This is a genomic window from Reyranella sp. GW821-FHT12G01, assembly GCF_058806575.1.
Genome location: NZ_JBXAPV010000001.1, coordinates 3,495,323 through 3,551,887 on the forward strand (window position 1 = coordinate 3,495,323; position 56,565 = coordinate 3,551,887).

Here is a 56,565-nt window from a genome sequence, read left to right on the forward strand (position 1 = left end):
CGCCGGCTTCGGCGAGGCTGCGGCCGAGCGCGTGGGCGTCGCGCAGGCCGAGGTTCGCGCCCTGCCCGAGTTGCGGACTCGTGCCGTGCGCGGCGTCGCCCATGAGCAGCACCGGGCCTTCGTTCCAGCGCGGCAGGGACACGTGCCGGTAGGTCGCGCGCGAGAAATCCGCGCCGCTAACCGCGTCCTCGATGACCGATGCCGCTTCCGGCCATAGCCACAGCGCCTGGTCGAGCATCGCCGCCAGATCGATCGGCCGGTCGGCCGCCAGGTCGGCGGCGGGCAGGCTCCAGAACATCGTGAGCTTGTCGGATGCCACGGGCAGGATACCCATCATCATCGTGGAGCCGGCGAAACGCTGTCGCAGGAGGCGCGGCGCGCCGAAGGACTGGGTGTCGGCAACGGTCGTCCACACACAGCCCCACGGGTAGAGCGGCGCCCGGGCGCCCGGCATCACGCGGTCGCGCAGCATCGAATGCGCGCCATCGGCGACGATCAGCAGATCGAACGGGCCATGCCGGCCGCCCTTCTGATCGATGGCGACCGCCCGCGCGCCCTCGCGCGCGATGTCGAGGACCTCCACACTGGTGGCCAGGCGAGCGCCCGATGCCAGCAGCCGGCGGTGCAACAGGTCGAACAGGACCGAGCGGCGGATTCCCAATCCGAAGGCGGCTGGATGCAGGTCGGCATAGGCGAGGTGGAGTACCGGCCTTCTCTTGTGGCTCTCGCCGTACAACCCATCGATCCGCGCACCGGCTGCCAGCGCGTCCTGCTCGAGGCCGAGCGTGCGCAGTACGGCAAGACCGGTGGGTTGCAGAAGAAGGCCCGCGCCCACGGGACGCGGCCGGTCGAAGCGTTCGAGCACCGTGACGCGATGGCCGGACTCGGCAAGGAAGCTCGCCGCGGCCTGTCCTGCAACACCGCAGCCCACGATACCGATTTCCAAGGATCCCACCCCCATGTGCCATCCTAGCCGGGAAGCGCACACAAAGAAAAAGGGTGGCCCACGGGCCACCCTTCATCCGTCAGTCGTCAAACAGTGATCAGAGGCCGCCGTTCACGACCAGGCACTGGCCACTGACATAGTCGCTGTCGGGGCTGCAGAAGAGATAGACGGAGCCCGCCGCTTCCTCGGGCAGGCCGCCGCGTCCCAGCGGGATCATCTGGTTCATGGCAGCGATTCGACCGCCCTGGACGCCGATCTTGACCTTGCGGCCCTGGACCTCGATCTCGCCGGCCTCGCCCTGGGAGAGCGGCTTGGTGAGGCGCGTCTGGATGTAGCCGAAGGCCACGGCGTTGACGGTGACGTCGTAGCGGCCGAATTCCTTGGCCAGCGTCTTGGTGAGACCGACGATGCCCGCCTTGCCTGCCGAGTAGTTCGACTGTCCGGCATTGCCGTTGACGCCCGAGGTCGAGGAGATGTTCACGACCTTGCGCACGACCCGCTTGCCCTCGGCACGCTCCTTCTCGACGGCCTGCCGGAAATGCTGCTGGAAGGCGCGCAGGACGCGGAACGGCGCCGTCAGATGGACGTCGAGAATGGCGTACCACTGCTCGTCGCTCATCTTCTGGATGACCGAGTCCCAGGTGTAGCCGGCATTGTTCACCACGACGTGGCAGTCGCCGAACGCGTCGATGGCCGTCTTGACGATGCGATCGCCGAAGTCGGGCTTGGCGACGTCGCCGTTGCAGGCCACCGCCTTGCCGCCCATCTTGATGATCTCGGCGACAGTCTCCTGTGCCGGTGCATCGTCGATGTCGTTGATCACGACGCTCGCGCCGTCGCGCACCAGGCGCAACGCGATCTCCTTGCCGATGCCGCGTCCCGAACCGGTGACGATCGCCACCTTGCCATCCATCTGACCCATGTCGTTCTCCTGGTTCCCTGCGCTAGTTCAACGCCACGGTGGCGCTGCCCTGCAGCGTGTCCTGACCGTTCTGGTTGGTGCACTTGATCTCGAGATCGACGAGGTGCTCGCCGTCCTTCTCGCGCTTGCTCGTGACCTTGCCGCTGACGGTGATGACGTCGCCGACCCAGGTGATCGAGGTGAAGCGCGTGCCGAGGCCACGGACCTGCTTCTGCGGCACCCAGGTGGTGACCAGGCGGCCGAGGAAGGCCATCGACAGCATGCCGTGGGCGAACACGTCCTTGAAACCGAACTTCTTGGCGAAGTCGAGATCGACGTGAATCGGGTTGTGGTCGCCCGAGCCGCCGCAGTAGAGGGCGAGCTGGTGGCGGCTGATCGGCGGCAGCACCAGCGGCTTCAGGTCGTCGCCGACCTTCACGTCGGCAAATTTCGGAGCGGTTGCGGTAGCCATGATTGCCTCCCTTACTTCTTCGCCGCGTCGGGGTTGCGCACGACGGTGACGCCGCGGCCCTTGGCCAGCAGCTTGCCCGCCTTGTCCTTCATCTCCATCTCCTGGACGACGAACCAGAGCGCGCCGCCCTTCTTGTCGTAGATGTCGACGACCTTCTCCTGGCAGGTGACGACGTCGCCGACCACGACCGGGGCGAAGTATTCGAAGTGCTGCTCGCCGTGCAGAATCAGGCCGATATCGACGTTGAGCAGGCGCAGCAGGCCGCCCTTGTTGGGATCATCGGCCTGCAGCGCGCGCAGGAAGGTGAGCGGCGCGGTGATGCCGCGATAGCCCGCCGCCTTGGCCGCGACCTCGTCGCTGTAGATCGGGTCTTCCTCGCCGATGGCCTTGCAGAACAGCTTGATCTTGCCGGCCTCGACGGTGGCGGTGAACGGCTTGAACTCGTGGCCGATGAGCTTCTTGTCGAGCTCCATGAACATCTCCTCCGGAACGTGTGCAAAGAAAAGCCCTCTCCCCGACTGCCTTGAGCCAGAGAGAGGGCTTCGCGTTTCGTGACTACTCGTAGCGGCCGACGATGGCGACGCTCGAGATGTTCTCGCGCGGCGCGCCGCCGAGATTGTGCGTCATGCCGATGCGCGGGTCCTTGAGCTGGCGGGCGCCGGCGCGGCCCTGCAGCTGCAGGTACATCTCGTAGAGCATGCGCAGGCCCGACGCGCCGATCGGGTGGCCGAAGCACTTGAGGCCGCCGTCGATCTGGCAGGGGATCTTGCCGTCGGCGTCGTAGAAGCCGTCGAGCACGTCCTTCCAGCCCTTGCCGGTCTCGGAGATGTGCAGGTCTTCCATGGTCACCAGTTCGGTGACCGAGAAGCAGTCATGAACCTCGAACATCGACACTTCGTCGCGCGGGCTCTTGATGCCGGCTTCTTCGTAGGCCTTCTTGGAAGCGATGCGCGTCGTGTGGAAGTAGCTGCCGTCCCACGAATTGTGGCCCGACTCCGAGCCGTTCGAGACCGAGAGCTGCAGCGCCTTGACGCTGACGATGTCCTTCTTGCCGAGCGCCTTGGCGATCTCGGGCGTCGTCACGATGGCCGCGGCCGCACCGTCCGACACGCCGCAGCAGTCGAACAGGCCGAGCGGCGAGGCGATCATCGGCGCGTTGAGGATGGTCTCCATCTCGACGGCCTTCTGCAGATGGGCCTTCGGGTTCTTGGCGCCGTTCTGATGGCTCTTCCAGGAAACATGGCCGATCGCCTTCTTGAGGTCCTCGCCCGAGACGCCATGCGCGGTCATGTAGGCGGTGGCAAGCTGGGCGAAGTTGCCCGGCGCGGTGCCGCTCGCGTTCCACAGGACCTGCAGCGGGCCGCCACGGCCACCCGGCAGACCGCCGTAGCCGGTGTCCTTGAGCTTCTCGACGCCGACGGCCAGCGCGAAATCAGCCGCGCCCGAGGCGACGGCATAGCAGGCGCCGCGGAAAGCCTCGGTGCCCGAAGCGCACATGTTCTCGACATGCGTCACCGGGATGTTGGGCAGGCGCAGCGTCGTCGACAGCGGGATGCCGGACTTGCCGACATGGACCTCGTCGATGGCAGTCGAGAACCACGCCGCCTGGAGCTGGTTCTGGTCGATGCCGGCGTCCTTCAGGCATTCCCGGTAGGCTTCGAGCATCAGCTCTTCGGCGCCGCTGTCCCAGCGTTCGCCAAACTTGGAGCAACCCATGCCGAGAATAGCGACCTTGTCTTTGATACCACGAGCCATTGCAGGTCTCCTTGGTGGTGGAAGTGAAAACGTTGAACGCTTGAGAGACTAAACGCGATCTAGGCCGGCGCGGCCTTCCAGAAGTAGCGCTTGAAGCCGCCACGCATGGTGTCGTTGTCACGCATCCGGAAGGTCATGCGCATCTTGGCACCGACCTTGACCTGATCCTTGTCGCTGTCGGTGAAGTCGGCCATGAAGCGGCCGCCCTCGGCAAAGGTGATCATGCCGTAGTAGCCCGGCGGATCCGGCGAGTAGACCAGCGAGTCGGCGGTGAACGACATCACCGAGCATTCGAGGCCGGCCATCGCGTAGGGGTCCTGGCTGTCCATCGCGTGGCAGTTCGGATTGACGCAGACCTGGCTGCGCGGGAACTGCACGGTGCCGCAGACCTTGCACTTGCCGCCGACCAGCCCGTAGAGCATGTCGCGCTTGCGCCACAGGACCGACAGCGCGGTCTTCTTGTCGAACTCGGCGCGCATGCCCTTGTCGATCGGCAGCATCTCGTTGAAGGCGAGGAACTTCATGTAGTTCTTCTCTTCCTTCCGGCGCGCCATCCAGCCCGACAGGCCCTTGCGCGCGGGAAGCTTGTCCTTCTCGGCCGTGACCTCGAACACCAGGATGTCGACACCCTGGCCGAACGCCACGACCATGATCTTGTCGCCGGCTTTGGCCGTCTCGAGTGCATCGACCAGCATGACCAGCGCATGGGCCGCACCCGTGTCGCCGAGGTTGGCGCCCAGCAGGTCGCGCACCGCGCCCTCGCCGATGCCCACCATCTTCGCCATCTGCTTGGGCACTGCCGGCATCGGGCTCGGCATGATGAAGTGCGTGATATCCGTGGCCTTCAGCTTCGCCGCGGCAAACGCCGCCTTGATCGCCGGAGGAACGATCTTCGAGTAGCCCTCGTCGCGGATCCAGCGCTCTTCCCAGCCATAGTCGAAGTCCGACTCGTCGCCGCGGAAGTGATCGACGAAGTCCATCGACACGGAATGATGGCCGACCAGCTTGGCGATCACGTTCTCGGTGCCGCACAGCAGCGCCGCGGCACCATCGCCGTAGTTCAACTCGTTCGACGAGGCGACGCGGGCCATGCGCTTGTCGGCGGCGGCTACCAGCGTCGGCGCGCCTTCCTTCGAAGCGTTGAGGCCGGCGATCAGCGCCGAAGTGCCCGCCTTCAGCGAGCCGCCGACGTCGATGGCCGACAGGTTCTGCTCGACGTTCAGTGCCGTACCAATGACGCCAGCATTCTGGCGGTCCTTGAACGGATGCGTCGTCGAGGCGAAGTAGATATTGCGGACGTCTTCGGCCTTGTGGCTTGTCAGGCAGTCACGCGACGCCTCGACCGCCATGGTGATCGAGTCCTCGTCCCAGTTGGCCATCGAGCGCTCGCCCTTGGCGAGGCCGCGCAGGCCCGCAGCGAACCACTTGTTCGCGTCATAAACGGCCTGACGGTTGAGACGAAGGCGCGGCACATAGGCGCCATAGGCCACGATTCCGACCATCGTTCTTCTTCCTCCAACTGGTCCGACCGAAGTCGGTTCATGAACGAGCGTTTATGTCTTCGCTCTTAGCGCGGTCGCCCGGGCCGGGCGAGCCGCTTTTGATCATGGCAGCCGCGCCTGCAAAATTACCTTCCGGTCTGCGGAACACCACCTGCGGGCGGCATTTCGCGGACGAGATTGCGATATCCCGCTCCCTCAGGAATGTGCAGGAACTTCTTGCCGTCCTTCACCTCGACCCAAGGCTGCACGGTCACGATCTTGCGCAGCGTGGCGGCCGAAATGGCACCGGCGACCGTCTTGCCCTCGGCCAGCAGTTCGAGGTTCTTCGTCGTGGCGTGGACCAGCGTGCGCTTGCCGGCCTTGGCCTCGTCGATCGCCTCCTGTGCGCCGATCCAGACCGAGTCGGTCGACTCCGATCCGTCGTGCAGGGCGATCTGATCCTCCGGCGCCTCTGCCAGAAAGAACCAGGTGTCGAAGCGCTTCGGCACGAAGGTCGGCGTGATCCAGTGCGCGTAGGGCGTCATCAGGTCGGTCGCGATCTCGAGATCCTCGGCCTCGACCATGTCGACGATGCTCGCCTCGTCCTTGGCGAGCTTGGCGCGCCACTTCGTTTCGATTGCCTTGAGGTCGGCCGCACCGATCAGCGCGCGCTCGCCGCGCTTGCGGGCGAGCAGCACGCCGCATTCCTCGAATGCCTCGCGCACGCCGGCTACGCGGAACTTGAGCTCGGCATCGTCGATCTTGTCGGCGCCGCCGCAGCGGGCGCGCAGCGCCTTGTCGCCGTCGGCGTCTTCCAGCTTGCCGCCGGGGAACACCAGCGCGCCAGAGAAGGAATCGATCTGGTGGTGGCGGACGACCATGAACACTTCGAGGGCTGAGCCGGCATCGCCCGGCTTGGACGGGCGCAGCAGCAGCACGGTGGTGGCGGGACGCGGCGGCGCCGGCTCTTTCTTCGGTTCGTTCATGTCTTCCTGCATTCGTGTGACGGTGAAGTGTCCCATACAAGCGGCGACAGTGCCAATGGGCGGGTGTATCCTGACAGCGTCCATTCCGCTCTGAAGGAGCACGTCATGAGCATGTCCACCAACGCCCCGCTGCCCCCGAACCTGGCCGAAGGCCTGAAGGTGCTGCGCGCCAAGTGGGGATGGATCGTGGCGCTGGGCGTCGTGTTCCTGATCGCCGGCTTCATCGCGCTGGGCAGCGCGGTCGCCGCCACCGCTTCGGCCGTGATGATCATCGGCATCATGATGATCATGGGCGGTGCCGCCGAAATCGTGGCGGCCTTCAGCGTCAAGGGCTGGGGCAAGTTCGCGGTCTGGATGCTGCTCGGCCTGCTCTATGTCGGCGCCGGCATCATCGCCCTCATGAACCCGTTTGCCGCCGCCACCATCCTCACCCTGATGCTGGGCGCCGCCCTCATGTTCGGCGGCGTGCTGCGCATCTTCCTCGCCTTCAGCATGCGGGCCGCCGGCAAGCCCTGGGGCTGGGTCGCGGTCTCAGGCCTGGTCACCCTCCTGCTGGGCGCCATGATCGTCGCCAAGTGGCCGGCCTCCAGCTTCTTCGTGCTGGGCACCTTCCTCGGCATCGACCTGATCTTCATCGGGTCGGGCTGGGTGACGATGGGCCTGGCGCTGAAGAACCGGCCCGCCGCCTAAACGCTACTTCCGCGTCGGCTACTTCCTGGTTGGATCTTCGGCGACCTGCACCAGCAGCTTGCCGAAGTTGCGGCCCTTGAGGAGACCGATGAAGGCTTCGGGCGCGTTCTCGATGCCCTTCACGATATCCTCACGGTACTTGATCTTGCCGGCCTTCACCGCGGCCGGCACTTCCTTCCAGAAGTCGGCCATCTGGCCGAAGTGATCCGACACGATGAAGCCGGTCACGGTGGCGCGCTTGATCAGCAACAGGCGCCAGTCGGGTCCCGGACTCATCTGCATCTCGTTGTATTGCGAGATCAGGCCGCAGAGCGGCACGCGCGCGAAGTCGTTGAGCTGCGGCACGACGGCGGCCTGCACCGCGCCGCCGACATTCTCGAAATAGATGTCGATGCCCTTGGGCGCCGCGGCGCGCATTTCCTTGAACAGGTTGCCGCCGGCCGCGCGATAGTCGACGCAGGCGTCGAAGCCCAGCTCGTTCACGACGTAATCGCACTTGTCTTTGCCACCAGCGATGCCGACCGCGCGGCAGCCTTTCAGCTTGGCAAGCTGACCGACCACCGAACCGACGGCACCTGAGGCGGCCGACACGACCACGGTCTCGCCCGCCTTGGGCTTGCCGATCTCCATCAGGCCCCACCACGCCGTCATGCCCGGCATGCCGAGCACCGACAGTGCGGTCGACAGCGGCGCGGCGTCGGGATCGAGTTTCATCGACATCTCGCCGGTCGAGACGGCGTAGCTCTGCCAGCCGGCATACTCGACGACATAGTCGCCTTCCTTGAAGCGCGGGTTCTTCGACTTCACGACCTGCCCGACGGTGCCACCGACCATTGCGTCGCCGAGATTGACGTTGGAGGCATAACCCTTGGCCTCCGCCATGCGGCCACGCATGTAGGGATCGAGCGACATCCAGATCGTGCGCGAGAGATATTCGCCCTCCTTGGGCTCGGGGATCGCCTGGTCGACGATATCGAAGTTGGCGGGCGTCGGTTCGCCCTGCGGGCGCGACTTCAGCAGCACGCGACGATTGGTGGCCATGGCGTCCTCCGTTTGTTTGCGGCACGCTACCACGCCGATGAAAGCCCGCGAAACGCTGCGCCTCGTCCTGGCCCTGCTCCTTCTGCTATGGAGTGGCGCCGTGACAGCCCAGACCCTCACCGCCAACGAGCGCGCCCTGATCGAAGCGACGCAGCGCAACGACGTCGAGACCGCGCGCCGCCTGATCGCGGCCGGCACCAGCGTCAACGCCCAGGACGAGAAGCGCGACAGCGCCTTCCTGCTGGCGGGCGCCGAGGGGCGCCTGGAGATCCTGAAGCTCACCCTGCAGGCCGGCGCCGACCTCAGGAGCACGAACCGTTACGGCGGCACCGCGCTGATCCCGGCCTGCCATCACGGCCATGTCGAGACGGTGCGGGAACTGCTGAAGACAGCGATCGACGTAAACCACGTGAACCGGCTCGGTTGGACGGCCCTGCTCGAGGTCACGATCCTGGGCGATGGCAGCCCGGCCTATGTCGAGATCACGCGCCTGCTGCTCGCGCACGGCGCCAACGTCAATCTTCCCGACAACCAGGGCGTCACGCCGCTCGGTCACGCACGACAGCGTGGCCTGCGCGAGATCGCCTCGATCCTGGAGGCCGCCGGCGCGCGTTGAATGACCAAGTCCCGTACCTACGTTTGTCTTCCCGGTGCCTGGATGGGCGCCTGGACCTGGGAATTCGTGATCGAGCGTCTGACGGCGGCGGGTCACAACGCCCGTGCCCTGCCCTTTCCAGGCGTCGGTGAGCGCGCGGCGGAACTCTCGCCCGACCTCGACAACGATGTCTTCCTCGCCGACACGATCGCTACCCTGGAAAAAGAAGACCTGCGCGACATCGTGCTGGTCGGCCATAGCTTCGGCAGCCTGATCGCCACGCTGGTGACGGATCGCATTCCCGACCGGATCGGCCATCTCGTCATCATCGACGGCGGCATCGCGACCGACGGCCAATCGATCTTCGGCCGCATCCCGCCCGAGATCGTGGCCAAGCGCAAAAAGCTCATCAAGGTCGTGAACGATACCGAGGTGCTGCCCTTCGCCCCGGTCGGCAGCCTGATCATCGACGATCCCGAGCTGGCCGCGTGGACGCACCGCCATCTCACGCCGCATCCGGTCGCCTGCTACACCAAGCCGATCACGCTCCACAATCCTGCCGGCAACGGCCGCCCCATGACCTACATTGCCTGCACCAAACCGCGCTATCCGGTGTCGGCCGGCATGCACGAGAAGGTCCAGACCATGCCGCATGTCCGCTATCGGCCGATCGAGGCCGGCCACAATTGCATCCTCTCGGCGCCCGATCTGGTGGCCGCCGAACTCCTGGACATCCCCCGATGAGCGAGCAGCTCATGATCCTGGTTGCCGGTCCCTACCGGTCCGGAACCAACGACGATCCGGTTTTGATCCAGCGAAACGTCGACGCGATGGAAGACATGGCGCTCGCCGTGTTCCGGCGCGGCCACCTGCCGGTGCTGGGCGAATGGTTCGCCCTGCCCCTGCTGAAACACGCCGGCTCGAAGAAGATCGGCGATGCGGTGTTCGACGAGATCTTCCATCCCGTCGCGCGGGAACTGATCGGCAAGTGCGATGCCGTCCTGCGCATCGGCGGCCCGTCGACCGGCGCCGACGACATGGTCGCCACCGGCCAGCGGCTGGGCAAACGCATCTTCCGCGATCTCGCCGAAGTGCCGCCGCGGAGCCGCGGCTAGAACAAGAGGACAAACCCGTCGTCCCGAGCTCCACTCGAGACGACGGGAGTGGCTAAAACGGCTCCTTATAGGGCCGCAGGTCGATCTCGTGCGTCCAGGCGCTGCGGTGCTGGCGGTGCAGGTGCCAGTAGCTGTCGGCGATCGCGTCGATGTTCAGCAGGCCGTCAGGACCCGCCTTCTCCACGCGATCGGGCATGCGCGACAGCAGGCGCTCGCCCTCGATACCGCCGTCGATGATGGCGTGCGCGACATGGATGCCCTGCGGGCCGAACTCGCGCGCCATCGACTGGACCAGCAGGCGCAATCCGCCCTTGGTCGCGTTGAAAGCGGCGAAGCGCGGCCGGCCACGCAGCGAGCCCGAGGCGCCGGTGAAGATCACGGTGCCGCGGCCGAGCGGCGCCAGACGGCGCATCGCCTCGCGGCCAAACAGGAAGCCGGCGAAGCAGCCGACCCGCCAGGAATCCTCGAAATGCTGGGCCGTCATCTCGCGGAAATCGACGGCGGCATTGTTGCCCATGTTGAAGACCAGCAGGTCGGCGGGCGCACCGTCTACGTCATCGGCCATCGCCTTGTCGAACAGCGCGACGACGTCGTCCTCCTTCGTGCCGTCGACCACGATCGCCGTCGCCGAGCCACCGGCATTGCGGATGCCCTGCACGACCTTGTCGATCTTCGGCCCGGTCCGGCCAGCCACCAGCACGTGATATCCTTCTTTCGCAAAGCGCCGGCTCGCGGCCGCGCCCAGGCCGCGCTCGGCGCCCACGCCCAGCACGATCGCCTTCGTCTTCTTCGCCATGTTCGCTCCTCGCAACGATGTTGCGCAGAACTTGCGGTGCGCCCGGCCCCTTCGCTACGGTCGCTCGCATGAAATTAGCTCCATACCCCATGATCGATCTCGACCTCACGGCGCCGCTCGACCGGCATCCCGCCACGGTGCTGCCCGACTGGATCGACTGGAACGGTCACATGAACGTCGGCTACTACGTCGTGGCCTTCGACAAGGCGACCGACACGCTCTGCCAGCAATTCGCCTGCGGCTGGGAATACACGCGCGACAAGATCGGCATGACCTTCGTGCTCGAGGCGCACGTGACCTACGATCGCGAGGTCAAGGAAGGCGATGGCTTGCGCATCACCACGCAGATCCTCGACCACGACGCCAAGCGCATCCACTACATCCACATGATGTATCATGCGAAGGAAGGTTATCTCGCCGCCACCAACGAACTCATGCTGATGAACATCGACTACCAGACCCGCCGCTCGGCGCCGTGGCCCGACTTCGCCATGGAGCGCATCGAGAAGCTCGCCGCGGCGCATGCCGTTCTCCCCCGCCCGGCCCAGGCCGGCCGCCTCATCGGAATCAAGAAGAAGTAACAGAGTCCATGCTTCAGTCCCTGCCGTACGAACTTCCCGAACTCATCACGCGCGCGCCGCTCGACACCCACCGCTCCACCGTCCTTCCGGAATGGGTCGACTGGAACGGCCACATGAACGTGGCCTTCTACGTCACGGCTTTCGACCAGGCCTCCGGCGCCTTCATGCGCAACATCGGGCTGGGCCGCCGCTACGTCGACGGCAAGCTCGGCATGACCTTCGTGCTGGAGACCCACGTCACCTATGATCGCGAGCTGCGCGAGGGCGCGCCGCTGCGCTTCGTCACGCAGCTCCTGGCGCGCGACGCCAAGAAGGTCCATCTATTCCACGAGATGTATCACGCCGAGCAGGATTACCTGGCGGCGACCAACGAAACGATCCTGATGAACATCGACTATGCCTCGCGCCGCTCCGCGCCCTGGCCCGTGCCGGTCGCGGAGCGCCTAGAAGCCGTCTGGAAGACGCACCAGGCCCTGCCGAAGCCCGCCAAGGCGGGCCGCGTCATGAGCCTTTCGAAGAAGAGCTAGCGAGAGCGGTCAGCGCCTCGCCGCTCAGGCGGTAAGGCAGCCAGTTGCGAATCCAGCGATAGCCCAGGCGCTCGTAGAAGCCGCGCGCCGGGTTCCAGTCGAGCACGTTGAGGTCGATGCGCTTGTAGCCCTTGGCCATGCATTCCTGCGCGAGACCCTGCATCAGCGCCCGCGCGACACCGCCGCGCCGCTCTTCCGGCACCACCCAGATGTCCTCGATGAAGACGCCGCGCGCCGCGGTCCAGACGGAATAGTTGAACGTGTAGAGAATGAAGCCCGCCGGCTTTCCGCCGCGTTCGGCGATCAGGGCCGCGAATTGCGGGTTATCGCCGAACCCGTCGCGCGCCAAGGTCTGCGGCGTCGAACCGACGGCATCGGGCTCGTCCTCGTAGGTCGCGAGATCGACCGAGAAGCGATGCAAGGTATCGACATCGTCGACCGTCGCCGGACGCACCACGAGCTTTTCGTTCTCAGACCGCAAGATACCCTCCATCGACCGGCAGGATGGCGCCGGTGATGTAACTCGCCGCCTCCGAACACAAAAACACCACGGGTCCGGCCAGCTCCTCAGACTGCCCGACCCGCTTCATCGGTACGTGGGCCAGGAAGCCCTCCAGCTTCTTCGGATCGGCCCGCGTCACCTCGGTCATCGCCGTGGCGATGATGCCCGGCGCCAGCGCGTTCACCCGCACGCCGTCGGGCGCCAGTTCGCTGGCCAGCGCGCGCGTGAACTGAGCCAGCGCGCCCTTCGACACCGGGTAGACGCCGCTGCCGGCCGGCGCCACGAACGAGTTGATCGAGGCGATGTTCACGATGCTACCCTTGGTGTGCTTGAGCTGCTCAATGAAGGCCATGGTGACGTTGAACGGGCCCTGGACGTTCACCTCCATGGTGCGTTCCCAGCGCGCCCGGCCGTCCGGCTCGGTCAGGCCGCCGCGCATGAAGATGCCGGCATTGTTGACCAGGATGCTGATCGGACCGACCAGCAGGGAGATATCCTGGGCGAGCTTCGTGCAGCTCTCCTCGTCGGTGACGTCGAGCGCATGTCCGCGCGCGTCGCCGCCCGCCTTGACGATGCTGTCGGCGATGGCGCGCGCCGCCTCGAGATCGACATCGGTGACGATCACGCGCGCGCCGGCGGCCGCTAGGCCGCGTGCGATGGCGGCGCCGTTTCCGCGGCCTGCTCCCGTGACCAATGCCAGCCGGCCTGTCAGCGTGTCCTTCATGCCTCCTCCATCGTCTCGCGGGCGGCGGCCAGCGCTTCGCGCAACACGTCCTCGTCGCCGACATGGTTCGCCAGCAGGAGGATCAACCGCGCGTCGAAGGCGCGGCATTGCTCGTCGCTGAGATCGCGATGGGCCTCGACGATCGCGTTGTAAACGTCGTCGGGGCGGACAAGGTTCAATGTACGACGCAACGCGCCGGTCGCAGTGTCGGCCATCGCAGTCTCCTCAGCCGTTCGCCGTGGCCCGCCTGATCGCCGCCGAGATTGCCGTGGCGTCGACCCGGCGCCAGCGGGCGGCGACATAGCGGTCCGGACGAATGAGATAGGTCGTCCCGGGTCCCGCATCGTAGCGCTGGCGCGCGAGCCCGTCGCCCACGATGCACACGCCGGTCGCCCCGGACGGCAGGTCGGTGACGGACGTGTTCTCGTCGGCAAAGGTAAGCACCGTGAAGTCCGGCCCCAGCCGGTCGATCAGCCAGCCCTCACCCTCCCGTCCGATCGGCGCATCCAGCATCGCCCGCCCCGGCGCCGGACCACGCGCCCAATCGGCATCGCTGTCGGCTGTATCGAGCGGCGAGCCCGGCTGGACGGTCGGCACCGACAGCCGGCCACTGTTGATCAGCGCTCGGGCGAAGGGGAAATCCCGCGCCAGCGAGAGCGTCGCGTCGCGGAAAGCGCGCGAAGCCGGGAACTTCGGCGTGATGAAGTCCGTGCTCCGCGTCGAGTTCAGGATGTTCTCGCGCGCCGCTGCGCGGCGTTCGCTGCAATAGCTGTCGAGCAGCGAGGCGGGGGCAGCCTTGTGTAGGATCATCGCCAGTTTCCAGGCGAGATTGTCGACGTCGGCGACCGCCCCGTTGCCGCCGCGCGCGCCGAACGGCGAGACCACATGCGCCGCGTCGCCCGCGAAGATCACCCGGTCGTGCACGAAGCGCTCCATCATGCGGCAGGTGAAGGTGTAGACGCTGGTCCATTCGTGCTCCCAGCGCGCGTCGGGCCCGAACATCTGGCGCAGGCGCCGGTCGATGTTCTCCGGCTTCTTCTCTTCCTCGGAATCGGCGTCGGGCCCGAGTTGGAAATCGACCCGCAGCACATTGTCGGCCTGGCGATGCAGCAGCACCGAGTTGGTCGGATGGAACGGCGGGTAGAACCAGAAGCGCCGTTCCTTCGGCAATTCGCTCAACAACCGGATGTCGGCGATCAGGAACCGGTCGTGGAACACCTCGCCGGGATAGGGCAAACCCATCAGATGGCGCACGGTGCTGCGGACTCCGTCACAGGCCACCAGCCAGTCAGCGTCGAGCGTGTAGCGTCCGTCCGGTGTCTCGACCTCGACGGCGACACCGTCTTTGCCCGGCGAGACGGCGACCAGCTTGTTGCGGAAGCGCATCTCGATGAGCTTCTCGTCGAGACAGCGCTCGTAGAGATACTCCTCCACATAATACTGCTGCAGATTCACGAAGGCTGGGAACTTGTGTCCCGGCTCGGGCTGCAAGTTGAAGCGGAAGACCGGCTTGTCGTGGAGATAGAGCTCGCCCTGTTCCCAGGTGATGCCCTTCTCGACCATGCGGCCGGCGACGCCGAAGCGATCCCAGGTCTCCAGACTGTGCTTGGCTTGGCAAATCGAACGGCTGCCGAGGCTTACCGTATCGTCCTCGTCCAGCACCACCGACGGCACGCCGCGCCGGGCCAACGCCAGCGCCAGCGTCGGACCGGCCATGCCCGCGCCCACGATCACGACCGGCCGGCGCTCGCTCCTGCCGTCGAGTTCGGCGGGCCGGCTGTAAGGATAGTGACGGTACTCGTAAGAGCCCATGCGAGGCGGATCAGGCGCCCTTTTCGAGCGCCGCCCACATCTCGATGTCGCGCTCGGCCGTCCAGATGCGCGGATGGTCCATGCCCTTGGCTTCGTCGTAGGCGCGGCTCACGTCGAACGGCATGCAGTGCTCGAAGATGACCCAGTTGCCGTAGCGCGGCTGCAGGGCCGCCATCGCCTTGTCGTAGGCCAGCTTCAGCGAATCGCCAGCCTCGGCGCTCTTCTCGACCACCTTGTAGAGATCGCTGAGGAATGCCTGCGTCCCGGCAATGCCTTCCTCGACCGGCCCCTCGCCGATCAGCGCATCGCCACGGCCCGGCACCAGCGCCTCGGCCTTGAGATCGCGCAGCTTCTGGAGCGTTCCTGGCCAGTCCTTGTAGTGGGCATCGCCGCAGTAAGGCGTGGCGCCGTATTCCACGAGGTCGCCGCTGAAAAGGGTCCGTTCCTCGGGCAGCCAGACGATCGTGTCACCCTTGGTGTGGCCACGGCCGGCATGGATGATGTCGACCTGCAGCTTGCCCAGCCACAGGGTCATGCGGTCGTTGAAGGTGATGGTGGGCCAGGTCAGGCCGGGAATCGTCTCGGCCGCCTGGAACAGACGCGGGAAGCGCTGCAGTTCCGATTTGTAATCCTGCGCGCCGCGCTCGACGATCATCTCGCGCGTCGCCTCGCTGCAGATGATGTGCTCGGGCGCATAGCCGCTGGCGCCCAGGACGCGGACGGCATGGTAGTGCGACAGCACCACGTACTTGATCGGCTTGTCGGTGACGGTGCGGATCCGCTCGATCACCTGCTCCGCCATCTTCGGTGTCGCCTGCGCATCGATCACCATGACAGCATCGTCGCCGACCACGATCCCGGTATTGGGATCCCCCTCGGCGGTGAAGGCGTAAGCGTGCTCGGAGAGACGGCTGAAGGTGATCTTCTTGTCCGCCATATCCGCCTGCGAGGCGAACGCCTTGGCCATCGGTATCTCCCGTTTTTGGTTAACGAGAACCTATGCAGCGGGCAGGTACGAAGTCAAAGCACGGCTATTCACAGGCCCGGCCGAAGGAGCCCCGTCAGCTGGAACCGTACTTGTGATAGCCACCGCGATCGCCGGTCCGGACGGTGACGTCGAACGTATCGCTGTCGCGCTCCATCTTCAGCTTCACCACCGAGCCCGCGGGACCGATCGCCCAGAGCTTGCGGTAGAAGTCGCCGACGTCGTCGAGCACTTCGTCGTTCAGCGCGTGGAGGATGTCGCCGCGCTGCAGCCCGGCGCGATCGGCCGGTCCGCCGTCGGAAATGCCGCCGACCACCAGCTGGCCCATATGCTCGACCGTGTAGAGGCCGAGCCACGGGCGCGGCGGCGTCGAGAGCCGCCCATTGGTGACCAGCTCCTCGAAGATCGGCTTCAACCGGTTGATCGGCACATACATGTTGCCCGGGAAGGCGGGCGCGCCCGGTCCCAGGGCTTCCTGGACCAGCAGCGAGCCGATCCCCAGAAGCTCGCCCTGCTGGCTGATCAGCGCCGAGCCGCCCCACAGCGGATAGGCCGGCACCGTGAAGATCGCGTTGTCGAGCAGATACTCCCAGTAGCCCGCGAACTCGCGCCGCCCGGCGACCTTGACCTTGAGCGCCGCCTTCTCGCCGCCGAGGCCGGCGACATAGGCCTCGCCGCGCAGGGTCAGCGAATCGGAATCGCCGAAGCGCATGGGCTTCTGGGGAAACGGCATGTCGGTGCGCACCAGCCCGAAGCCGCTTTCGTAGTCGTAGCCGACGATGTGGGCGGGAAATTCGATGCCATCGATATCGGTGATGGTGACGGTGTCGGCTTCCATGATGAGGTAGCCGATCGTCAGGATCAGCCCTTCGTCGTCGACCAGGACGCCGTGACCTTCACGCTCCGTGCCCAAAGTCTGGGCCGAGCGCCGGCTCTCCGGAATGGTGGTCTTCACGCCGACCACGGCCGGCAGGACTTCCGAAATCGACGGCGGCAGGTTGGAGCCACTGCCCGGCGTGCGGGCGACGACGCCCTCTTCGCCGGGTGGCGGCCAATGGCCTGCCCCGTTTGCGGAACCGTTCAACCCTCGGGCCATCCGCGCTCCTCCACGCGCACCAAGCGCGTCCACAGTCTGAAAGATAGGCGTCCGCCGCCCCGATTGCTATATGACGGTTCATGGCGCCCCCCGCCGATCCGTTCGAAATCACCGATGACCCCGTTCCGGAAGATCCTATCCCGGCACGGCGAGCCGTCGCGCCCACGGCCCATCTCGAAGGTCTGAACACCGAGCAGCGGCAGGCTGTAACGCACACGGGCGGGCCTTTGCTGGTCCTCGCGGGCGCCGGCACCGGGAAAACCCGCGTGCTCACCACCCGTATCGCGCATTTGTTGCTCACCGGGCAGACCCGGACCTCGCAGGTCCTGGCCGTGACCTTCACCAACAAGGCCGCGCGCGAAATGCTGGACCGCGTAGCGAGCCTGATCGGCGGCGCCGCCGACGGGATGTGGCTCGGGACCTTCCATGCCATCGGCGTGCGGATCCTGCGCCGCCATGCCGAGCTGATCGGTCTCAAGAGCAATTTCACGATCCTCGACACCGACGACCAGACGCGGCTGATCAAGCAGCTCCTGCAGGCCGAGGGGATCGACGACAAGAAGTGGCCGGCGCGGATCCTGTCGGGGATCATCCAGCGCTGGAAGGACCGCGCACTGACGCCGGAGAAGGTTTCGGGCGACGAGGCCGGCGAGTTCGCCAACGGCAAGGCCGCCGACATCTACCGCCAGTACCAGGAGCGCCTCGCCGAGGTGAATGCCGTCGATTTCGGCGACCTGGTGATGCACTGCGTCACCCTCTGGCAGAAGCATCCCGATATCCTGGCGATCTATCACCGCCGCTTCCGCCACATCCTGGTCGACGAATATCAAGATACCAACGTCGCGCAATATCTCTGGCTGCGGCTGCTGGCGCAGGGCACGCAGGACGTCTGCTGCGTCGGCGACGACGACCAGTCGATCTACGGCTGGCGCGGCGCCGAAGTGGGCAACATCCTCCGATTCGAGAAGGATTTTCCGGGCGCCACCATCGTCCGGCTGGAGCGCAACTACCGCTCGACGCCGCACATCCTGGCCGCCGCCTCGCATCTCATCTCGCACAACGAGGGCCGCCTCGGAAAAACGCTGTGGACCGACGCCAAGGAAGGCGAGCGCATCTCGCTGCGCGGCGTCTGGGACGGCGACGAGGAAGCGCGCACCATCGGCGAGGAAATCGAGGCGCTGCAGCGCGACAAACACAAGCTCGCACAGATCGCCATTCTCGTCCGTGCCGGCTTCCAGACCCGCGAGTTTGAGGAACGCTTCATCACGATGGGCCTGCCCTATCGCGTGATCGGCGGCCCGCGCTTCTACGAGCGCCAGGAAATTCGCGACGCGCTGGCCTATTGCCGGGTCACCATCCAGCACGACGACGATCTCGCCTTCGAGCGCATCTACAACACGCCGCGCCGGGGACTCGGCGAGTCGGCGCTGCGCACCCTGCGGCTGATCCAGCGCACGCAGAAGATCTCGCTGTTCGAGGCGACGCGTCGTGCGCTGGAGACCGACGAGCTGAAGGCCCGCCCGCGCAAGTCGCTGGGCGACCTCATCCGCAACTTCGAGCGCTGGCGCGCCATGCTCGACGGCATGAGCCATGTCGAGGTGGTCGAAACCATCCTCGACGAGTCGGGCTACACCGACATGCTGCGCATGGACCGCTCGCCCGAGGCCGAGGGCCGACTTGAGAACCTGAAGGAACTGACCAACGCGCTGCAGGAGTTCGACACCCTGCCCGCCTTCATGGAACATGTGGCGCTGCTCACCGACATGGCGTCGCGCGACGACACCGACATGGTGAGCGTGATGACCCTGCACGCCGCCAAGGGGCTGGAGTTCGACACCGTCTTCCTGCCGGGCTGGGAGGAAGGTCTGTTCCCTAACCAGCGCGCGCTCGACGACAAGGGTGCGGCCGGCCTCGAGGAAGAACGGCGGCTGGCCTATGTCGGCCTGACACGGGCGCGCAAGCGCGCCTACGTGTCCTTCGCCGCCAACCGCCGCGTCTTCAACCAGTGGCAGGCCGCCATTCCGTCGCGCTTCCTGCGCGAACTGCCTCCCGGTCAGCTTGCCGAGAGCAGCGATGCCGGCCTCTATGCGACCTATTCCGCCGGCCATCACGGCGGGCTGCGCGACCAGGCCAGCGGCTTCGAATATGAGAGCCTCGGCGTCACCGGCCGGCGCAGCCGCTATCGCGACGAGACGGCCGACGATCGCCGCGCCACCGAAGGCGACCGGGTCGACCTCAGCATCGGCCAGCGCGTCTTCCATCAGAAATTCGGCTACGGTCGCATCGTCGCCGTCGACGGCAACAAGCTCGACATCGAATTCGAGAAAGCCGGCCCCAAGAAGGTGCTCGACAGTTTCATCGAGGCAGCCTGATCAGGATTCACAGGAGAGAAACGTCATGTTCCGCCGCTCTGCCCTTGCCCTCGGCACCGCTTTGGCTCTCGTGCTCGCTTCCGATGCCAGCTTCGCGCAGACCGGCAAGGTGACGGTGGTCACGTCGTTCTCCAAGGACGTCACCGATCCGATCAAGAAGGCCTTCGAGAAGGCCGTTCCGGGCGCCACGCTGGAAGTGCAGAACCGCAACACCAATGCCGGCGTAAAGTTCATCGAGGAGACCAAGAGCAACAACCAGGTCGACCTGTTCTGGGCCTCCGCGCCCGACGCCTTCGAAGTGCTGAAGGGCAAGAAGCTGCTGTCGGCCTACAAGCCCAAGGCCACCGGCATCGCCGAGAAGGTCGGCTCCTATCCGGTGAACGACAAGGACGGCTTCTATTCCGGCTTCGCCGCCTCGGGCTACGGCATCATGTGGAACGAGCGTTATGTGAAGGCGAACAAGCTGCCGACACCGAAGGAATGGCAAGACCTCGCCCAGGCGCCCTACTTCGATCATGTGTCGATCTCCGCGCCCTCGCGCTCGGGCACAACCCATCTCACGATCGAGACGATCCTGCAGGGTGAAGGCTGGGACAAGGGCTGGCGCACGACCAAGGATATCGCCGGCAACCTGCGCACCGTGACCGACCGCTCGTTCGGCGTGCCCGAGGCGGTGAACTCCGGCCAGGTCGGCTACGGCATCGTGATCGACTTCTTCGCCTTCTCCTCGCAGGGCGCGGGCTTCCCGGTGAAGTTCGTCTATCCCTCGGTGACGACGCTGGTTCCGGCCAATGTCGGCGTGATCGCCAACGCACCCAACAAGGCGGGCGCCGAAGCCTTCATCGAGTTCCTGCTCTCGCCCACCGGCCAGGAAGTGCTGCTGGAGCCGACAATCCGTCGCCTGCCGGTGCGTCCCGATACCTATGCCAAGGCGCCGGCCGACTATCCCAACCCCTTCAAGGACAAGAACCTGCAGGGACTGCTGACCTTCAATGCCGAACTGTCGGAAGGCCGCACCGCTGCGGTCGACACGCTGTTCGACCAGCTCATCACCTTCCAGCTCGAGCCGCTGAAGGCGGTGACCAAGGTGCTGCACGAGGTCGATGCGGCGCTGAAGAAGAAAGACAACGCCCAGGCCCGCGCGCTGGCCAAGGAAGCACGCGACCTGATCGCCGCCATGCCGATCACCGAGGCGCAGGCTGCGTCGCCCGAGATCAAGGCCGCCTTCACCGGCGGTAAGGAGAAGTCTTCGCGTCAGGCCGAACTCGAACAGCAGTGGGCTTCCTTCGCCAAGGAGAAGTACGCCGCCGCCAAGGCGAAAGCCGATGAGGCGCTGAAGCTCGCACGTTGAGCGTCCGCTCCCCCGGCCAGATCGCGCTGGCCCTCGGCATTGCGCTCTTCCTCGGGCTGTTCCTGCTCGCGCCGGTGGCGACGGTCGTCTACGTCGCCTTCACCGAAAAGGGCGGTGGCGGGCTCACACTCGTCAACTTCCTCGACTTCGCGCGCACCGAGCTGTTCGTGCGCTCGTTCTGGAACTCGGTCTACGTCTCGGGAATGACGGTCGTGTGGGCGTCGGCGCTGGCGCTGCCGCTCGCCTACCTCACGACGCGCTTCGAGTTCCGCGGCGCCATGCTGGTGCAGACGCTGGGCTTCCTGCCATTGATCATGCCGCCCTTCGTCGGTGCGGTGGCGATGCAGCTCCTGTTCGGCCGCAACGGTTCGGTGAACCTGCTGCTCGACGAGTGGTTCGACTTCAAGATCGGCTTCATGGAAGGGCTGAACGGCGTCATCTTCCTGCAGGCCATCCACTATTTCCCGTTCATCCTGGTCAACCTGTCGGCGGCGCTGCGCAACATCGACCGCAGCATGGAAGAAGCCGCCCAGAACCTCGGCTCGCACGGGCTGCGCCTGTTCCGCCGCATCGCGCTACCGCTGGCCCTCCCCGGCTACATCGCCGGCGCCAGCCTGGTGTTCGTAAAAGTGTTCGACGACGTGGCGACGCCGCTGCTGCTCAACGTGAAGGAGATGCTGGCGCCGCAGGCCTACCTGCGCATCACCTCGATCGGCATCGACGATCCGATGGGCTACGTGATCTCCGTCGTGTTGATCCTCGTCGCCGTGGCGACCATGTGGGCGACGGCGCTGGTCATGAAGGGCAAAGACTACGCCACGACCCAGCGCGGCGGCGGCGGTCTTGCGCGGCGCAAGCTGCGGCCGCGTGAACAGGCGCTGGCCTATGGCGTCGTGATCTTCATCCTGGCACTGGTGCTGGCGCCGCATGTAGGGCTTGTGCTGCTCTCCTTCGCCACGGTCTGGTCGTACAGCCCGTTGCCCGACGGCTACACGCTGGCGCACTACACGCGCGTGCTGGGTGACAGTTCGGTCTACATCAAGAACACGCTGCTCTATTCCGGCCTCGCCGCCGCTATCGACGTCGTGATCGGCGGCGCCATCGCCTATCTCGTTCTGCGCACGCGCTTGCCCGGACGCCAGTGGCTCGACTGGGCCGCCAGCACCGCGCTCGCGGTACCCGGCGTCGTGCTGGGCATCGGCTATCTGCGCGCTTTCTATGGCGTCAGCCTGCCCGACGGCACGCCGCTCGCGACGCTGTGGATCGTGATCGTGCTGGCCATCGCCATCCGCCGCCTGCCCTACGCACTTCGCGCCGCCTATGCCGCCCTGCAGCAGATCTCGGTGTCGCTGGAAGAAGCGGCGGAAAACCTCGGCGCCACCAAGGCGCGCACGGTGCGGCGGGTCGTGATCCCCTTGATGACCGGCGGACTGCTTGCAGGCTTTGTCACCAGCTTCGCCACGGCCGCGGTCGAACTGTCGGCCGTGCTGATCCTCGTGCAGTCGAACTCGGACGCGCCGCTGGCCTACGGTCTCTACGTGCTGATGCAGACGCCGGCGGGACGCGGCGCCGGCGCGGCGCTGGGCGTGATCGCGGTGCTGATCGTGGCGCTCTGCATGTGGCTGTCGCAGCTCGCGGTCGACCGCTCGCAACGGGCGCGGGGGCTCGATATATGACGGAGATGACCATGTCGCAGGCTCCGAAAGCCCCGAAGGCCGTCGGCATCGAGATCACGGGCGTGAACCTCTCCTACGGCGCAACCCATGTGCTGAAGAATGTGGCCCTCTCGATCCGGCCCGGCGAATTCTTCGCCTTCCTGGGCCCGTCCGGCTGCGGCAAGACCACGCTTCTTCGTTTGATCGCGGGTTTCGCCCAGGCTCAGACCGGCAAGGTGATGCTCGACGGCCAGGACGTGGCGCCGCTGCCGCCCTGGAAGCGCGATGTCGGCATGGTGTTCCAGAGCTACGCGCTGTGGCCGCACATGACCGTGGCGAAGAACGTCGCCTTTGGCCTGGAAGAACGCCGCCTGCCGCGCGCCGAGATCGACCGTCGGGTCGCGCAGGCGCTCGAACTGGTCGGCCTCGCCGCCTATGCCGAACGCCGGCCCGCGCAGCTCTCGGGCGGCCAGCAGCAGCGCGTGGCCGTGGCGCGCACCATCGCCATCGAACCCAAGGTACTGCTGCTCGACGAACCGCTCTCCAATCTCGACGCCAAGATGCGCGTCAGCGTGCGCCGCGAGCTGCGCGCGCTGCAGCAGCGGCTCGGCCTCACCACGATCTTCGTGACCCACGACCAGGAAGAGGCCAACACGATCTGCGACCGCATCGCCGTGATGGAAGGCGGCGTGATCCAGCAGGTCGGCACGCCGATGGAGCTCTACGAAAACCCGGCGAACCTGTTCGTCGCCAACTTCCTGGGCTCCGCCAACATCCTCGACGAACGGGCCGGCGTGCCCATTCCCGCCGGCAAGCGGCTGGTGTTCCGCCCCCAGCATGCGGCGCTGTCGGCCCCCGAGAGCGCCCCCTTGCGCGGGCCGGTGACACATCGCGAATTCCTGGGCGCGACCGTCCGCTATGGCGTGCGCCTGGGCGAGAGCGAAGTCCTGATCGAAACGCCCTTCCAGTCGGGCAGCGAGCTGCGGTCGGTGGGCGACCAGGTGGGCGTGGACTTGCCACCCCAGCGCATGCTTTTCCTTCCGGCGTGAGGACATCGGCATGAGCAAGGTACGCAAAGCGGGTTTCGTCGCCCCGGCCGCGCAACGCGCGGGCTGGGAAACCCTGCTGGAAGAACGGCTGGGCGAGGAAGGCTTCATCGTCGCGAGCTGCGAGATGTCGCGCAACGGGCCGTGGCGCATCGACATCTTCGGCGAAGGCGAGGAGGCCCTGGTCGAAGCGGCCATCGACGCCGCCGCCCAGGCGCTCGGCCTCGACCGGCCGCACTGGCAATGGGAAGAGCTGCCCGACATCGACTGGGTGGCCGAGAACCAGCGCTCCTTCCGGCCCTTCGCGGTTGGTCCTTTCTGGGTTCATCCCTCGCACGTCGCCGACGGGCGACCGCACGGCCTGCTGCCGTTGCGCATCGATGCCGGCCTCGCCTTCGGCACCGGCACGCACGCTACCACGCGCGGCTGCCTCGAAATGCTGGCGACGCTCGATCCCGCCGAGACGGTCAACGCCGTCGACGTGGGATGCGGCAGCGGCATCCTGGCCATCGCCATGGCCAAGCTCTGGAAGCGGCCCATCATCGGCGGCGACAACGATGCCGAAGCGGTGGTCGTCGCGCGCGAGAATGCAGAACTCAACGGCGTGCCGGAATTCTGCTCCTTCTTCGTGTCCTCGGGCCTGCAGGCCGACGAACTGGCCGGCCGCGCGCCCTACGATCTGATCGTCGCCAACATCCTGGCCGGGCCACTGCTGGATCTCGCGGAAGTGTTCGGTGCCTCGGTCCGTCCCGGCGGGCGCATCCTGCTGAGCGGACTGCTGGTCGAGCAGGCTGCGCTCATCATCTCGACCTATGGACGGCGTGGCTTCGTCTTCGAACGCCGCATCGACCTGGAGACGGGCGGTGCGTGGTGGCGCAGCCTGATCCTGCGCAAGGCCTGACCGCCAAAACGAAAGGGCCGGCTTTCGCCGGCCCTCGTACGCTTACGCTTACGCTACGCTACAATCGGCTACGCCGCGCGGCGCAGATTCTGGTTCGCCGCGGTGACCTGTCCGGGGACATGGTCGAACTCGGGGGTCGCACCCTCGGCGGCTTCACGGACCGCGAAGTTGATGTCCGCCCGGCACAGGCCGAGGTCGGACAGTTCGCGGTCGGACATGCGGTGCAGCTGGGCCTCGGCGGCACGCAGCTTCAGGTCGGCTTTGAGGCCCGCGGTGAGACGGCCGTACTGGCGGCCGAGCCACAGGATCGCGTCACCGATGCCGTTCGCCAGCAACTCCGCACGCGCGTAACGGGCGCGCAGCTCGAGCAGGTGACGATCATCGATGGTGAAGCCGAACTTGGAATTCGCGTTTCCCCCCGCCGGCGCAGTTTCGCTGGTCAGATCCTTAAAGGTCCGAATCGGCTGGGTCATCATGAGTCTCTCCTTCTATTGTGCGGCGCGATAGTCGATGCTGCACCGCACCAAGCAAATATAGAGCCTTGAGTTACAACAATAAGTGCAGACCTTGAAGGTTCGATATGCACTGGACGCATGACGCACCATATTTTAGCATTTCGCACGTGCGAGCGAACAAAAATTGCTCAATTTGCGCGACCCATTTACCGCGCGTAGGGTCGACCGCATCATGAGTGCCGCTCCCGACGACGTTCTCGCCCTCCTCCGCAAGCGCGGCCGCGCCACCGACCCCGTCGCGCTCGATGCGCTGATGCGCGGCGTGGCCGCCGCCCCCGAAAGCCTGTCCGGGCCGGAATGGGTCGAGCTGGTCGACCCGGCGCCTGATGCCGAATTGACCAAAGCTCTGTCTGCCTGGCGGGCAGAGCTGGCCGCCGGCGACGACGGGCTGGAGGCGAGCCCCGCGCCCGCCGCTCGGTTGGCCGACCTTCGTGCCGAACTGAAGCGTCGCGGCCTCGACGGTTTCGTCGTGCCCCGTGCGGACGAGCATCAGGGCGAGTACGTGCCGCGCCGCTCCCAGCGGCTGGGCTGGCTGACCGGTTTCAGCGGCTCGGCGGGCCTTGCCATCGTGCTGGCCGACCGCGCCGCGATCTTCATCGACGGTCGCTACACCCTCGCCGTCCGCGATCAGGTCGATGTCGCGGCCTTCGAGCCGCACCAGATTCCCGAGCAGTCGGCCGAACAATGGATCGCCGACAACCTGCCCAAGGGCGGCAAGCTCGGCTTCGATCCCTGGCTGCAGACCGCCGACGGCTACGACCGCTTCGCGCGCGCCTGCCAGCGCGCCGGCGGCAGCTTCGTGCCCGTTGAATCCAATCCCGTCGACACGGTGTGGCGCGGCCGCCCGCCGGCCCCGCTCGCGCCCGTCCTGCCGCATCCCGTCGAATTCGCCGGCGAGACCAGCGAGAGCAAGCGCGCGCGCATCGCCTCGATCCTGTCGAGCAAGAACGCCGACGTCGCGCTGATCACCGCCCCCGATTCGATCGCCTGGCTGCTGAACGTGCGCGGCGGCGACGTCCCACGCACGCCGTTCGCGCTGGGCTTCGCACTGATCCATGCCGACGGCCATGTCGATCTCTACATGGATCGTCGCAAGATCCCCGATCGCACCGTGTCCTGGCTGGGCAATGCCGTGACCCTGGCGCCGCCCGAGGAACTGGGCAGCGCGCTCGACATGCTGGGCAAGATGGGCAAGCGCGTCCTGGTCGAGACCTCGACCGCGCCTTACTGGGCCGCGACACGCCTGCAGGCCGCCGGTGCGACGCTGGTCCGCGACGCCGACCCCATCTCGCTCCCCAAGGCCTGCAAGAACGCCGTCGAACTCGAAGGCATCCGCAGCGCCCATCGCCGCGACGGCGCCGCCGTCAGCCGCTTCCTGGGCTGGCTCGACCAGAAGTCGAGTGCCGGACGCTTGCGCGAGATCGAAGTGTCGGATCGCCTGCAGGCGCTGCGGGAAGAGACCGGCAAGCTGCGCGACCTCAGCTTCGACACCATCTCAGGTGCCGGTGCCAACGGCGCCATCGTCCATTACCGCGCCTCCGAGGCGACCGAACGCACGCTTGAGCCCGGCAGCCTCTATCTGGTGGATTCGGGCGGCCAGTATCGCGACGGCACCACCGACATCACGCGCACGGTCGGCGTCGGCACGCCCTCGCCCGAGATGAAGGATCGCTTCACGCGCGTCCTCAAGGGCCATATCGCGCTGGCCTGCGCGCGTTTCCCGGTCGGGACGACGGGCTCGCAGCTCGACGTGCTGGCGCGTTATGCGCTGTGGCAGGTCGGCCTCGACTACGACCACGGCACCGGCCACGGCGTCGGCGCGTACCTGTCGGTGCATGAAGGCCCGCACCGCATTTCCAAGATGCCGAATTCGGTCGCGCTGCAGCCCGGCATGATCGTCAGCAACGAGCCCGGCTACTACAAAACCGGTGCCTACGGCATCCGCATCGAGAACCTCGTCGCGGTGAAGGAGGTCGAGATCGAAGGCGCCGACCGGCGCTATCTCGAATTCGAGACGCTGACCCTGGCGCCGATCGACCTCGCGTGCATCGATCGAACACTACTGACCGACGCCGAGCGTCAGTGGCTGAACGACTATCACCAGCGCGTGCGCGAGACGGTGGGACCAACCGTCGACGAAGCGACGCAGACCTGGCTGGCCGAGGCGACGCGCGCGATTTAGCGCGGCGGACCCTCTACTCGCTGAGCTTCACCCACTCTTCCTCGGTCATCGTCTGGATGCCGAGTTCAGCGGCCTTGCGCGCCTTGGAGCCGGCATTCTCGCCGACGACGACGAGGCTGGTCTTCTTCGATACCGAATCGGTGACCTTTGCGCCCAGGTCCTCGGCGCGCGCCTTGGCGGCGTCGCGGGTCATGGTCGACAGTTCGCCGGTGAAGACCACGATCTTGTCCTTGAGCTTGGCGTCCGCCGCGATCACGCGACGCTGCACCGACTGGACCTCGAGCTGCTTCAGCAGATCCCGGATGATCTCGACATTGTGTCCTTCGCCGAAGAACGCGCACATCGCGTCCGCCGTCGTGACGCCGATCTGCTCGATGTTGCAGAGCCGGCCGTAGCTCGGCCCGACGGTCTCGACCGCCTTCTCCTTCTTCGCGGGATCTGGATGCGCCTCACGCTCCTTCACCGCGGCCAGCATCTCGGCCAGCCAGGTGTCAGCATCGCCGTATTCCTGCGCCAGGATCTTGGCCGTGGCTTCGCCGATCAGCGGGATGCCGATGGCGTTGATCAGCCGATCGAGTGAAATCGTGCGGCGGGCCTCGATGGCGGCGAGCAGGTTGCGTACCGATGTGTCGCCCCAGCCCTCGCGCTTCCTGATGTCGCGTTCGTGCTCGGCCAGCCGGAAGATATCGCCCGGCACCTTGAGCAGCCCGTCGTTGAAGAAATTCTCGATGTGCGTGCCACCCAGCCCCTCGATGTCGAAGCAGTTACGTGACACGAAGTAGCGCAGCCGCTCGACCTGCTGGAACGGGCACTCCAGGCCTCCGGAGCAGCGCCGCACGACGCCGCCCTCCTCGGCCTTCACCTCGGTCTTGAGCGGACAGGGGCAGTGCGTTGGGAAGTGATACTTCTTCGCGTTCTTCGGCCGCTCGTCGGCCACGAAGCCCAGTACTTGCGGGATCACGTCGCCGGCGCGCTGGATCGTGACCATGTCTCCTACACGCACATCCAGCCGCTCGATCTCGTCGGCATTGTGCAAGGTCGCACGCCCCACCATCACGCCGCCCACGTTCACCGGCTCGAGATCGGCGACCGGCGTCAGCGCGCCGGTGCGGCCGACCTGGATGTTGATGCCGTTCAGCCGTGTCCGTGCCTGCTCGGCCGGGAACTTGTGCGCCGTCGCCCAACGCGGCGCGCGACTGACGAAGCCCAGCCGCTCCTGCCAGTCGATGCGGTCGACCTTGTAGACGACGCCATCGATGTCATAGGGCAGCGACGGCCGCTCCTCGCCGATCTTCTTGTAGAAAGCCCGCACCTCGTCCGGTGTTCGGCACAGCTCGGTGAGCGGGTTGGTCTTGAATCCCCAGGCCTTCAGCAGCTTCAGATATTCGCTGTGCGTCTTCCACGAGCGCGGCTCGGCCTCGCCCCAGGCATAGGCGAAGAAGCGCAGCGGACGCTTCGCGGTGATGCTGGCATCGAGCTGACGCAGCGATCCGGCGGCGGCATTGCGCGGATTGGCGAAGGTCTTCTCCTCCGCTTCCTCCTGCCGCTTGTTCATCTCCTGGAACGCCGAGCGCTCCATGTAGACTTCGCCGCGCACGTCGATCGACTTGGGGAGCTTGTCTTTCCCGTGCGCCTTCAAGGTGTGGGGGATGTCCTTCACGGTCTTGAGGTTGGCCGTGACGTCCTCGCCCGTCGTGCCGTCGCCGCGCGTCGCGCCCTGCACGAACTCGCCGTCCTCGTAGCGCAGGCTGATTGAGAGACCATCGATCTTCGCCTCGCAGCTGAACGCGATCTCGTCGTCGGCGCCGATATTGGTCTCGCGCTCCAAGCCGCGGCGCACGCGGTCGAGGAATTCCTGCAGCTCCTCGTCGGTGAAGCAGTTGTCGAGCGACAGCATCGGCCGGCGATGCGTCACCTTGGCGAACGCCGTTGTCGGCGTCGGTGCGACCCGCTGCGTCGGGCTGAACATGTCCACGATTTGCGGGAATTTCGCCTCGATCGCCTTCAGCCGCTGACGGAGCTTGTCGTACTCGGCATCGGAGATCTCCGGCTCGTCCTTCTCGTGATAGAGCTTATCGTGGTGGACGATCTCTTCGGCCAGCCGCTTGTGCTCGGAGCGACCCTGACGCTCCGTCAGCTTGTCGACCTCGAGCGCCGCCACGACCTTCGCCGCACGGGACATTGCCGTCTCCCTAACCTGCTGTCGCCAGCAGGCGGTCGGCCGCGGCGCGCGCCTCGACCGTCACTTCCGCGCCTGACAACATGCGCGCGATCTCCTCGCGGCGGCCCTTGGCGTCGAGCGCCAGCACGTCGGTGCTGGCCGCCGTGCGCGTCGTGGTCTTGCGGATCAGCCAATGACGGTCCGCCACCGCAGCAACCTGCGGCGAGTGCGTGACCACGAGCACCTGCACATCCTTCGCGAGCCGCTTCAGCCGCTCACCGACGGCCGCGGCCGTGGCGCCGCCGATGCCGGAATCGACCTCGTCGAACACGATGGTCGGGGCGTCGCCCACCTTGGCCAGGCAGACTTTCAGCGCCAGCAGAAAGCGCGAGAGTTCGCCGCCCGACGCGATCTTGGCGATCGGCGCCGGCGGCGCGCCGGGATTGGTCGAGACAGTGAACTGCACGCGATCCGTGCCGGCGGCGGACCAGTCCGCCTCAGGCAGCGCCGCAACTTCGGTGACGAACTTCGCGCGTTCGAGCTTGAGCGGTGCCAGCTCGGCGGCCACCGCCTTATCGAGCTTGGCGGCCCCCTTGCGCCGGGCAGCGGCCTGCGCCTCAGCGGCCGTCACATAGGCCGCGCGTGCCGCCTTTGAGGCCGCCGCCAGCTTCTTCAGCCCCGCCTCGCCATCGTCGAGAGCCGCAAGCTGGGCCGAGAATTTCTCCGAGAGCGCCGCCAATCCAGCCACGGCGACGTTGTGCTTGCGCGCGAGGGCCCGCAGCGCAAACAGCCGCTCCTCGATCTTCTCCAGGCGGGACGGATCGAATTCCAGCGTATCGCGGGCCATCTCGAGCTGCGCCTGCGCCTCCGTGGCTTCGCTCAGCGCCCGGTCGAGCGCCGCCAGCGGTGCGTCGAACCGGCCCGCGGCCTTGTCCGCGTTGCGCTCGATCAGGCGATGCGCCGTGCGGAGGCTCGTCACGGCGCCGCGGCCCTGCTCCAGCTCGCTGAGCGCCTGCGCCACCGCCTCGCCCAGCGCGCTGCCGGCGCGCATCAATTGCCGCTCGCCCGCCAGCGTTTCCTCGTCGTCGGCCTTGGGCGCCAGTGCGTCGAGCTCCTTCACCGCATGTCGCAGGAATTCCTCGTCGCGCCGCGCCGCTTCGGCCGTCGCCAGCGCATCGGCATGCGCCTGCTCGGCCGTGCGCCATGCGGACCACGACGAGGTGACAGCGGCGGCCTGCTTTTCGAGACCGGCAAAAGCGTCGAGCGAGGCGCGATGGGTCACGGTGTCGAGCAGGCCGTGCTGGTCCATCTGGCCCTGGATCTCGACCAGCGTGTCGCCGAGCCGGCGCAGCAGCGCGACCGAGGCCGGCTGGTCGTTGACGAAGACGCGGCCACGGCCGTCGGCGCCGATCATGCGCCGCAAGGTCAGCACGTCCTCGCCGTCGAGCCCCTGCTCGGCGAGCACCGCGCGGGCCGCGTGGTTGCGCGGCAGGTCGAAGGACGCCGCGATGGAAGCCTGGGCAGCACCCCGACGCACCACGCCAGATTCAGCGCGCGCGCCCAGCGCGAGGCCAAGCGCGTCGATCAGGATGGATTTGCCCGCGCCGGTCTCACCAGTCAGCGCACCGAGGCCGCCGGCATGGGCAAAATCGAGGTCGAGTTTCTCGATCAGCACGAAGTCGCGGATCGAGAGGGTAGCGAGCATGCCGGGCGGTCAGAAGAGGCTGGAGAACCAGCCGCCCTTCTCGTCGGCCGGCCGAGTGCCCTCGCCGGTCATCAGGAAGTAGCTGTCCTGGTACCAGTCGCTGCCAGGGAAGTTGTAGCCGAGGACGGCCGCGGCCTCCTGGGCTTCACTCTTCACGCCGAGCGACAGATAGGTTTCGACCAGACGATGCAGCGCCTCCGGCACGTGCGTCGTCGTCTGGTAGCGTTCGATCACCACGCGGTAGCGGTTGATGGCGCCGACATACTGCTGGTTCTTCTGATAGTAGCGGCCGACCGCCATCTCCTTGCCGGCGAGATGGTCGATGCAGAGTTCGACCTTGAGGCGCGCATCGCGCGCGTACGGCGATTCGGGGAAGCGCTTCACGACCTCGGCCAGCGCGTCGAGCGCCTGCTGCGTGATACGCTGGTCGCGGCCGACGTCTGAGATCTGCTCATAGAAGCAGAGCGCCTTCAGGTAGTAGGCGTAGGGCAGATCGCGGTGGCCGGGATGGAGCTGGATGAAGCGGTCGAGCGCGATGATGGCTTCGTCGTACTTGTTGGACTGGTAATAGGCGAAGGCGGCCATGATCTGCGCCTTGGTCGCCCAGACCGAATACGGATGCTGGCGATCGACTTCCTCGAAGCTCTTGGCGGCCGTCTTGTATTCCTGCTGGCCGAGTGCATCGAGGCCTCGATTGTAGAGCTGCTCGACAGGCCGCTCGACGTACTTGTCGTCGTCCGAGCCGCATGCGGAGAGGCCGAATGCCGCCAACGACAGCGCCAGCCCCGCGATGATGCGCCTGCCCTTACTCACAACAACCTTCGACATGTCCCATCCAGTAAAACTTCGGCCCGGCGCGTTATATCACGCGCCTGCGAAAAAAAGAGGGGCCGACGGCCCCTCAAGAAGATGCGTGGGATAACTGAATTTCCTGCGTCAGTTGGCTTGCCGCCGCAGGAAAGCCGGAATTTGCAGGTCGTCGTCATCGCGCGCAGGCTTGGCGCGCTCCGTGACGTCCAGGCTGATCGAGGTCTGGACCGGCGCGGGACGCGAAACCGGTGCCTTCGGCGCTACCGCGACGACATTTTCAGGCGCCGGGCGGGCGACCGGCGGCTCGGTCGGGGCCGGAGCCGCTGCCGTGGCACCAGCCTTCGGCGCCGAGAAAGCGCCGGTGATGCGCTGGAACAGGTTCGGCGCACGGCTGTCGGTCGCCGGGCGCGCGGCCATCGGTCGCGCAACGGGTTCGGCCCGGACCGGGGCCTTCGCCGTCGACGGGCGGCTGATGCGCCAGTCGTTCTCGTCGACCAGCGGACGCTGCGGTGCTGCGGCCGGCGCGGGCGCCTGGACGGGAGCCGGAGCGACTGCAACGGGAGCCGGGATCGGCGCGGGCGCCGGAGCGACAGGCGCCGCTTCGATCGCAGGAGCTTCCATGACGGGAGCCTCGACCGGCGCCTCGTAGACGGGAGCCGGCGTCGGCATCGACGCCATGATCGGGGCGGCCGGAGCCGCAACGGCGACCGGAGCCGGCGCAACGACCGGCGGGGCCGGCGGTGCAACCGCAACCGGCGGCGCGACAGGAGCCGCGGGCATCACCGGCGCGGGCGCTGCCACGGCAGCAGCCGGCATGGCGACACGTCCGACCGGCGGCGCGGCCGGACGGCTGAGCGCCGGCTGGCCCGTCTGGATCGGGCGGTTCATGTCGAGCGACAGGTAGTTCGGCGCGGGTTGCTGCGCGGCCATCGCGGCGATACCGGTGGCAACCACCGAAACGCGCATGCGGCCGTCCATCGTCGCGTCGAAGGTCGAGCCGAAGATGATGTTGGCGTCGCCGTCGACTTCCTCGCGAATACGGTTCGCCGCTTCGTCGACTTCGTGCAGCGTCATGTCGAGGCCGCCGGTGATGTTGATGAGCACGCCCTTGGCGCCCTTCATCGAGTGATCTTCCAGCAGCGGGTTGGAGATCGCCGACTCCGCCGCGACGCGGCTGCGATCCGGACCTTCCGCCTCGCCCGTGCCCATCATCGCCTTGCCCATCTCGCCCATGACGGTGCGGATGTCGGCGAAGTCGAGATTGATGAGACCCGGCATGACCATCAGATCGGTGACGCCGCGCACGCCCATGTGCAGCACGTCGTCGGCCATCTTGAAGGCGTCGGCGAACGTCGTCTTCTCGTTGGCGATCTTGAACAGGTTCTGGTTGGGGATGACGATCAGCGTGTCGACAACCTTCTCCAGCTCCGTGATGCCCTGCTCGGCCGACTGCATGCGGCGGCGGCCTTCGAAGTGGAACGGCTTGGTGACGACGCCGATGGTGAGGATGCCCTGCTCGCGCGCAGCGGCGGCGATGACGGGCGCCGCACCGGTGCCGGTGCCGCCGCCCATGCCGGCGGTGACGAACACCATGTTGGCGCCGTCGAGAAGCTGGAGGATTTCGGGGAGCGCCTCTTCGGCGGCCTGACGGCCGACTTCAGGACGGGCGCCAGCGCCGAGGCCCTGGGTGATGGTGATGCCGAGCTGGACGCGCCGGTCGGCGAGCGACTGACTGAGCGCCTGCGAATCGGTGTTCGCGACGATGAATTCCACGCCTTCCAGCGCGGCACTGATCATGTTGTTGACGGCGTTTCCGCCCGCGCCACCGACTCCGACGACGGTAATGCGCGGCTTAATCTCGGACTCCGTCTGAGGGAGACTGAGGTTGATTGTCATTCGGCTTTCTCCACGCAAACGAGGGGTTATCTGCTCGGAGCAACGGCGTGGGCCTCCTGTTTTGTCAGAAACCCTTCACCGCCACCGGCTTTTTCTTGTCGTTATGTCTATAGCCTGTGGGATTTGCCTTATCCCGCACAACATATTGCCTAAAAGTTATCTCTAATCCAACTGCCAATCCGGCCGATACGACTCGCGGGCACTTCGTTCGACGCCGGTTGCGCTTGCGCGACGGCGTGATTCTGGAGAGCGAAGGAGAGAAGTCCGGCGGCCGCAGAAAATGCAGGCCCGCCAGTCGAATCGGCGAGTCCCGCGAGACGGAGCGGCGCGCCGGTGCGAACCTTCTTGTTCAGAATCGCGGCGGCCACCTCGGGCACGCCGTCGAGCTGACAGCCGCCGCCGACCAAAACGGCGCGTCCACCGGCCAACTTATCCACACCGGACGCTTCGAGTCGGCTGCGCACGAGCTCGAATGTCTCCTCAACTCGCGGACGAATGATGCCGACGAGAATCGAACGCGGGATGTGGTTGGGCCGCGTGCGATCCTCTTCGCCGATCAGCGGCACGTCGATGATGTCGTATTCGTCGTTGGGCTTGATCACGGCACGACCGATCTGAGTCTTCATCCGCTCTGCATGCGCGACCGGTGTCGACAGGCCACGGGCGATGTCGCGGGTCACGTGTTCGCCGCCGACCGGGATCGAATCGACGTGAACGAGGTGGCCTTCATAGAATACGGCGATCGATGTCGTACCGGCACCCATGTCGATCAGGGTCACACCAAGGTCACGCTCGTCGGAGACCAGCGAGCTGAGGCCCGCGGCGTGGGCGGCGACCACGCGGTCGGCGATCTCCAGATGGGCGCGGCGCACGCAGACCTGCAGGTTGCGCATCGCGCCGCTGGCGGCGGTCACCAGATGGACATCGACGCCCAGGCGCTCGCCGAACATGCCACGCGCGTCGCGGACCGGCGTACCGTCGACCGTGTAGCCGATCGCGGCGGAATGGATGATGTCGCGGTCGGCGGTTTCGGCGGGCAGCTGGATGTGCTGCTGGACGCGGCGGACGTCGCGCTCGCCGATCTCGTGATGGCCGATCGCCACTTCGAGGCTCTGATTGTGCGAGGCGGCCGACCCGCCGCTCACGCCCACGATGACGTCGCGGACCTGCTCGCCGCACATCTCTTCCGCGGTCGACACCGCCGAGGAGATGGCGCGGGTTGCCGCTTCCATGTCGACGATGTTGCCGGAGCGCATGCCAAGCGCGGGCTGGTGGCCGATGCCGACGACCCGTAGTCCCTGCCCGTCGACTCTCGCGACGAAGCACACGACCTTGTTCGTACCTATGTCGAGCGCTGCAATGACGCCATTTCTCGTCTTCGCCACGATGTCCCCCGTCTACGCGTACTCTCGCGAGTTTTTAGATTCTACGCTGGCCCCGGCGTCGCGTCGCCTGGATTGCGCTTTCTGAGATAAAGTTTATCGGGCAGTCGCAGATCGACGACGCCGAATTCACGCGACAGCAGCTTCTGCTGTCCGTCGAGCTTGGCGAGATGCTGGAGGGCCGCGACGGCGTCCTCCTCCGGCAACCAGATCTCGACACCATTGTTCAGGATCAGATTCCAGCGGCGCTGTCCGACCCAGACGGCGGAGCGAAGCTGTTGCGCCACGGTCGGCTCGTAGGTGAGCAGCAGCAACAGGTCGCCGACATGGTCGGGCGCACCCGGACCGCCCAGCAGCAGCAGCTTTTCGGCGCCCGGCGGCATCCGGCTCGCCCGCACGGTGCGACCGTTGGCATCGATCAGAGTGTACTCGCTGCCGTTCTGCCAGATCGCGACGGCGCGGCGTTCCTTCATCGTGACATAGAGCGTGTCCGGCAGGCGGCGCTCGACCGTCGCCCATTCGACCCAGTCGATCGCCTCGAGCCGCTTGCGCGAGGCTTGCAGGTCGATGCCCAGCAGCGAATCACCCCGGCTGACGTTCAGCGCCGCCAGCAGGTCGGCGCGCTCGACGTAATCGCGGCCCTCGACCGTGACGTCCGCCAGCTTGAACGGCGTGATGGCGCCGACGACGCTGCGGGAGATCGAGTCGAACTGGTTCTGCGCCTCAACCAGCCAGCCCTCGCGCCAGGCCCACCAGCCGCCCCCGCCGCCGCAGCCCAGCAACAGGACGATGGCGCCCAGCAGCACCGGCTGCTTCCAGAACGGGCGGCCGGTCTTGCGGACGGGCCCGCGCTTCTTGCGGCGGTCGTAGTCGCGGCGCGGCGCGGCGCCGGCCTTGGGGGTGGTCGTCTTCTTGGTGGCGCTCACGACGGGTGCCTCGCATGGTCGACCATCCAGGTCATGAGCTGCGACCAGGAAATACCGGCCCACTTGGCCTGCTCCGGCGCCAGCGACAGCGGCGTCATGCCGGGCTGGGTGTTGATTTCCAGGATGACCAGGCCCGAGGTCCCCGGCAGCGAGTCGTCCCAGCGGAAGTCCGCGCGGCTCAAGCCATTGCAGCCGAGTTCCTGATACGCCGCGAGCGCCCATTGCTTGGCGGTCTCGTAGACTTCCTCGGGAACCGGCGCCGGCACGAGATGCTCGGTGATGCCGTCGGTGTACTTGGCCTCGTAGTCGTAGAAGCGGGTGCGCGGCCTGAGCTCGGTGACGGCGATCGGCTTGTCGCCCATCACCGCGACCGTGAGTTCACGGCCCGGCACGAACTTCTCGACCAGGACGCGCTCGCCGAACGCGGCCTCGGCGGCCTCGACCGCCGCCAGGTTATCGCCGTCACGCACGATATGGACGCCGATGCTCGACCCCTGGTCGATCGGCTTCACGACATAGGGACGCGCCATGGGATCGCCGGCGGCGAGCGAGCGGCGCTCGATCACCTTGCCGTCGGCGACGCGCAGGCCGAGCGACGCAAAGATGTGCCGCGCCAGCGGCTTGTCCATCGCAATGGCCGAGGCGAGCACACCGGAATGCGTATAGGGCACCCGCATGATCTCGAGGACGCCCTGGATGCAGCCATCCTCGCCGTAACGGCCGTGCAGGGCGTTGAAAACGACATCGGGGCCGCCGCCGTTCGCGGGCCGCAGGAAATCCACCAGGGCGCGCAGATCGCGCTGCACGTCGTATTCGATCACCTCGTGACCGCCCTCGCGCAGCCCCTCGGCGCAGGCCTTGCCGCTCACCAGCGAGACTTCGCGCTCGGGCGACCAGCCGCCCATCAGGACTGCAACGCGCTTCATTACTCTCTCCCCGCCGGCTCGCCGATGCGCCGGATCTCCCATTCGAGCTGCACGCCGGTCTTCGCCAGCACGCGCCGCCGCACTTCCTCGCCCAGCGCCTCGATGTCGGTCGCCGTTGCGTCGCCGAGATTGATCAGGAAATTGCAATGCTTCTCGGAAACCTGCGCCTCGCCGATGCGCAGGCCGCGGCAACCGGCCTGATCGATCAGCTCCCAGGCCCGCTGGCCCGGCGGATTGACGAAGGTCGAGCCGCCGGTTCGGCTGCGCGGCTGCGAGTCCGTGCGGGCGGTGTCGATGTCGGCGATGCGGCGGGCGATGGCGAGCTGGTCGCCCGGCGTCCCGCGCAGGCGCGCCGAGGTGAAGATCCAGTCGGCCGGCGCATCGCTGTGGCGGTAGCGGTAGCCCATCGCGCCTGCCGGCACGACATGGACCTTGCCCGCGCGATCGACTGCCTCGGCCGAGAGCAGAACCTGCGCAAGATCGCCTTCATAGGCGCCGGCATTCATGCGCAGCGCGCCGCCGATCGTGCCGGGGATGCCGCTCAGGAATTCGAGGCCGGCCAGCGCATGGTCGCGCGCCATCAACGCGACGTTGAGATCGAGCGCGCCGGCGCCAGCCACGACCTCATGCCCTTCGACGGTAATGTCGGTGAAGCCGCGCAGGAGGCGGATGACCACGCCCTTCACGCCGCCGTCGCGCACCAGGATGTTGGAGCTGACGCCCAGGACCGTGACCGGCACGTCCGACGGCAGGCCCGCCATGAAGCTCGCGAGATCCTCGACATCGGCCGGCCGGAACAGGACCTCGGCCGGACCACCCGCGCGCAGCCAGGTCTGCGGACCGAGCGGCGCGTCGGCGGTCAGCCGTCCGCGCGGCCTGGGCAGCCGGTCGATCAGGTGGGGCGTCGAGGTCGGCAGGGCCATCATGCAGCCGATCCGCTGTGGGGGCCCGAATCGTTGGCGATGGCGCGCGGGCCGGCATGCTCGGCCGCGAGCTGCTGGATCTGGCCGGGCAGCGCGTGCGCCCAGGCGGTGATGTTGCCCGCGCCGAGGCAGACCACGACGTCGCCCGGACGCGCAACCTGCCAGATCATTTCCGGAAGCTCGCCCGGCCCGCCGAGCGGCGCCACGTCACGATGGCCGGCGCGCTGCACTAGGCCCACCAGCATATCGCGATTGACGCCTTCGATGGGCGCTTCGCCCGCCGCATAGACATCGGCGATGATCACGGCATCGGCGTCGGAGAAGCAGGTCGCGAACTCGGCCCGCAGCGCGCCGAGACGCGAATAGCGATGCGGCTGCATGACGGCGATGACCCGGCCCGACCCACCGTAGGCCTGGCGCGCGGCACGCAGGGTGACCGCGATCTCGACAGGATGATGACCGTAATCGTCGATCACCGTGATGCCGTGAGCCTCGCCGGTCTTGGTGAACCGCCGCTTCACGCCACCGAACGACGTCAGCGCGCGACGGATCGTGTCATCCGGCAAGCCCATCTCCTGCCCCACGGCGATGGCGGCCAGTGCATTCTGGACGTTGTGCTGGCCGAACATCGGCAGGCGCATGCCGGTGATGATGCGCGATTCGTTGGTGGCGCGGTTCTCGACCATGACGTCGAAGTCGGCGCCGCCGCGGTCGAGCTTGAGGTTGATGGCGCGCACGTCGGCATTGGCGCCGATGCCGTAGGTGATGATGCGGCGATCGGCGATGCGCGGGATCAGCGCCTGGACCTCGGGATGATCCGAGCACAGCACGGCGAAGCCGTAGAAAGGAATGTTCTCGACGAAGCGCACGAAGGCGTCGCGCAGCGCGTCGAAGGTGCCGTAATGGTCGAGATGCTCAGGATCGACGTTGGTCACCACGGCAATGGTGGCCGGCAAGCGCAGGAACGAGCCGTCGGATTCGTCGGATTCGACCACCATCCAGTCGCCCTCGCCCAGGCGGGCGTTGGTGCCGTAGGCGTTGATGATGCCACCGTTGATGACCGTCGGATCTAGGCCGCCGGCATCGAGCATGGAGGCGACCAGCGAGGTGGTCGTCGTCTTGCCGTGCGTGCCGCCGACCGCGATCGACCACTTCAGGCGCATCAGCTCGCCCAGCATCTCGGCGCGGCGCACGACTGGCACGTGGCGCGTGCGCGCGGCGAGGACCTCGGGATTGTCCTTCTTGACCGCGCTCGACACGACCATGACCTGGGCGTTGCCGACATTCTCGGCGCGATGACCGATCATCACCTTCATGCCGAGTTCGGCGATGCGGCGCGTGTTGGCGCTTTCGGCGACGTCGCTGCCCTGCACCTTGTAGCCGAGATTGTGCAGCACCTCGGCGATGCCGGACATGCCGATACCGCCGATGCCGACGAAGTGAATGAGACCGAGATCGAGCGGCAGCGCCCTCATGTGGCGACTCCTGACGACGAAAGAGGAAGGGAGATCATTTCACCCACGACATCCGCCAGCTTGGCCGCCGCATCGGGACGGCCGGCGGCATGAGCGGCCGAGGCCATCGCGGTCAGGCGCTCGGGCGCTTCGATCAGCGCCGTGAGATGGTCCAGCAGGGCGGCGGCGGTGAACGATGCGTGGGGCAGGACGATGCAGGCGCCCGTCGCTTCGAAGGCGCGGGCGTTGGCGGTCTGGTGATCGTCGGCGGCATAGGGATACGGCACGAGGATCGAGGGCCGGCCGATCGCGGCCAACTCGGCCACGGTCGAGGCGCCGGAACGGCCGATCACGAGATGCGCCGAAGCGATGCGGCGCGGCAGGTCCTCGAAGAACGGCGCCAGCTCGGCGACGACACCGGCCTTCACGTAGCTGGTGCGCACGCGGTCGATGCTCTCGGGCCGGCACTGCTGCACGATGCGCAGCCGCGCCCGCATCGCCTGCGGCAGGGCGAGAACGGCTTCCGGGATGACCTCGCCGAACGAGGCCGCGCCCTGGCTGCCGCCGAACACGAGGAGATCGACCACCCTGCCCTCGGCCGGCGCCCGATAGGGCTGGTCACGCAGCGCGCGCACGGTCTCGCGCACCGGATTGCCGACGAGATGCGCCCGCGCGTCGCCGTCGAGATAGCGCGTGCGGGCGAACGAGGTGGCGACGCGCTCCGCACCACCCAGGACGAGACGGTTGGCGCGGCCCAGCACGGCATTCTGTTCGTGCAGTGCCGCCGGCAGGCGGCGCAGCCGGGCGGCGATCATGGTCGGCACCGAGGCATAGCCGCCGAAGCCGACCACCGCCGACGGTCCGATGCGGCCCAGTGCCCGCCAGGCGTCGAACAGGCCGAATGCGAGCGAGAACAGCGCCAGCGCCTTCTTGGCCATCGAGCCGGTGGGGCTCGCCGAGTGGATATAGTGGATCGGCCGGCGCGACAGGGCACCCTGCCACTGACGGCCACGCGAATCGGTCACCAGCGTGAACGGCACGCCGCGCGCCTCGAGCTCGCCGGCCAGCGCCTCGGCGGGGAACACATGCCCGCCAGTGCCGCCGGTCGCGAGGACAACGGGGCGCACTGCCGCCATCAGACGGCCTCCCTCAGACCGGCATGTTCGCGCGTCAGCGACAGCAGCATGCCGACGCAGATCGCCATCGCGAGCGCCGACGAGCCGCCGTAGGAGATGAACGGCAGCGTCATGCCCTTGGCCGGGATGAGCTGGATGGTCGAGGCCATGTTGATGGCGGCCTGCAGGCCGAACTGAACGGCGAGGCCGGTCGCCGCCAGGGTGATGAACAGGCTGGTCTCCTTCGAGGCGCGTGACATCGAGCGCAGGGTCACGAAGGCGAACAGGCAGAGGATCATCAGGCAGACGATGAGGCCGAATTCCTCGCCGGCGACCGCCATCACGAAGTCGGTATGGGCGTCGGGAAGCTGCGCCTTCACCGTGCCCTCGCCCGGGCCGCGGCCGAACAGAGAGCCGTTCATGAAGGCTTCGAGCGAGGTGTTGACCTGGTAGTTGTCGCCCGACGACGGATCGAGGAAGCGGTCGAAACGGCTACGCACGTGGCTGAACAGGAAGTAGGCGCCGACCATGCCGCCCGCGCCCGCCGCCGCGCCGAAGCCCGCGACCCACATCGGCAGGCCGACGACGAAGAGCTGGATGGCCCACACGCTGGCCACGACGACGCTCATGCCGAGGTCGGGCTGCATCACCAGCAGGGCCAGCACGCCGCCGACCAGCACCGTCGACAGGAGATAGCCGGGCGCCCGCCGCTCGGTGCGGCTCTGCGCCAGCAGCCAGGCCGAGATCACCGCGAGACTGGGCTTCACGAATTCCGACGGCTGCACGCTCGACAGGCCGGGCACCGAAATCCAGCGCCGCGCGCCCTTGATTTCGATGCCGATCACGAAGGTGGCGGCCAGCAGCAGGATACTGCCGCAGAAGACCAGCAGCGCCAGTCGCCGCACGTGGCGCGGCGATGCCAGCGAGATCGACAGCATGACGAGCAGCGCCAGCGGCAGGAACATGAACTGGCGCTTGGCGAACAGGAAGGAGTCGGCGCCGATGCGCTCGGCGGCCGGCGGCGACGCCGCGAGCGTCAACATCACACCGAAGGCCATGATCGCCATGATCGCGCCCAGCGACCAGCGGTCGACGGTCCACCACCATTGTCCGATGACACTGCGATCGTCGCGCGGAACCTGGATCACGCGGCCCTCCCCAAAACCTCGGCCCCCGGCAGCGCCCGCGCCATGGCACGGAACGCATCACCCCGGTGTTCGTAACTCTTCCACTGATCCCACGACGCGCAGGCGGGCGAGAGCAGGACCACGGCAGGCCCCTTCGCCTCGCGCTGCGCCAGCGCATGGGCGGCATCGAGCGCCGACTGGAGATCGCCGCAGCGGCTGTAAGGCAGCTTTCCGTCGAGCTGGCCGGCGAACAGCTCCGTCGCCTCGCCGATCAGGAAGGCATGACGGATGCGGTCGAAGTACGAAGCGAGCAGCGCCACGCCGCCCTCCTTCGCCTGGCCGCCAAGGATCCAGTAGATGTCGTCGTAGCTCGACAGGGCGCGCGCGGTCGCATCGGCGTTCGTGGCCTTGCTGTCGTTGACGTAGACGACGTTGCCGACGGCGGCGACGCGCTCCTGGCGGTGGGGCAGGCCGGGATAGCTGCGCAGGCCGGCGACGATCGCCTCTCGCGGCACGTCGAGCCAGCGGCAGACCGCCCAGGCGCAGGCAGCATTCTGGGCATTGTGGTCGCCCGGCAGGGTCGGCACGTCGGCGAAGTCGACCGTGTAGCCGTCGGCATCGACCAGCATGCCCGCGCGATAGGAAACGCCGCCGGCAACCGGCCGATCGAGCGCCACGGGAACGCAGGCGATGCCGACGCGCGCCGCGACTTCGTACGCGACCTCGCGCGACGGCTCGTCCTCGGTGCCGATCACGGCACAGTCGCCGGCGCGCTGGCGGGCGAAGATGTTCTTCTTGGCCGCGACGTAGCCCGCGAGATCGCCGTGCCGGTCGATATGGTCGGGCGTGATGTTGAGCCAGACGGCGACGTCGGCGCGAAAGGTCTGCAGCAGCTCGAGCTGGTAGGACGACAGTTCGAGCACGTAGAGACCGCCCTTGCCGAGCGGATCGAGATCGAGCGCGCCGCGGCCGATATTGCCGCCGACTTCGCAGCGCAGGCCGGCCTGCTTCAGGATGTGCCCGATCAGCGCCGTCGTCGTCGATTTGCCGTTGGTGCCGGTGATGGCGATGAATGTCGCCTCGGGCTGTGCGCGGGCCAGCAGCTCGACATCGCAGATGATCGGCTTGCCGGCGGCGCGCGCCGCGACGGCGACGGGATGCGGTACGGGAAACGTGCTGGGAATGCCCGGGCTGATGACGAGGGCGGCGATGCCCGACCAGTCGATGGTCGCCGGATCGGCGACGCGGGCGCCTGCTTGCGCCGCCGCGTCACGCGACGCGGCATTGTCGTCCCAGGCGACGCAGTCGATCCCGGCCGCCCGAAAAGCGCGCACGGTCGCCAGGCCGGAGCGCGCGAGCCCCAGCACGACGAACGACGAGCCTTTCAGGATGGCGAGATCGATCATGCGCTCACCGCAGCTTCAGGGTGGCAAGGCCGGCCATCGCCAGGATGGCGGCGATGATCCAGAAGCGGAAGACGATGGTGGGCTCGGCCCAGCCCTTCTGTTCGAAATGATGATGCAGCGGCGCCATGCGGAAGACCCGCTTGCCGGTCCACCTGTAGGACAGGACCTGCACGATCACCGACACCGTTTCGAGCACGAACAGGCCGCCCACGATCGACAGCACGATCTCGTGCTTGGTGACGACCGCGACCGCACCCAGGGCGCCGCCGATGGCCAGCGATCCGGTGTCGCCCATGAACACCATGGCGGGCGGCGCGTTGAACCACAGGAAGCCGAGGCCGGCGCCGACGAGTGCCGCCAGCAGCACCGCCAGCTCGCCCGAACGCGGCACGTGATGGAGGTAGAGGTAGTTGGTGAGGATCGTGTTGCCCACGACGTAGGCGATCAGGCCGAACACCGCCGAGGCCATGATGACCGGGCCGATGGCCAGGCCATCCAGACCGTCGGTCAGGTTGACGGCGTTCGAGGTGCCGGCGATCACCAGCACGCCGAATGCGATGAAGCCGACGATGCCCAGCGGGATCAGCACGTCCTTGAGGAACGGCACGGCGAGCTGGTAGCGCAGCGGCGCCGGCGAGGCCTGGGCGATCAGGTAGACCGCGATGCCGGAGGCCGCGACCGTGAGCGCGAGCTTGATCTTGCCCGGCACGCCCTTGGTGTTGCGCTTGGTGACCTTCAGGAAGTCGTCCCAGAAACCCACCGCGCCGAAGGCCAGCGTGACGCCGAGCACGATCCAGACGTAGCGGTTGGTGAGATCGGCCCACAGCAGGGTGGCGACCGAGAGCGTGATCAGGATCAGCAGCCCGCCCATCGTCGGCGTGCCCTTCTTGGTCATCAGATGGCTGGCCGGACCGTCGTCGCGGATCGGCTGTCCCTGCTTCTGCTTGCTGCGCAGCCAGCGGATCAGCACACCGCCGATCAGGAAGCTCAGCACCAGCGCCGTGAGGAACGCCGCGATCGAGCGGAACGTCAGGTAACGGAACAGGTTGAACGGCGTGAAGAGGTCCGCCAGCGGATAGAGAAGATTGTAGAACATCCTAGCGTCCCGCCTCGCCGCCGCTGGCCGCCACGATCGCGTCCACGACGATTTTCATTTTTGAACCCAACGAACCCTTCACCGCGACCACGTCTCCTGCCTTGAGCGCCGCCGCGAGTTCGCCCGCGAGCGACGCCGAATCCGGTCGATGCGCCCCGCGCTGCGACGGCGCCAGCTTCTGCCACAGGGCCTGCATGTGCGGGCCACACAGGAAGACCTGCGTGGCGCCGCTCGCGGCCACGGCGTCAGCGAGGCCGGCGTGATAGCCGTCCGCGCCCTCACCCAGCTCGCGCATGTCGCCCAGCACCAGCATGCGCCGGCCGCCAGCCTGCGGCTCGATCCGCGCGAGGACCGCGAGCATCGCCCGCACCGAAACCGGGTTGGCGTTATAGCTCTCGTCCAGCAATTCGATCGTGCCGCTGCCGAACTTCAGCATGCGGCGCGCGCCACGACCGGGCGATGCCTTCACGCCGGCCAGGACCGCCGCCGCCGTCACGACGTCCGCACCGAGCGCCTCAACGACGGCCAGCGCGCCGATGCTGTTCAACACCCAATGCTCGCCTGCCGCGCCCAGCCGATACTCGATCCTGCGACCGTGGATCAAGGCTGCAACATCACTGCCGGAATCATGCAGGTCGCACGAGACAAGACGGGCCTCTGCAGCCTCGCTGCGACCGAAGCCGACGATGCGGGAAACGCCGAAATCGAGGGCTTTTCCGACGAGGCGCTCGTAGTGGTGGCTGTCGCGATTGAGCACGGCCACTGCGCCTTCCGCCATGCCGGCGAACAGGCAGCCCTTCTCGTCGGCGACCGCTTCCTCGCTGCCCATGTGACCGATATGGACCGGCCCAACATTGGTGACGATGCCGACATGCGCCTCGACCTGGCGAGCGAGCGGCTCGATCTCGCCGGGATGGTTCATGCCGATCTCGAACACGCCGTACTGCGCATCGCGCGGCAGACGCGCGAGACTGACCGGCACGCCGACATGGTTGTTGTAGCTCGCGACGCTGGCCGAGGTCGGCGCCTGCGCCGACAGCATCGCCCGCAACGCATCCTTGGTGCTGGTCTTGCCGACCGAACCGGTGACGCTGGCGATGCGCGCCTTGCTGCGGCGGCGTGCGGCGCGGCCGAGTTCGGACAACGCCTTCATCGTGTCGGGCACACGCACCAGCGTGCCCTTCGCGCCCTCGACGTCGCGCGACACGACCGCGGCGGCCGCGCCACGCGACAAGGCATCGGCAACGAAGCCGTGGCCATCCGTCGTCTCGCCGCTCAGCGCGAAGAAGAGATCGCCCTTGCCGACCGCGCGGCTGTCGAAGGTCACGCCCTCGGCTTCGAACGGCCCGGTGATCGAAGCCGCCGTCAGCGCCGCCTTCACTTCGTCGGAAGTCCAGAGCGCGCTCATGCAGCGCCTCCGGCGAGCGCGCGCGCCTCTTCGGCATCGTCGAAATGATGCGTGACGCCCTTGATCGTCTGGCCGGTCTCGTGGCCCTTGCCGGCGATCAGCAGCAGGTCGTCGGCGCTCGACAGCGCCTCCATGCCGGCAGCGATCGCGGAGTGCCGGCCGTTGGCGATCTCGATCCAGTTGCGACGGTCCTCGGCGATGCCGCCCAGGATTTCTGCGCGGATGGCGGCCGGTTCCTCGCTGCGCGGATTGTCGTCGGTCACGATCGTGAGGTCGGCCAAGCGCGTGGCGATCTCGCCCATCACCGGACGCTTGGCGCGATCGCGGTCGCCGCCGCAGCCGAACACCACGACGAGCTTGCCGCGCGCGAAGGGCCGCAAGGTGCGCAGCACCGTCTCAAGCGCCTCGGGCTTGTGGGCGTAATCGACGTAAACGGCAGCGCCGGAGCGATGGCGGGCCACGAGCTGCAGACGGCCGGGTGCGCCGGTCAAATGGGCAAGAGCCTCGACCGCGCGCGCTGGATCGCCGCCTGTCGCAACGACGAGGCCGAGCGCCGCCAACGCGTTCGAGGCCTGGAAACCGCCGACCAGCGGCAGCTCGACCTCGTGACGCGTGCCCATGACTTCCAGCACGAGGCGCTGACCGGCCGGCGTCGGATCGTCGGCGAGCAGGCGGAACTCGGCACCCTTCGCACCGTAGGTCCAGAAGCGGATGCCGCGCTGCCGGCAGATCGCGCCGAGCGCGTTGGCACGATCGCTGTCGGCATTGACGACCGCCGTGCTGTTCGGCGGCAGCAGCACTTCGAACAGGCGCGCCTTGGCCGCGAAGTAGGCGTCCATCGAGCGGTGATAGTCGAGATGCTCGTGCGTCAGGTTGGTGAAGGCCGCCGCCGACAGGCGCAGGCCGTCGAGACGGGACTGGTCGATGCCGTGGCTCGAAGCTTCGATCGCGAGATGCGACACGCCTTCGCGCGCCAGGGTCGCCAGGTCCTCGTGAAGCTGCACCGGGTCGGGCGTCGTGAGGCCGCCGTCGCGCACGAGGCCGGGCGACACGATGCCCAGGGTGCCGACGCTCGCCGCCTGCAGGCCCATCCGCTCCCAGATCTGGCGGACGAAATGCACGGTCGAAGACTTGCCGTTGGTGCCGGTGACGGCGGCGATGGTCGCGGGCTGGAGGCCGGCGAAGGCCGAGGCCATCAGCGCCACGCGGCGGCGCGGATTGGCGTCGCGCAGGACGGTAATGCCGGGATCGAGCGGCGGCAGCACCGCATCGGGCGCCGCCAGGATCGCGATGGCGCCGCGCTTCACCGCATCGGTCACGAAAGCCGCGCCGTCGGCACGCGCGCCCGACAGGGCGGCGAAGAGATAGCCCGGCTGGACCTTGCGCGAGTCGAGCGTCAGTCCGGCAAGAATGGGATCGCGCGGCAGCGCGGAAGAGGTCGCGGTTGCGTCGGCGCTCCGTGCCATGAGCTCACTCAGACGCAACGCGGCGCACTCCCGGACCGGGGGCAGCCGCCGTCTGACCGGGAGCCGGACGAACCGGCAGGGCCTTGCGATGATCGCCGGGCGAGCGACGCACGCTCGCGGGAACGACCTGCGACGGCACGACGGGAGCCGGCACCGGCGTCGAGGCGATCTCGATCGGCGGCAGCCCTTCCTTCAGGTCGCCCGGCAGGATGCCGTAGAGCGACACGATCTGTTCGATGATGACCTTGACCGACGGTGCGGCGACCCAGCCGGCCGTCGCGTAGCCGCCGGTCTCCGGCAGGCCCTTCGGCTCGTCGAGCGAGACGATGACGACGAACTTCGGATCGTTCATCGGAAACATGCCGACGAACGAGCTGATCAGCGACTTCTGGCGATAGCCGCCACGGCCCGGCTTCTCGGCCGTTCCGGTCTTGCCGCCGACCTCGTAGCCCGCGACGTTGGCGTTCTTGCCCGTGCCCTCGACGACGTTCAGGCGCAGCAACTGGCGCACATTGACCGAGGTTTTGGCCTGAATGACGCGGCGGCCCTTGTCGCTGGCGGCGGTGCGCTTCACCAGCGAGGGCTGATAGAGGATGCCGCCGTTGACCATCGCCGCCGAGCCCATCGCGAGATGCAGCGGTGTCACCGAAATACCGTGACCGAACGCGATGGTCATGGTGTTGATCTTCATCCAGTGCCGCGGCCACAGCGGCGAGGCGACTTCCGGCAGTTGCGTCGAGACGGGCTTCAGGAAGCCGATCTTGTCGAAGAAGGCGCGCTGGCCCTCCGGGCCCATCACGTCGACCGCCATCTTGGCCGAACCGATGTTCGACGAGAACTTGAAGATTTCCGGAATCGACAGCGGCCGACGCTGGGCGTGGTCGTCGTTGATCGTGAAACGGTCGATCTTGATCGGCGACGTGGCGTCGAACACGCTGGTCATCGAGGCCTTGCCCGAGTCCAGCACCATCGCCGTGTTGAAGATCTTGAAGGTCGAGCCTTGCTCGTAGACTCCGAGGGTCGCGCGATTGAACAGCGCCTCGTTGGTCAGCGTGCGGGTGCTGTTGGGGTTGTAAGTGGGCAGCGACGCCATGGCGAGGACCTCGCCATTGGTCACGTCCATGACGATCGCGGTGGCGCCGATCGCCGAGAACTTCTGGACCGCGCGCGCAAGCTCGCGCTCGACCATGCGCTGCAGGCGCAGGTCGATGGAGAGCTGCAGGGTCTCGCCACTCTGGAGCTGCTGGTCGAAGAAGCGCTCCGTGCCGGCCAGGCCCGCATTGTCGACGCTGGCATAGCCCAGGATGTGCGCCGCCGCGGTGCCCTGCGGATAGATGCGCCGCTCCTCGGCCTGGAACTCGAGGCCCGGGATGCCAAGGCGATTGACGAGATCGTGCTCGCGCGGGCTGAGGCCGCGCTTGATCCAGACGAAGGTGCGGTCGCCTTCCAGCTTCTCGCGGACGTCGTCGTACTTGAGGTCCGGCAGCGCCGTCACGATCTTGCGCGCCGCTTCCTGCGGATCGATCAGCAGGTGCGGATTGACGAAGGCCGACATCACCGGAACCGACGTCGCCAGCACGGCGCCGTTGCGGTCCACGATGTCGGCGCGCTCGGACTGGATCGAGCCGCCGCGGGCCGCGACGCGCTGCGTCGGCTCGGCGCCGTCGCGCAGCAGCGACACGTAGCCCATGCGAAGGCCGACGGCGGTGAACGCCAGGCCGAAGATCACCGAGGCGATCACCAGCCGCTGGCGGGCCGTCTCCTGGGCGTCACCCTTCAGGCGATCCTGGGGCGAGCCGTAACGCGCGCCGGCCGCCGCGTTTGCCGCGGCGGCCGGTTCGGGCGAGGCAGACTTGCGCCACAGTCTCACCGTGAACCCTCTTCTTTTCGCGAGAGGATGTCATCGATGGAGACAGCCGCGCTCTGGCCGTCGCCAACCGGACCCGATGTTGCCGGCTCTTGTATCTGGGCCGGTCGAGGGGGCGTCGTGGGTCCGGAGGTACGCTTGGAAAGGGGTGCGGAGGCCGGCGAGGGGCTGCCGGCCTCCGCTGCGACGCGTCCACCACCGGGCAAAGTCGACGAGGGGACGTCGTTGCCCGTTCGTGGGGGGGAAGGGAGTGGTGGATCGCGTCGCGGGGGGACAGATTCGGGTTTGAGTTGCTCCAGTCGGACGACCTGCTTGATGGAGGCCGACTCGAGTTTGAGATGCTTCTGCGCGAGCACTTCGATGCGCTCGGATTCGTTCAGGTGAGCCCATTCGACCCGCAGGATGTGCGTGGCCTGCTGGCTCTCGATGATCTTCTGGTTGGTGCGGTCGATACGCTCCTCGAGGTCCTGCACCTTGTACTTCACGGTGAACAGGCCCACCGCCGTGGCGACGGCGACGACCGACCAGAACAGGAGTCCGCGGTGGATCATGCGCCACCTCCGACTCCGAGCTTCTCTGCGACACGCAGGCGGGCCGAACGGGCGCGCGGATTGCCCGCGACTTCCTCGTCGGAGGGAAGCACAGGCTTGCGCGAGAGATCGCGCAGGGTCGCGGTCCGTTCGCCCGCGCTCGGCGGCGCATGGCGCGACGGGCCGGGCGTGCGACCGGCGCGGGCCCGCACGAATTCCTTCACGGCGCGGTCTTCCAGCGAATGGAACGACACGATCGCGAATCGGCCGCCCGGCGCCAGCACCTGCTCGGCAGCGGCAAGACCGCGCTCGAGCTCGCCCAACTCGTCGTTCACGGCGATGCGCAGCGCCTGGAAGGTGCGCGTGGCGGGATCGCTTTCGTCCCTGCCCTGCGGGCCGACCGCGCGACGCACGATCTCGGCCAGCTCGCCGGTGGTCTCTATACGCTTGGCGCGGCGCGTCTCGACGATGCTGCGCGCGACGCGACGGCTGCGACGCTCCTCGCCGTAGCGCCAGATGATGTCGGCGAGTTCGGTTTCGTCGGCGCCGTTCACGAGATCGGCGGCCGACTGGCCGTTCTTCTCCATGCGCATGTCGAGCGGACCGGAGGCGCGGAAGGAGAAGCCGCGATCGGCCTGGTCGAACTGCATCGACGAGACGCCAAGATCGAGCGTCACGCCGTCGACGTCTTCAACGCCCTCGGCGGACAGAAGCTCGGCCATGTCGCCAAAGCGGCCTTCGATCAGACGAAGGCGCGGTGCATAGCGCTCGGCCAACGCCTGGCCTGCGGCAATGGCGTCAGGATCGCGATCGATGGCGATCACCTGGCAGTCGGCGCGATCGAGCATCGCGGTCGTGTAGCCGCCGGCACCGAACGTGCCATCGAGATAGCGGCCGCCGTCGCGCGGCTGCAATGCGTCGACGACTTCACGCGCCATCACCGGAATGTGGCGAGCGCCGCTCATGCGTCGCCTCCACTCAGGTTACGCACGAACGCCGCCATCTTCTCGCGCTCGGCATCGCGACGCGCCTGCCAGCGGGCGGGATTCCAGAGCTGGAACTTCTCGACCTTGCCGACCAGCATGACGCCGTCGGTCGCATCGAGCGTTTGGGTGAATTCGGCCGGCATCGTGAAGCGGCCATCGGGTTCCAGCGAAACGGTGCGGGCGCCGGCCGACAGATAACCCGCCGGATCGAACGCCTCGTCATCGAGGGCGACCTTCAGCGAACCCTTCGGGCCGAGCGCTTCGGCGCGCAGGCGATCCAGCATCGCGTCGAAGCCCGCGCGCGAGTTGCCGTTCACCAAACCGGGAATCGTGGGGGAGTGATAGAGCACGAACGCGCCGCGATCGTCCGCAGGCAGCTCGTCGCGAAAAGCGGCGGGCAACAGAACCCGGCCTTTCTTGTCCAGCTTGATCAGGATCTCGGACCGGAATGCCACGGCCCATCTCCCCTCTAGACCCGCTGCAGGTGCCCCACGCCCCTGCGTCGTCTGTTACACGGGATACAATGGGATACCATGGGAAACCCCGGGATGCAATTATCAAAGCCAAGAATCCACAAGGAATCTGAAAGGCTTAGACACAACATCTATTGTGCGCTTGCACCATGCAAACGCAAGGGGTTGTAGAAGCGACTCGTGTTGCGGAATGAAAAGGGTCAGACGGCCTGTAAGCCGGGTTCTGTCCTCACTGCCCGAGGGCAGCGATGGATGGCCATTCCTCTGGGACGCCCGTTACCGAGCGCCTCGCGCGACCGACCCGGGCGACGTCGCGGAAACACCGCTGCCGGTTGCCCGGCGTGTCGCCCCTATTTGGTCTTGCTCCCGGTGGGGTTTGCCATGCCGCTTCCGTTGCCGGTCGCGCGGTGGGCTCTTACTCCACCGTTTCACCCTTACCGGCCTGGCGAACCAGGCAGGCGGTCTGTTTTCTGTGGCACTTTCCCTGGGGTCGCCCCCGCCGGACGTTATCCGGCACCGTGTCTCCGTGGAGCCCGGACTTTCCTCACCCACACGGTTGCCCGTCCGAGTGCAGCCATCCAGCCGTCTGACCCGGCGCCTGACTAGGCCGCTCGCCCCAGCGGGTCAAGCAGACCGGCCAGCAGGGAGCGCGTCTCGGGGTCGATCATGCCGTCGACCTGCGCCGGCCGGTAATGGCGCTGGAACGCCTTCACGATCTCCTTGGGCGGCACCGCGAGCGGCGGTGCGTAGCCAAACCGCTGCAGCGCCTTGTGGAAGTCGCCATCGAGCGGACGCGTACCGGCCTTCGGCCAGAGACCGATCCCCTGCCCCGCCAGCGTCTTCCACGGGAAGCGGCGACCCGGATCGATCTTGCGCTGCGGGGCGATGTCGGAATGGCCGACAACGTTGCGCGGCTCGATCGCGGGATGGCGCGCGAGGATCTCGCGGCACAGTTCGATGAGCGCCTCGACCTGCTGCGCCGGATAATCATGGCGATCGCCGTGCAGGTTCACGATCTCGATGCCGATCGACGTGCCGTTCAAGGTCTCGCGGCCGCGCCACCACGATTTGCCGGCATGCCAGGCGGTGCGATCCTCCGGCACGAGACGATAGGCCGTGCCGTCGAGGTCCAACACATAGTGGGAACTGACGCGATGCTCGCGTGTGCCGTCACGCAGGATGTCGAGCGACTCCTGCAGCGGAAGTTCGGTGTAGTGCAGGACGAGGATGTCGACGCTCGTGCCCTCGGGCCTCGGTGCATGATTGGGCGACGGCAGGTCGACGAACTTCACGCGCTCAGGCCACTGGCACGAGACCGCGCTGCCTGCGCAGCCGGTCATAGGCATCGTTGATCAAAGCGAGCTTGCGATTGGCCACCGCGATCGCCTCTTCCGGCAGGCCCTGCGCCATCAGCCTGTCGGGATGGTTGGCGCGAACCTGCCGCAGCCAGGCTTCGCGGATCTGCTCGTCGGTCGCCAGCGGATCGATGCCCAGCACGACGCAGGGCTCGCATTCCATCACGCCAAGTGCTGCGGCCTTCGCACGCTCGAAGCGCGAACTCGGCAGGCCGAAGATACTCGCGACTTTCACGAGATAGTCGGCTTCGGCAGCGTCGATCTTGCCGTCGGCCTGCGCGATGCTGAACAGGCCTTCGATGACGTTCTCGAGGATCTCAGGCGCATCGGGAAACAATGCGGCCACCTGGCGGGCGTAGGTCTCGAACCCACCGGCGTCGCGCTTGGCCAGGTCGAAGAAACGCTCGACGTTCGCCTCCTCGCCCGGCGGCACCTGGAAGAAGTCGCGGAACGCCGCCCTCTCGGACTCCGACACCTCGCCATCGACCCGCGCCATCTTGGCGCCGAGCGCGATAACGCCGATCGTGAAGCCGATCTGACGCAGGCCGGGATGACCGCCATCGTCGGCCGGCGGCGAGGACAGGCCGAGCAGCTCGGCAATGCCGAGGCCGTTCATGCCTTCCACGATCCTGTCCCAGATCCTCATGCCGAGCCTTATACCACCAAGGAGCCGATCGCGACGCAGACCAGAAGGACCAACGCAAGGCGACGATAGAAGCTCTCGCTGGCCAGCGGAAACAGGCGCTCGCCAAGGACGCCGCCCAGCATGACGGCCGGCGCCAGGAACAGGCCCTGCACGCCCGTGCTCCAGCCGATCAGGTCGCGTGACGCGAACGATGTCAGGGCCAGCAGATCGACGAACACGAAATAGGTGGTGAGATTGGCTCGCACCTTCGCCGCCGGGTCGCTGCCCGCGAGATAATAGAAAGCGATCGGCGGTCCGGCCATGCCCGACAGCCCGTTCAGGAAGCCACTGATTCCGCCGGCCGTCAGGGTCGCCAGGGTGTTGGGCTTGCCGGAAAAGCGCCAACCGCTCGCCAGCAGCAGAACGGCACTCAGCACGATGAGCGAGATCCCCCACCGCATCGGCTCGGGCTCGACGAGGGTCAGCGTATGGGTACCGAACGGCACCCCGACGGCCGCCGCCAGCAGCAGCAGGCCGATGCGCCGCCAGTCGACCAGCGGCAGGACCCGTGGAACCAGAGGTAGCGCCACGGCAATTTCCAGCAGGAGGCAGAGCGCGACACCGACCGCCGGCCCGTAAAGCGCTGAAAATATTGGCGTCATCAGCATCGCGGCGCCAAAACCGGCGAAACCGCGCACCATGCCTGCAATGCAGGCAACGACAGCAGAAATCAGGAACGGAACGGTCAACAGGTCGGGCATCGGGGGCCGGACGCTAGCATTGCCGGACCGGCATGCGAGCATCATATAATGGAGGCCATGCCCTCAAAGAATCTCGCGGTTTCGGCCGTCCCGCTCCACATGCCGTACATCCAGCGGCGGCCGGAACTCGAAGGCATCTCGTCCAAGCCCTTCAAGCTGGTGTCGGACTACACGCCGGCCGGCGACCAGCCGGAAGCGATCAAGCAGCTCATCGCCGGGGTCGAAGGCGGCGAGCGCGACCAGGTGCTGCTGGGCGTCACGGGCTCAGGCAAGACCTTCACCATGGCCAACGTCATCGCGAGCCAGGGTCGGCCGGCGCTGGTGATGGCGCCCAACAAGACGTTGGCCGCGCAGCTCTACAGCGAGATGAAGGGCTTCTTTCCCGACAACGCCGTCGAATACTTCGTGTCGTATTACGACTACTACCAGCCCGAAGCCTACGTGCCGCGCACCGACACCTTCATCGAGAAGGATTCGTCGATCAACGAGCAGATCGACCGCATGCGCCACTCCGCGACGCGTGCGCTGATGGAGCGCGACGACGTGATCATCGTGGCGTCGGTCTCCTGCATCTACGGTATCGGTCCGCTCGAGAACTACCAGGCGATGACCTTCCGCCTGCACAAGGGCCAGAAGATCGACCGCACCTCCCTGCTCCGCCGCTTCGTCGAGCAGCAGTACAAGCGCAACGACAATGCGTTCCAGCGCGGCACCTTCCGCGTGCGCGGCGACACGATCGACCTGTTCCCGGCCCACTACGAAGACAAGGCGTGGCGCTTCGAGATGTTTGGCGATGAGATCGAATCGATCACCGAGTTCGATCCGCTGACCGGCGACAAGACGATCTCGCTATCCGACATCATCGTCTATGCCAACAGCCACTACGTCACGCCGAAGCCGACGATGCAGAAGGCGATCGACCAGATAAAAGCCGACCTCAAGCAGCGCCTGGAAGAATTCAATCGCGCCGGCCGCCTGCTCGAAGCACAGCGCCTCGAACAGCGCACGCTGTTCGACATCGAGATGCTGGAAACCACCGGCTCGTGCGCCGGCATCGAAAACTATTCGCGCTATCTCACCGGCCGCAAGCCGGGTGAGCCGCCGCCCACCCTGTTCGAATACTTCCCCGAGAATTCGCTGCTGATCTGCGACGAGAGCCACGTCACGGTGCCGCAGATCGGCGGCATGTTCCGCGGCGACTTCAACCGCAAGAGCGTGCTGGCCGAGTTCGGCTTCCGCCTGCCCTCCGCGATCGACAACCGGCCGCTGAAGTTCGAGGAATGGGAGGCGCTGCGCCCGCAGACGACCTATGTCAGCGCGACGCCCGGCGACTGGGAGATGGAGCGCACCCACGGCACCTTCATCGAGCAGGTCATCCGTCCGACCGGGCTGATCGATCCGACCGTCTTGATCAGGCCGGTGGAGAAGCAGGTCGACGACCTGATTGCCGAGTGCAAGGACTGCGCGAAGAAGGGTCAGCGCGTGCTGGTCACCGTTCTGACCAAGCGCATGGCCGAGGATCTCGTTGAGTACATGCACGAGTCCGGCATCCGCTGCCGCTACCTGCATTCCGACATCGACACCCTGGAGCGCATCGAGATCATCCGCGACCTGCGGCTCGGCGCCTTCGACGTGCTGGTCGGCATCAACCTGCTGCGCGAGGGCCTCGACATTCCCGAATGCGCGCTGGTCGCCATCCTCGATGCCGACAAGGAAGGCTTCCTGCGCTCGCCGACCTCGCTGGTGCAGACGATCGGCCGCGCCGCACGCAACGTCGAGGGCCGCGTCATCCTCTATGCCGACAAGATGACGGACTCGATCAAGTACGCGATGGCCGAGACCGACCGCCGTCGCGCCAAGCAGACCGCCTACAACGAGAAGCACGGCATCACGCCCGCCTCGGTGAAGCGCAACATCGCCGAAATCCTGCAGTCGACCGCCGAGCGCGACCACTACACGGTCGATACCGGCGTGTCGGGCGACGTCCATCTGGTCGGGCACAATCTGCGCACCCACATCGCGGAGCTCGAGAAGCGCATGCGCGCCGCTGCCGCCGATCTCGAATTCGAGGAGGCCGGCCGCCTGCGTGACGAGATCCGCCGCCTCGAGGCGCACGAGCTGGAACTGCCAGGCCAAGCCGCCAGCGCCAATGTCGGCGTCCATCTCGGCAAGATGCAGCATTCCCGCGTCTTCCGCGGCGTTCGCACCGGTTCGGGCGGACGTGGCAAGCCCGCACGCCGCAGCGGTCGTTAGGAGACCTTCCATGCGCCTCGGCTCCCTCGCACTGCTCTTCTTCCTGCTGTGTGCGGGGCCCCTGGCTGCCCAGGAACGCGAGCAGGTCGTTCGCGTGCCCGGACCCAGTGGATCGACGCTGGTGGCCACCGTGATGCGCCCGCCCGGCGAGGCGCGTCATCCGCTGGTGGTCATCAACCACGGATCGCCGGCCGACGGCTCGCAGCGCCCCAAAATGGACCGGCCTCGTTATTCGGCCCTGTCGTCGTGGTTCCTGTCGCGCGGCTATGTCGTCGTCCTGCCGCTGCGCCGTGGCTATGGCGAGACCGGCGGCAACTGGGCCGAAGGCTACGGCTCGTGCGACCTCGCCGACTATTTCAATGCCGGTCTGCAGGGCGCCGCTGACATACAGTCCACCATCGACTTCATGCGCACCCAGCCCTATGTCGCTCCCGACCGCACGATCGTGGTCGGGCAGTCTGCCGGCGGCTGGGCGACGGTCGCACTGTCGAGCCGCAATCCGGCCGGCGTGGTGGGCATGATCAGTTTCGCCGGCGGCCGTGGCGGCCATCAGCAGCTGAAAGGCGGCGGCATGGGCAATTGCGCGCCGAGATCGCTGGTCGATGCGGCCGCGAAATACGGCGCGACTGCCCGGGTGCCGATGCTCTGGATCTACGCCGAGAACGACAGCTTCTTCGAGCCCTCTCTCGCCAAGCGAATGGCCGAGGCGTACGACGGAGCCGGCGGCAAGGCGACGTACACACCCGTCGGACCCAATGGCCGCGATGGCCACGGCCTCGCCAGTGCGGCCAACGGCAGTTCCGTCTGGTCTCCCTTGCTCGAGAGTTTCCTCGCGGGTTTGAAGTAGGTCGCTATAGTCCCGGCGCAATGTCCGCCGCCCCGACCGA

53 protein-coding genes and 1 other RNA gene (2 of these 54 only partly in view) are annotated in these 56,565 nt (G+C 67.0%); 15 read left to right on the forward strand and 39 right to left on the reverse strand.

Annotated features, from left to right (window positions below; translation table 11 throughout):
* The 7 genes from AC1RP5_RS16905 to AC1RP5_RS16935 form a co-directional block, all read right to left on the reverse strand.
* Positions 1-946 carry the 5' portion of an FAD-dependent oxidoreductase gene (locus AC1RP5_RS16905; RefSeq protein WP_493112392.1) on the reverse strand. The gene continues 254 nt to the left of window position 1, outside the view, so the window shows 946 of its 1,200 coding nt (coding positions 1-946); its start codon is at positions 944-946; its stop codon lies off the left edge, out of view.
* Positions 947-1,043: 97 nt separating this feature from the next.
* Positions 1,044-1,868: an SDR family NAD(P)-dependent oxidoreductase gene (locus tag AC1RP5_RS16910; RefSeq protein WP_493112394.1), complete on the reverse strand. Its 825-nt coding sequence runs from the start codon at positions 1,866-1,868 to the stop codon at positions 1,044-1,046.
* A 22-nt stretch (positions 1,869-1,890) separates the two neighbouring features.
* Entirely contained in the window at positions 1,891-2,319 is a 429-nt protein-coding gene (locus AC1RP5_RS16915) for a MaoC family dehydratase (protein ID WP_493112397.1), read from the reverse strand.
* Between the two features lie 11 nt (positions 2,320-2,330).
* The gene (locus tag AC1RP5_RS16920) at positions 2,331-2,792 is read right to left on the reverse strand and encodes a MaoC family dehydratase N-terminal domain-containing protein (RefSeq protein ID WP_493112399.1); all 462 of its coding nucleotides are present in this window, start codon (positions 2,790-2,792) and stop codon (positions 2,331-2,333) included.
* Positions 2,793-2,874: 82 nt separating this feature from the next.
* Positions 2,875-4,074 (reverse strand): acetyl-CoA acetyltransferase, encoded by a 1,200-nt coding sequence (locus tag AC1RP5_RS16925; protein WP_493112400.1) that lies wholly within the window; start codon positions 4,072-4,074, stop codon positions 2,875-2,877.
* A 59-nt stretch (positions 4,075-4,133) separates the two neighbouring features.
* Positions 4,134-5,576: a hydroxymethylglutaryl-CoA synthase family protein gene (locus AC1RP5_RS16930; RefSeq protein WP_493112402.1), complete on the reverse strand. Its 1,443-nt coding sequence runs from the start codon at positions 5,574-5,576 to the stop codon at positions 4,134-4,136.
* 125 nt (positions 5,577-5,701) lie between these two features.
* Positions 5,702-6,541: an NUDIX hydrolase gene (locus AC1RP5_RS16935; RefSeq protein WP_493112404.1), complete on the reverse strand. Its 840-nt coding sequence runs from the start codon at positions 6,539-6,541 to the stop codon at positions 5,702-5,704.
* A gap of 105 nt (positions 6,542-6,646) precedes the next feature.
* On the opposite strand from AC1RP5_RS16935, the gene AC1RP5_RS16940 reads away from it, so the two are divergent.
* Positions 6,647-7,231, forward strand: coding sequence for an HdeD family acid-resistance protein (locus AC1RP5_RS16940; protein WP_493112405.1), 585 nt, complete (start codon positions 6,647-6,649; stop codon positions 7,229-7,231).
* A gap of 18 nt (positions 7,232-7,249) precedes the next feature.
* Here the strand turns inward: AC1RP5_RS16940 and curA are convergent, their stop codons facing one another.
* A complete protein-coding gene (curA, locus tag AC1RP5_RS16945) occupies positions 7,250-8,272 on the reverse strand; it encodes an NADPH-dependent curcumin/dihydrocurcumin reductase (protein WP_493112407.1) in 1,023 nt (340 codons plus the stop codon).
* A gap of 100 nt (positions 8,273-8,372) precedes the next feature.
* Between curA and AC1RP5_RS16950 the strand changes: the two genes are divergently transcribed.
* Genes AC1RP5_RS16950 through AC1RP5_RS16960 form a run of 3 tightly spaced genes read left to right on the forward strand, consistent with a single transcriptional unit; the run spans position 8,373 to position 9,982 of the window.
* Entirely contained in the window at positions 8,373-8,888 is a 516-nt protein-coding gene (locus tag AC1RP5_RS16950) for an ankyrin repeat domain-containing protein (RefSeq protein ID WP_493112409.1), read from the forward strand.
* On the forward strand, positions 8,889-9,611 hold the full coding sequence (locus AC1RP5_RS16955; protein WP_493112411.1) for an alpha/beta fold hydrolase: 723 nt from the start codon (positions 8,889-8,891) through the stop codon (positions 9,609-9,611). It begins immediately after the preceding gene.
* Positions 9,608-9,982: a DUF4406 domain-containing protein gene (locus AC1RP5_RS16960; RefSeq protein ID WP_493112413.1), complete on the forward strand. Its 375-nt coding sequence runs from the start codon at positions 9,608-9,610 to the stop codon at positions 9,980-9,982. Before AC1RP5_RS16955 ends, AC1RP5_RS16960 begins: the two co-directional genes overlap by 4 nt.
* 52 nt (positions 9,983-10,034) lie before the next feature.
* Here the strand turns inward: AC1RP5_RS16960 and AC1RP5_RS16965 are convergent, their stop codons facing one another.
* Positions 10,035-10,778 carry an SDR family NAD(P)-dependent oxidoreductase gene (locus AC1RP5_RS16965; RefSeq protein ID WP_493112415.1) on the reverse strand — a complete coding sequence of 248 codons (744 nt, stop codon included), beginning with the start codon at positions 10,776-10,778 and terminating at the stop codon, positions 10,035-10,037.
* Positions 10,779-10,846: 68 nt separating this feature from the next.
* On the opposite strand from AC1RP5_RS16965, the gene AC1RP5_RS16970 reads away from it, so the two are divergent.
* Complete coding sequence (locus AC1RP5_RS16970; protein WP_493112418.1) at positions 10,847-11,359, forward strand: thioesterase family protein; 513 nt, start codon at positions 10,847-10,849, stop codon at positions 11,357-11,359.
* 8 nt (positions 11,360-11,367) lie between these two features.
* A complete protein-coding gene (locus AC1RP5_RS16975) occupies positions 11,368-11,886 on the forward strand; it encodes a thioesterase family protein (RefSeq protein ID WP_493112419.1) in 519 nt (172 codons plus the stop codon).
* On the opposite strand, the gene AC1RP5_RS16980 is transcribed toward AC1RP5_RS16975, so the two are convergent.
* The 6 genes from AC1RP5_RS16980 to AC1RP5_RS17005 all read right to left on the reverse strand — a co-directional run bounded on the left by AC1RP5_RS16980 (position 11,861) and on the right by AC1RP5_RS17005 (position 16,993).
* Entirely contained in the window at positions 11,861-12,367 is a 507-nt protein-coding gene (locus AC1RP5_RS16980) for a GNAT family N-acetyltransferase (RefSeq protein WP_493112421.1), read from the reverse strand. The genes AC1RP5_RS16975 and AC1RP5_RS16980 overlap by 26 nt on opposite strands.
* The gene (locus tag AC1RP5_RS16985) at positions 12,357-13,112 is read right to left on the reverse strand and encodes an SDR family NAD(P)-dependent oxidoreductase (protein ID WP_493112423.1); all 756 of its coding nucleotides are present in this window, start codon (positions 13,110-13,112) and stop codon (positions 12,357-12,359) included. Before AC1RP5_RS16985 ends, AC1RP5_RS16980 begins: the two co-directional genes overlap by 11 nt.
* Positions 13,109-13,327, reverse strand: coding sequence for a DUF2783 domain-containing protein (locus tag AC1RP5_RS16990; protein WP_493112425.1), 219 nt, complete (start codon positions 13,325-13,327; stop codon positions 13,109-13,111). Before AC1RP5_RS16990 ends, AC1RP5_RS16985 begins: the two co-directional genes overlap by 4 nt.
* A 10-nt stretch (positions 13,328-13,337) precedes the next feature.
* Positions 13,338-14,924 carry an FAD-dependent oxidoreductase gene (locus tag AC1RP5_RS16995; protein WP_493112427.1) on the reverse strand — a complete coding sequence of 529 codons (1,587 nt, stop codon included), beginning with the start codon at positions 14,922-14,924 and terminating at the stop codon, positions 13,338-13,340.
* 10 nt (positions 14,925-14,934) lie between these two features.
* The gene (locus AC1RP5_RS17000; RefSeq protein ID WP_493112429.1) at positions 14,935-15,891 is read right to left on the reverse strand and encodes an MBL fold metallo-hydrolase; all 957 of its coding nucleotides are present in this window, start codon (positions 15,889-15,891) and stop codon (positions 14,935-14,937) included.
* Between the two features lie 94 nt (positions 15,892-15,985).
* On the reverse strand, positions 15,986-16,993 hold the full coding sequence (locus tag AC1RP5_RS17005; protein ID WP_493112431.1) for a S1C family serine protease: 1,008 nt from the start codon (positions 16,991-16,993) through the stop codon (positions 15,986-15,988).
* Between the two features lie 92 nt (positions 16,994-17,085).
* Here AC1RP5_RS17005 and AC1RP5_RS17010 point away from each other — a divergent pair, with 92 nt between their 5' ends.
* The 5 genes from AC1RP5_RS17010 to AC1RP5_RS17030 are packed head-to-tail and all read left to right on the forward strand — an operon-like array spanning position 17,086 to position 24,330.
* On the forward strand, positions 17,086-19,377 hold the full coding sequence (locus tag AC1RP5_RS17010; protein ID WP_493112433.1) for an ATP-dependent helicase: 2,292 nt from the start codon (positions 17,086-17,088) through the stop codon (positions 19,375-19,377).
* 25 nt (positions 19,378-19,402) lie between these two features.
* Positions 19,403-20,728: an ABC transporter substrate-binding protein gene (locus tag AC1RP5_RS17015; RefSeq protein WP_493112434.1), complete on the forward strand. Its 1,326-nt coding sequence runs from the start codon at positions 19,403-19,405 to the stop codon at positions 20,726-20,728.
* Complete coding sequence (locus AC1RP5_RS17020) at positions 20,725-22,404, forward strand: ABC transporter permease (protein WP_493112436.1); 1,680 nt, start codon at positions 20,725-20,727, stop codon at positions 22,402-22,404. The genes AC1RP5_RS17015 and AC1RP5_RS17020 overlap by 4 nt, the downstream gene beginning before the upstream one ends.
* 11 nt (positions 22,405-22,415) lie before the next feature.
* A complete protein-coding gene (locus AC1RP5_RS17025) occupies positions 22,416-23,432 on the forward strand; it encodes an ABC transporter ATP-binding protein (RefSeq protein ID WP_493112438.1) in 1,017 nt (338 codons plus the stop codon).
* 10 nt (positions 23,433-23,442) lie between these two features.
* Positions 23,443-24,330: a 50S ribosomal protein L11 methyltransferase gene (locus AC1RP5_RS17030; protein WP_493112440.1), complete on the forward strand. Its 888-nt coding sequence runs from the start codon at positions 23,443-23,445 to the stop codon at positions 24,328-24,330.
* Between the two features lie 68 nt (positions 24,331-24,398).
* On the opposite strand, the gene AC1RP5_RS17035 is transcribed toward AC1RP5_RS17030, so the two are convergent.
* Entirely contained in the window at positions 24,399-24,806 is a 408-nt protein-coding gene (locus AC1RP5_RS17035) for a YjiS-like domain-containing protein (protein WP_493112442.1), read from the reverse strand.
* 211 nt (positions 24,807-25,017) lie between these two features.
* Between AC1RP5_RS17035 and AC1RP5_RS17040 the strand changes: the two genes are divergently transcribed.
* On the forward strand, positions 25,018-27,027 hold the full coding sequence (locus AC1RP5_RS17040) for an aminopeptidase P family protein (protein ID WP_493112443.1): 2,010 nt from the start codon (positions 25,018-25,020) through the stop codon (positions 27,025-27,027).
* A 13-nt stretch (positions 27,028-27,040) separates the two neighbouring features.
* Here AC1RP5_RS17040 and ligA read toward each other — a convergent pair whose 3' ends face one another.
* The 23 genes from ligA to AC1RP5_RS17155 all read right to left on the reverse strand — a co-directional run bounded on the left by ligA (position 27,041) and on the right by AC1RP5_RS17155 (position 53,425).
* On the reverse strand, positions 27,041-29,209 hold the full coding sequence (ligA, locus tag AC1RP5_RS17045; protein ID WP_493112445.1) for an NAD-dependent DNA ligase LigA: 2,169 nt from the start codon (positions 29,207-29,209) through the stop codon (positions 27,041-27,043).
* 10 nt (positions 29,210-29,219) lie between these two features.
* Complete coding sequence (recN, locus tag AC1RP5_RS17050) at positions 29,220-30,893, reverse strand: DNA repair protein RecN (protein WP_493112446.1); 1,674 nt, start codon at positions 30,891-30,893, stop codon at positions 29,220-29,222.
* A 9-nt stretch (positions 30,894-30,902) separates the two neighbouring features.
* Entirely contained in the window at positions 30,903-31,721 is an 819-nt protein-coding gene (locus tag AC1RP5_RS17055; protein ID WP_493112448.1) for an outer membrane protein assembly factor BamD, read from the reverse strand.
* A 108-nt stretch (positions 31,722-31,829) separates the two neighbouring features.
* On the reverse strand, positions 31,830-33,599 hold the full coding sequence (gene ftsZ, locus AC1RP5_RS17060; RefSeq protein ID WP_493112449.1) for a cell division protein FtsZ: 1,770 nt from the start codon (positions 33,597-33,599) through the stop codon (positions 31,830-31,832).
* A gap of 149 nt (positions 33,600-33,748) precedes the next feature.
* Entirely contained in the window at positions 33,749-34,984 is a 1,236-nt protein-coding gene (gene ftsA, locus AC1RP5_RS17065) for a cell division protein FtsA (protein WP_493112451.1), read from the reverse strand.
* Between the two features lie 41 nt (positions 34,985-35,025).
* Positions 35,026-35,907, reverse strand: coding sequence for a cell division protein FtsQ/DivIB (locus tag AC1RP5_RS17070; protein ID WP_493112453.1), 882 nt, complete (start codon positions 35,905-35,907; stop codon positions 35,026-35,028).
* Positions 35,904-36,833, reverse strand: a complete 930-nt coding sequence (locus AC1RP5_RS17075) for a D-alanine--D-alanine ligase (RefSeq protein ID WP_493112454.1) — start codon at positions 36,831-36,833, stop codon at positions 35,904-35,906. Before AC1RP5_RS17075 ends, AC1RP5_RS17070 begins: the two co-directional genes overlap by 4 nt.
* Positions 36,833-37,756, reverse strand: coding sequence for a UDP-N-acetylmuramate dehydrogenase (gene murB, locus AC1RP5_RS17080; protein WP_493113386.1), 924 nt, complete (start codon positions 37,754-37,756; stop codon positions 36,833-36,835). The genes AC1RP5_RS17075 and murB overlap by 1 nt, the downstream gene beginning before the upstream one ends.
* Positions 37,756-39,231 (reverse strand): UDP-N-acetylmuramate--L-alanine ligase, encoded by a 1,476-nt coding sequence (gene murC, locus AC1RP5_RS17085; protein WP_493112456.1) that lies wholly within the window; start codon positions 39,229-39,231, stop codon positions 37,756-37,758. The genes murB and murC overlap by 1 nt, the downstream gene beginning before the upstream one ends.
* On the reverse strand, positions 39,228-40,346 hold the full coding sequence (gene murG, locus AC1RP5_RS17090) for an undecaprenyldiphospho-muramoylpentapeptide beta-N-acetylglucosaminyltransferase (RefSeq protein ID WP_493112458.1): 1,119 nt from the start codon (positions 40,344-40,346) through the stop codon (positions 39,228-39,230). Before murG ends, murC begins: the two co-directional genes overlap by 4 nt.
* Complete coding sequence (locus AC1RP5_RS17095; RefSeq protein ID WP_493112460.1) at positions 40,346-41,473, reverse strand: FtsW/RodA/SpoVE family cell cycle protein; 1,128 nt, start codon at positions 41,471-41,473, stop codon at positions 40,346-40,348. The genes murG and AC1RP5_RS17095 overlap by 1 nt, the downstream gene beginning before the upstream one ends.
* Entirely contained in the window at positions 41,470-42,858 is a 1,389-nt protein-coding gene (gene murD, locus AC1RP5_RS17100) for a UDP-N-acetylmuramoyl-L-alanine--D-glutamate ligase (RefSeq protein WP_493112462.1), read from the reverse strand. The genes AC1RP5_RS17095 and murD overlap by 4 nt, the downstream gene beginning before the upstream one ends.
* Before the next feature lie 4 nt (positions 42,859-42,862).
* Positions 42,863-43,954, reverse strand: a complete 1,092-nt coding sequence (gene mraY / locus AC1RP5_RS17105; protein ID WP_493112463.1) for a phospho-N-acetylmuramoyl-pentapeptide-transferase — start codon at positions 43,952-43,954, stop codon at positions 42,863-42,865.
* Between the two features lies 1 nt (position 43,955).
* On the reverse strand, positions 43,956-45,362 hold the full coding sequence (locus tag AC1RP5_RS17110) for a UDP-N-acetylmuramoyl-tripeptide--D-alanyl-D-alanine ligase (RefSeq protein WP_493112464.1): 1,407 nt from the start codon (positions 45,360-45,362) through the stop codon (positions 43,956-43,958).
* On the reverse strand, positions 45,359-46,828 hold the full coding sequence (locus AC1RP5_RS17115) for a UDP-N-acetylmuramoyl-L-alanyl-D-glutamate--2,6-diaminopimelate ligase (protein ID WP_493112466.1): 1,470 nt from the start codon (positions 46,826-46,828) through the stop codon (positions 45,359-45,361). Before AC1RP5_RS17115 ends, AC1RP5_RS17110 begins: the two co-directional genes overlap by 4 nt.
* Before the next feature lie 4 nt (positions 46,829-46,832).
* On the reverse strand, positions 46,833-48,698 hold the full coding sequence (locus AC1RP5_RS17120; protein WP_493112468.1) for a peptidoglycan D,D-transpeptidase FtsI family protein: 1,866 nt from the start codon (positions 48,696-48,698) through the stop codon (positions 46,833-46,835).
* The gene (gene ftsL, locus AC1RP5_RS17125) at positions 48,695-49,246 is read right to left on the reverse strand and encodes a cell division protein FtsL (RefSeq protein WP_493112469.1); all 552 of its coding nucleotides are present in this window, start codon (positions 49,244-49,246) and stop codon (positions 48,695-48,697) included. The genes AC1RP5_RS17120 and ftsL overlap by 4 nt, the downstream gene beginning before the upstream one ends.
* Positions 49,243-50,190 carry a 16S rRNA (cytosine(1402)-N(4))-methyltransferase RsmH gene (rsmH, locus tag AC1RP5_RS17130; RefSeq protein WP_493112471.1) on the reverse strand — a complete coding sequence of 316 codons (948 nt, stop codon included), beginning with the start codon at positions 50,188-50,190 and terminating at the stop codon, positions 49,243-49,245. The genes ftsL and rsmH overlap by 4 nt, the downstream gene beginning before the upstream one ends.
* On the reverse strand, positions 50,187-50,666 hold the full coding sequence (locus AC1RP5_RS17135) for a division/cell wall cluster transcriptional repressor MraZ (RefSeq protein ID WP_493112473.1): 480 nt from the start codon (positions 50,664-50,666) through the stop codon (positions 50,187-50,189). The genes rsmH and AC1RP5_RS17135 overlap by 4 nt, the downstream gene beginning before the upstream one ends.
* 214 nt (positions 50,667-50,880) lie before the next feature.
* An RNA gene (gene rnpB, locus AC1RP5_RS17140) (RNase P RNA component class A) lies at positions 50,881-51,274 on the reverse strand.
* Positions 51,275-51,286: 12 nt separating this feature from the next.
* Positions 51,287-52,024 (reverse strand): N-acetylmuramoyl-L-alanine amidase, encoded by a 738-nt coding sequence (locus AC1RP5_RS17145; protein ID WP_493112475.1) that lies wholly within the window; start codon positions 52,022-52,024, stop codon positions 51,287-51,289.
* The gene (locus tag AC1RP5_RS17150) at positions 51,981-52,685 is read right to left on the reverse strand and encodes a TerB family tellurite resistance protein (protein ID WP_493112477.1); all 705 of its coding nucleotides are present in this window, start codon (positions 52,683-52,685) and stop codon (positions 51,981-51,983) included. The genes AC1RP5_RS17145 and AC1RP5_RS17150 overlap by 44 nt, the downstream gene beginning before the upstream one ends.
* 8 nt (positions 52,686-52,693) lie before the next feature.
* Entirely contained in the window at positions 52,694-53,425 is a 732-nt protein-coding gene (locus AC1RP5_RS17155; RefSeq protein WP_493112479.1) for a sulfite exporter TauE/SafE family protein, read from the reverse strand.
* A gap of 57 nt (positions 53,426-53,482) precedes the next feature.
* Between AC1RP5_RS17155 and uvrB the strand changes: the two genes are divergently transcribed.
* The 3 genes in view from uvrB to AC1RP5_RS17170 are tightly spaced (at most 20 nt apart) and all read left to right on the forward strand, a layout consistent with a single transcriptional unit that may run on beyond the window.
* The gene (gene uvrB / locus AC1RP5_RS17160) at positions 53,483-55,678 is read left to right on the forward strand and encodes an excinuclease ABC subunit UvrB (protein WP_493112481.1); all 2,196 of its coding nucleotides are present in this window, start codon (positions 53,483-53,485) and stop codon (positions 55,676-55,678) included.
* Positions 55,679-55,688: 10 nt separating this feature from the next.
* A complete protein-coding gene (locus AC1RP5_RS17165; protein WP_493112483.1) occupies positions 55,689-56,525 on the forward strand; it encodes an alpha/beta hydrolase family protein in 837 nt (278 codons plus the stop codon).
* Between the two features lie 20 nt (positions 56,526-56,545).
* Positions 56,546-56,565 carry the beginning of an MFS transporter gene (locus AC1RP5_RS17170; protein ID WP_493112485.1) on the forward strand. Its footprint extends 1,186 nt past the window's final position, so only the first 20 of its 1,206 coding nucleotides appear in the window; its start codon is at positions 56,546-56,548; its stop codon lies off the right edge, out of view.

Excerpts from the sequence above, each read along its gene's own strand:
- AC1RP5_RS17030 (WP_493112440.1), top strand. The coding sequence starts at position 23,443 with ATGAGCAAGGTACGCAAAGCGGGTTTCGTCGCCCCGGCCGCGCAACGC.
- AC1RP5_RS16985 (WP_493112423.1), bottom strand. The coding sequence starts at position 13,112 with ATGAAGGACACGCTGACAGGCCGGCTGGCATTGGTCACGGGAGCAGGC.
- AC1RP5_RS17040 (WP_493112443.1), top strand. The coding sequence starts at position 25,018 with ATGAGTGCCGCTCCCGACGACGTTCTCGCCCTCCTCCGCAAGCGCGGC.
- AC1RP5_RS16970 (WP_493112418.1), top strand. The coding sequence starts at position 10,847 with ATGAAATTAGCTCCATACCCCATGATCGATCTCGACCTCACGGCGCCG.
- AC1RP5_RS16910 (WP_493112394.1), bottom strand. The coding sequence starts at position 1,868 with ATGGGTCAGATGGATGGCAAGGTGGCGATCGTCACCGGTTCGGGACGC.
- murC (WP_493112456.1), bottom strand. The coding sequence starts at position 39,231 with ATGAGGGCGCTGCCGCTCGATCTCGGTCTCATTCACTTCGTCGGCATC.
- AC1RP5_RS17165 (WP_493112483.1), top strand. The coding sequence starts at position 55,689 with ATGCGCCTCGGCTCCCTCGCACTGCTCTTCTTCCTGCTGTGTGCGGGG.
- curA (WP_493112407.1), bottom strand. The coding sequence starts at position 8,272 with ATGGCCACCAATCGTCGCGTGCTGCTGAAGTCGCGCCCGCAGGGCGAA.
- AC1RP5_RS17110 (WP_493112464.1), bottom strand. The coding sequence starts at position 45,362 with ATGAGCGCGCTCTGGACTTCCGACGAAGTGAAGGCGGCGCTGACGGCG.
- AC1RP5_RS17000 (WP_493112429.1), bottom strand. The coding sequence starts at position 15,891 with ATGGCCAAGGCGTTCGCCTCGCAGGCGGATATGGCGGACAAGAAGATC.
- recN (WP_493112446.1), bottom strand. The coding sequence starts at position 30,893 with ATGCTCGCTACCCTCTCGATCCGCGACTTCGTGCTGATCGAGAAACTC.
- uvrB (WP_493112481.1), top strand. The coding sequence starts at position 53,483 with ATGCCCTCAAAGAATCTCGCGGTTTCGGCCGTCCCGCTCCACATGCCG.
- AC1RP5_RS16930 (WP_493112402.1), bottom strand. The coding sequence starts at position 5,576 with ATGGTCGGAATCGTGGCCTATGGCGCCTATGTGCCGCGCCTTCGTCTC.
- murB (WP_493113386.1), bottom strand. The coding sequence starts at position 37,756 with ATGGCCCTGCCGACCTCGACGCCCCACCTGATCGACCGGCTGCCCAGG.
- AC1RP5_RS16990 (WP_493112425.1), bottom strand. The coding sequence starts at position 13,327 with ATGGCCGACACTGCGACCGGCGCGTTGCGTCGTACATTGAACCTTGTC.
- AC1RP5_RS17155 (WP_493112479.1), bottom strand. The coding sequence starts at position 53,425 with ATGCCCGACCTGTTGACCGTTCCGTTCCTGATTTCTGCTGTCGTTGCC.
- AC1RP5_RS17055 (WP_493112448.1), bottom strand. The coding sequence starts at position 31,721 with ATGTCGAAGGTTGTTGTGAGTAAGGGCAGGCGCATCATCGCGGGGCTG.
- AC1RP5_RS16915 (WP_493112397.1), bottom strand. The coding sequence starts at position 2,319 with ATGGCTACCGCAACCGCTCCGAAATTTGCCGACGTGAAGGTCGGCGAC.
- AC1RP5_RS17010 (WP_493112433.1), top strand. The coding sequence starts at position 17,086 with ATGGCGCCCCCCGCCGATCCGTTCGAAATCACCGATGACCCCGTTCCG.
- AC1RP5_RS17025 (WP_493112438.1), top strand. The coding sequence starts at position 22,416 with ATGTCGCAGGCTCCGAAAGCCCCGAAGGCCGTCGGCATCGAGATCACG.
- murD (WP_493112462.1), bottom strand. The coding sequence starts at position 42,858 with ATGATCGATCTCGCCATCCTGAAAGGCTCGTCGTTCGTCGTGCTGGGG.
- AC1RP5_RS17150 (WP_493112477.1), bottom strand. The coding sequence starts at position 52,685 with ATGAGGATCTGGGACAGGATCGTGGAAGGCATGAACGGCCTCGGCATT.
- mraY (WP_493112463.1), bottom strand. The coding sequence starts at position 43,954 with ATGTTCTACAATCTTCTCTATCCGCTGGCGGACCTCTTCACGCCGTTC.
- AC1RP5_RS16955 (WP_493112411.1), top strand. The coding sequence starts at position 8,889 with ATGACCAAGTCCCGTACCTACGTTTGTCTTCCCGGTGCCTGGATGGGC.
- AC1RP5_RS17145 (WP_493112475.1), bottom strand. The coding sequence starts at position 52,024 with ATGACCGGCTGCGCAGGCAGCGCGGTCTCGTGCCAGTGGCCTGAGCGC.
- ligA (WP_493112445.1), bottom strand. The coding sequence starts at position 29,209 with ATGTCCCGTGCGGCGAAGGTCGTGGCGGCGCTCGAGGTCGACAAGCTG.
- murG (WP_493112458.1), bottom strand. The coding sequence starts at position 40,346 with ATGGCGGCAGTGCGCCCCGTTGTCCTCGCGACCGGCGGCACTGGCGGG.
- AC1RP5_RS16960 (WP_493112413.1), top strand. The coding sequence starts at position 9,608 with ATGAGCGAGCAGCTCATGATCCTGGTTGCCGGTCCCTACCGGTCCGGA.
- AC1RP5_RS17075 (WP_493112454.1), bottom strand. The coding sequence starts at position 36,833 with ATGAAGCGCGTTGCAGTCCTGATGGGCGGCTGGTCGCCCGAGCGCGAA.
- AC1RP5_RS16925 (WP_493112400.1), bottom strand. The coding sequence starts at position 4,074 with ATGGCTCGTGGTATCAAAGACAAGGTCGCTATTCTCGGCATGGGTTGC.
- AC1RP5_RS16965 (WP_493112415.1), bottom strand. The coding sequence starts at position 10,778 with ATGGCGAAGAAGACGAAGGCGATCGTGCTGGGCGTGGGCGCCGAGCGC.
- AC1RP5_RS17015 (WP_493112434.1), top strand. The coding sequence starts at position 19,403 with ATGTTCCGCCGCTCTGCCCTTGCCCTCGGCACCGCTTTGGCTCTCGTG.
- AC1RP5_RS16920 (WP_493112399.1), bottom strand. The coding sequence starts at position 2,792 with ATGGAGCTCGACAAGAAGCTCATCGGCCACGAGTTCAAGCCGTTCACC.
- AC1RP5_RS16975 (WP_493112419.1), top strand. The coding sequence starts at position 11,368 with ATGCTTCAGTCCCTGCCGTACGAACTTCCCGAACTCATCACGCGCGCG.
- AC1RP5_RS17115 (WP_493112466.1), bottom strand. The coding sequence starts at position 46,828 with ATGGCACGGAGCGCCGACGCAACCGCGACCTCTTCCGCGCTGCCGCGC.
- AC1RP5_RS17035 (WP_493112442.1), bottom strand. The coding sequence starts at position 24,806 with ATGATGACCCAGCCGATTCGGACCTTTAAGGATCTGACCAGCGAAACT.
- AC1RP5_RS16940 (WP_493112405.1), top strand. The coding sequence starts at position 6,647 with ATGAGCATGTCCACCAACGCCCCGCTGCCCCCGAACCTGGCCGAAGGC.
- AC1RP5_RS16935 (WP_493112404.1), bottom strand. The coding sequence starts at position 6,541 with ATGAACGAACCGAAGAAAGAGCCGGCGCCGCCGCGTCCCGCCACCACC.
- ftsZ (WP_493112449.1), bottom strand. The coding sequence starts at position 33,599 with ATGACAATCAACCTCAGTCTCCCTCAGACGGAGTCCGAGATTAAGCCG.
- ftsL (WP_493112469.1), bottom strand. The coding sequence starts at position 49,246 with ATGATCCACCGCGGACTCCTGTTCTGGTCGGTCGTCGCCGTCGCCACG.
- AC1RP5_RS16995 (WP_493112427.1), bottom strand. The coding sequence starts at position 14,924 with ATGGGCTCTTACGAGTACCGTCACTATCCTTACAGCCGGCCCGCCGAA.
- rsmH (WP_493112471.1), bottom strand. The coding sequence starts at position 50,190 with ATGAGCGGCGCTCGCCACATTCCGGTGATGGCGCGTGAAGTCGTCGAC.